Origin of the sequence: Halorubrum sp. Atlit-26R (assembly GCF_003666015.1) — an archaeon.
Taxonomy (GTDB): Archaea; Halobacteriota; Halobacteria; order Halobacteriales; family Haloferacaceae; genus Halorubrum.
Genome location: NZ_QPLT01000004.1, coordinates 170,101 through 225,049 on the forward strand (window position 1 = coordinate 170,101; position 54,949 = coordinate 225,049).

The 54,949-nt window shown below is 70.5% G+C and carries 57 protein-coding genes (2 of these 57 running past the window's edge); 32 read left to right on the forward strand and 25 right to left on the reverse strand.

All coding sequences use genetic code 11. From position 1 onward, the window contains the following. Window positions 1–85, forward strand: the 3' portion of a protein-coding gene (locus DVK07_RS06595; RefSeq protein ID WP_121596312.1) for an FAD-binding oxidoreductase. It extends 1,181 nt beyond the left edge of the window; only the last 85 of its 1,266 coding nucleotides appear in the window; the start codon falls outside the window, past its left edge; its stop codon occupies window positions 83–85. Between the two features lie 15 nt (window positions 86–100). Here the strand turns inward: DVK07_RS06595 and DVK07_RS06600 are convergent, their stop codons facing one another. From DVK07_RS06600 to DVK07_RS06610, 4 genes are read right to left on the reverse strand one after another with little or no spacing between them, the layout of a single operon-like run. Beyond that, on the reverse strand, window positions 101–517 hold the full coding sequence (locus DVK07_RS06600) for an Hsp20/alpha crystallin family protein (RefSeq protein WP_121596313.1): 417 nt from the start codon (window positions 515–517) through the stop codon (window positions 101–103). Window positions 518–521: 4 nt separating this feature from the next. Continuing rightward, a complete protein-coding gene (locus DVK07_RS23235) occupies window positions 522–677 on the reverse strand; it encodes a hypothetical protein (protein WP_017342671.1) in 156 nt (51 codons plus the stop codon). Window positions 678–737: 60 nt separating this feature from the next. After that, window positions 738–2,165 (reverse strand): HAMP domain-containing sensor histidine kinase, encoded by a 1,428-nt coding sequence (locus tag DVK07_RS06605; RefSeq protein ID WP_121596314.1) that lies wholly within the window; start codon window positions 2,163–2,165, stop codon window positions 738–740. A gap of 48 nt (window positions 2,166–2,213) precedes the next feature. After that, entirely contained in the window at window positions 2,214–2,609 is a 396-nt protein-coding gene (locus DVK07_RS06610; RefSeq protein ID WP_121596315.1) for a hypothetical protein, read from the reverse strand. 101 nt (window positions 2,610–2,710) lie between these two features. On the opposite strand from DVK07_RS06610, the gene DVK07_RS06615 reads away from it, so the two are divergent. Both DVK07_RS06615 and DVK07_RS06620 read left to right on the forward strand, forming a co-directional pair. After that, window positions 2,711–4,573 (forward strand): radical SAM protein, encoded by a 1,863-nt coding sequence (locus DVK07_RS06615; protein ID WP_121596316.1) that lies wholly within the window; start codon window positions 2,711–2,713, stop codon window positions 4,571–4,573. A gap of 3 nt (window positions 4,574–4,576) precedes the next feature. Continuing rightward, window positions 4,577–5,473 (forward strand): MBL fold metallo-hydrolase, encoded by an 897-nt coding sequence (locus DVK07_RS06620; protein WP_121596317.1) that lies wholly within the window; start codon window positions 4,577–4,579, stop codon window positions 5,471–5,473. 39 nt (window positions 5,474–5,512) lie between these two features. On the opposite strand, the gene DVK07_RS06625 is transcribed toward DVK07_RS06620, so the two are convergent. Then, on the reverse strand, window positions 5,513–6,133 hold the full coding sequence (locus DVK07_RS06625; protein WP_121596318.1) for an HAD family hydrolase: 621 nt from the start codon (window positions 6,131–6,133) through the stop codon (window positions 5,513–5,515). 95 nt (window positions 6,134–6,228) lie between these two features. After that, window positions 6,229–6,711: a hypothetical protein gene (locus tag DVK07_RS06630; protein WP_121596319.1), complete on the reverse strand. Its 483-nt coding sequence runs from the start codon at window positions 6,709–6,711 to the stop codon at window positions 6,229–6,231. A gap of 139 nt (window positions 6,712–6,850) precedes the next feature. On the opposite strand from DVK07_RS06630, the gene DVK07_RS06635 reads away from it, so the two are divergent. From DVK07_RS06635 to DVK07_RS06675, 9 genes are all read left to right on the forward strand, one after another. Continuing rightward, window positions 6,851–7,780 carry a hypothetical protein gene (locus DVK07_RS06635; RefSeq protein WP_121596320.1) on the forward strand — a complete coding sequence of 310 codons (930 nt, stop codon included), beginning with the start codon at window positions 6,851–6,853 and terminating at the stop codon, window positions 7,778–7,780. A 95-nt stretch (window positions 7,781–7,875) separates the two neighbouring features. Continuing rightward, window positions 7,876–8,523 carry a halocyanin domain-containing protein gene (locus DVK07_RS06640; protein ID WP_121596321.1) on the forward strand — a complete coding sequence of 216 codons (648 nt, stop codon included), beginning with the start codon at window positions 7,876–7,878 and terminating at the stop codon, window positions 8,521–8,523. Continuing rightward, window positions 8,520–8,909, forward strand: a complete 390-nt coding sequence (locus tag DVK07_RS06645; RefSeq protein ID WP_121596322.1) for a hypothetical protein — start codon at window positions 8,520–8,522, stop codon at window positions 8,907–8,909. The genes DVK07_RS06640 and DVK07_RS06645 overlap by 4 nt, the downstream gene beginning before the upstream one ends. Before the next feature lie 7 nt (window positions 8,910–8,916). After that, complete coding sequence (locus DVK07_RS06650; protein WP_053771625.1) at window positions 8,917–9,726, forward strand: cytochrome bc complex cytochrome b subunit; 810 nt, start codon at window positions 8,917–8,919, stop codon at window positions 9,724–9,726. Window positions 9,727–9,730: 4 nt separating this feature from the next. Continuing rightward, window positions 9,731–10,519, forward strand: a complete 789-nt coding sequence (locus tag DVK07_RS06655) for a cytochrome bc complex cytochrome b subunit (RefSeq protein WP_121596323.1) — start codon at window positions 9,731–9,733, stop codon at window positions 10,517–10,519. 82 nt (window positions 10,520–10,601) lie between these two features. Next, complete coding sequence (locus tag DVK07_RS06660) at window positions 10,602–11,033, forward strand: hypothetical protein (RefSeq protein WP_121596324.1); 432 nt, start codon at window positions 10,602–10,604, stop codon at window positions 11,031–11,033. A gap of 4 nt (window positions 11,034–11,037) precedes the next feature. Next, window positions 11,038–11,322 carry a hypothetical protein gene (locus DVK07_RS06665; protein ID WP_121596325.1) on the forward strand — a complete coding sequence of 95 codons (285 nt, stop codon included), beginning with the start codon at window positions 11,038–11,040 and terminating at the stop codon, window positions 11,320–11,322. 111 nt (window positions 11,323–11,433) lie between these two features. Then, window positions 11,434–12,180 carry an NAD(+)/NADH kinase gene (locus DVK07_RS06670; protein ID WP_121596326.1) on the forward strand — a complete coding sequence of 249 codons (747 nt, stop codon included), beginning with the start codon at window positions 11,434–11,436 and terminating at the stop codon, window positions 12,178–12,180. 95 nt (window positions 12,181–12,275) lie between these two features. Beyond that, window positions 12,276–12,719, forward strand: a complete 444-nt coding sequence (locus tag DVK07_RS06675; protein WP_096393565.1) for a hypothetical protein — start codon at window positions 12,276–12,278, stop codon at window positions 12,717–12,719. A gap of 42 nt (window positions 12,720–12,761) precedes the next feature. Here DVK07_RS06675 and DVK07_RS06680 read toward each other — a convergent pair whose 3' ends face one another. From DVK07_RS06680 to DVK07_RS06700, 5 genes are all read right to left on the reverse strand, one after another. Beyond that, a complete protein-coding gene (locus DVK07_RS06680; RefSeq protein ID WP_121596327.1) occupies window positions 12,762–14,084 on the reverse strand; it encodes a M28 family peptidase in 1,323 nt (440 codons plus the stop codon). A gap of 97 nt (window positions 14,085–14,181) precedes the next feature. Further along, window positions 14,182–14,841 carry a DUF420 domain-containing protein gene (locus tag DVK07_RS06685; RefSeq protein ID WP_121596328.1) on the reverse strand — a complete coding sequence of 220 codons (660 nt, stop codon included), beginning with the start codon at window positions 14,839–14,841 and terminating at the stop codon, window positions 14,182–14,184. A 162-nt stretch (window positions 14,842–15,003) separates the two neighbouring features. Further along, on the reverse strand, window positions 15,004–16,056 hold the full coding sequence (locus tag DVK07_RS06690; RefSeq protein WP_121596329.1) for an NAD(P)-dependent glycerol-1-phosphate dehydrogenase: 1,053 nt from the start codon (window positions 16,054–16,056) through the stop codon (window positions 15,004–15,006). Window positions 16,057–16,162: 106 nt separating this feature from the next. Next, entirely contained in the window at window positions 16,163–16,861 is a 699-nt protein-coding gene (locus tag DVK07_RS06695) for a LysE family translocator (protein ID WP_121596330.1), read from the reverse strand. 148 nt (window positions 16,862–17,009) lie between these two features. Next, window positions 17,010–17,804: a DUF2103 domain-containing protein gene (locus DVK07_RS06700; RefSeq protein WP_121596331.1), complete on the reverse strand. Its 795-nt coding sequence runs from the start codon at window positions 17,802–17,804 to the stop codon at window positions 17,010–17,012. Between the two features lie 112 nt (window positions 17,805–17,916). Between DVK07_RS06700 and DVK07_RS06705 the strand changes: the two genes are divergently transcribed. Then, window positions 17,917–18,561 (forward strand): hypothetical protein, encoded by a 645-nt coding sequence (locus DVK07_RS06705; RefSeq protein WP_121596332.1) that lies wholly within the window; start codon window positions 17,917–17,919, stop codon window positions 18,559–18,561. After that, window positions 18,558–19,193 carry a hypothetical protein gene (locus DVK07_RS06710; RefSeq protein WP_017342650.1) on the forward strand — a complete coding sequence of 212 codons (636 nt, stop codon included), beginning with the start codon at window positions 18,558–18,560 and terminating at the stop codon, window positions 19,191–19,193. The genes DVK07_RS06705 and DVK07_RS06710 overlap by 4 nt, the downstream gene beginning before the upstream one ends. A 46-nt stretch (window positions 19,194–19,239) precedes the next feature. On the opposite strand, the gene DVK07_RS06715 is transcribed toward DVK07_RS06710, so the two are convergent. The 3 genes from DVK07_RS06715 to aroA all read right to left on the reverse strand — a co-directional run bounded on the left by DVK07_RS06715 (window position 19,240) and on the right by aroA (window position 22,782). Next, on the reverse strand, window positions 19,240–20,421 hold the full coding sequence (locus tag DVK07_RS06715; protein WP_121596333.1) for a TRC40/GET3/ArsA family transport-energizing ATPase: 1,182 nt from the start codon (window positions 20,419–20,421) through the stop codon (window positions 19,240–19,242). Window positions 20,422–21,074: 653 nt separating this feature from the next. Then, complete coding sequence (locus tag DVK07_RS06720; protein WP_017342648.1) at window positions 21,075–21,332, reverse strand: hypothetical protein; 258 nt, start codon at window positions 21,330–21,332, stop codon at window positions 21,075–21,077. Between the two features lie 67 nt (window positions 21,333–21,399). Beyond that, window positions 21,400–22,782, reverse strand: a complete 1,383-nt coding sequence (aroA, locus tag DVK07_RS06725) for a 3-phosphoshikimate 1-carboxyvinyltransferase (protein ID WP_121596334.1) — start codon at window positions 22,780–22,782, stop codon at window positions 21,400–21,402. Between the two features lie 164 nt (window positions 22,783–22,946). On the opposite strand from aroA, the gene DVK07_RS06730 reads away from it, so the two are divergent. Next, on the forward strand, window positions 22,947–23,483 hold the full coding sequence (locus DVK07_RS06730) for a multiprotein bridging factor aMBF1 (protein WP_121596335.1): 537 nt from the start codon (window positions 22,947–22,949) through the stop codon (window positions 23,481–23,483). Between the two features lie 78 nt (window positions 23,484–23,561). On the opposite strand, the gene DVK07_RS06735 is transcribed toward DVK07_RS06730, so the two are convergent. After that, a complete protein-coding gene (locus DVK07_RS06735) occupies window positions 23,562–24,362 on the reverse strand; it encodes a DICT sensory domain-containing protein (RefSeq protein ID WP_121596336.1) in 801 nt (266 codons plus the stop codon). A 144-nt stretch (window positions 24,363–24,506) separates the two neighbouring features. On the opposite strand from DVK07_RS06735, the gene tpiA reads away from it, so the two are divergent. From tpiA to DVK07_RS06760, 5 genes are all read left to right on the forward strand, one after another. After that, window positions 24,507–25,151 carry a triose-phosphate isomerase gene (gene tpiA, locus DVK07_RS06740; RefSeq protein ID WP_121596337.1) on the forward strand — a complete coding sequence of 215 codons (645 nt, stop codon included), beginning with the start codon at window positions 24,507–24,509 and terminating at the stop codon, window positions 25,149–25,151. A 225-nt stretch (window positions 25,152–25,376) separates the two neighbouring features. After that, window positions 25,377–27,314 (forward strand): molecular chaperone DnaK, encoded by a 1,938-nt coding sequence (gene dnaK, locus DVK07_RS06745; RefSeq protein ID WP_121596338.1) that lies wholly within the window; start codon window positions 25,377–25,379, stop codon window positions 27,312–27,314. Window positions 27,315–27,396: 82 nt separating this feature from the next. Continuing rightward, entirely contained in the window at window positions 27,397–28,566 is a 1,170-nt protein-coding gene (dnaJ, locus tag DVK07_RS06750; protein WP_121596339.1) for a molecular chaperone DnaJ, read from the forward strand. 48 nt (window positions 28,567–28,614) lie between these two features. Continuing rightward, window positions 28,615–28,935: a cupin domain-containing protein gene (locus tag DVK07_RS06755; protein WP_121596340.1), complete on the forward strand. Its 321-nt coding sequence runs from the start codon at window positions 28,615–28,617 to the stop codon at window positions 28,933–28,935. A gap of 123 nt (window positions 28,936–29,058) precedes the next feature. Further along, window positions 29,059–29,814, forward strand: coding sequence for a hypothetical protein (locus DVK07_RS06760; RefSeq protein ID WP_121596341.1), 756 nt, complete (start codon window positions 29,059–29,061; stop codon window positions 29,812–29,814). A 27-nt stretch (window positions 29,815–29,841) separates the two neighbouring features. On the opposite strand, the gene DVK07_RS06765 is transcribed toward DVK07_RS06760, so the two are convergent. The 6 genes from DVK07_RS06765 to aglJ form a co-directional block, all read right to left on the reverse strand. Continuing rightward, window positions 29,842–31,176, reverse strand: coding sequence for an ABC transporter ATP-binding protein (locus tag DVK07_RS06765; protein WP_121596342.1), 1,335 nt, complete (start codon window positions 31,174–31,176; stop codon window positions 29,842–29,844). Then, entirely contained in the window at window positions 31,169–32,233 is a 1,065-nt protein-coding gene (locus DVK07_RS06770; RefSeq protein ID WP_121596343.1) for an ABC transporter ATP-binding protein, read from the reverse strand. The genes DVK07_RS06765 and DVK07_RS06770 overlap by 8 nt, the downstream gene beginning before the upstream one ends. Next, window positions 32,233–33,417, reverse strand: a complete 1,185-nt coding sequence (locus DVK07_RS06775) for an ABC transporter permease (protein ID WP_121596344.1) — start codon at window positions 33,415–33,417, stop codon at window positions 32,233–32,235. The genes DVK07_RS06770 and DVK07_RS06775 overlap by 1 nt, the downstream gene beginning before the upstream one ends. A gap of 14 nt (window positions 33,418–33,431) precedes the next feature. Beyond that, window positions 33,432–34,406, reverse strand: a complete 975-nt coding sequence (locus DVK07_RS06780) for an ABC transporter permease (RefSeq protein WP_049911505.1) — start codon at window positions 34,404–34,406, stop codon at window positions 33,432–33,434. Between the two features lie 39 nt (window positions 34,407–34,445). After that, window positions 34,446–36,386 carry an ABC transporter substrate-binding protein gene (locus DVK07_RS06785; RefSeq protein ID WP_121596345.1) on the reverse strand — a complete coding sequence of 647 codons (1,941 nt, stop codon included), beginning with the start codon at window positions 36,384–36,386 and terminating at the stop codon, window positions 34,446–34,448. A gap of 279 nt (window positions 36,387–36,665) precedes the next feature. Beyond that, complete coding sequence (gene aglJ / locus DVK07_RS06790; RefSeq protein WP_121596346.1) at window positions 36,666–37,724, reverse strand: S-layer glycoprotein N-glycosyltransferase AglJ; 1,059 nt, start codon at window positions 37,722–37,724, stop codon at window positions 36,666–36,668. 105 nt (window positions 37,725–37,829) lie between these two features. On the opposite strand from aglJ, the gene DVK07_RS06795 reads away from it, so the two are divergent. Beyond that, on the forward strand, window positions 37,830–38,210 hold the full coding sequence (locus DVK07_RS06795; protein ID WP_121596347.1) for a hypothetical protein: 381 nt from the start codon (window positions 37,830–37,832) through the stop codon (window positions 38,208–38,210). Window positions 38,211–38,237: 27 nt separating this feature from the next. Here the strand turns inward: DVK07_RS06795 and DVK07_RS06800 are convergent, their stop codons facing one another. Further along, window positions 38,238–38,597 carry a response regulator gene (locus DVK07_RS06800; RefSeq protein ID WP_121596348.1) on the reverse strand — a complete coding sequence of 120 codons (360 nt, stop codon included), beginning with the start codon at window positions 38,595–38,597 and terminating at the stop codon, window positions 38,238–38,240. A 278-nt stretch (window positions 38,598–38,875) separates the two neighbouring features. Here DVK07_RS06800 and DVK07_RS06810 point away from each other — a divergent pair, with 278 nt between their 5' ends. The 6 genes from DVK07_RS06810 (at window position 38,876) to DVK07_RS06835 (ending at window position 43,575) form a co-directional block, all read left to right on the forward strand. Beyond that, window positions 38,876–39,907, forward strand: coding sequence for a phosphate uptake regulator PhoU (locus DVK07_RS06810; RefSeq protein WP_017342631.1), 1,032 nt, complete (start codon window positions 38,876–38,878; stop codon window positions 39,905–39,907). Window positions 39,908–40,029: 122 nt separating this feature from the next. Continuing rightward, a complete protein-coding gene (locus tag DVK07_RS06815; protein WP_004598401.1) occupies window positions 40,030–40,212 on the forward strand; it encodes a hypothetical protein in 183 nt (60 codons plus the stop codon). An 81-nt stretch (window positions 40,213–40,293) separates the two neighbouring features. Further along, window positions 40,294–40,521, forward strand: a complete 228-nt coding sequence (locus tag DVK07_RS06820) for a hypothetical protein (RefSeq protein WP_121596350.1) — start codon at window positions 40,294–40,296, stop codon at window positions 40,519–40,521. Window positions 40,522–40,642: 121 nt separating this feature from the next. Next, window positions 40,643–41,074, forward strand: a complete 432-nt coding sequence (locus DVK07_RS06825; protein WP_121596351.1) for a CoxG family protein — start codon at window positions 40,643–40,645, stop codon at window positions 41,072–41,074. Next, entirely contained in the window at window positions 41,071–41,877 is an 807-nt protein-coding gene (locus tag DVK07_RS06830) for a nitrilase-related carbon-nitrogen hydrolase (RefSeq protein WP_121596352.1), read from the forward strand. Before DVK07_RS06825 ends, DVK07_RS06830 begins: the two co-directional genes overlap by 4 nt. Window positions 41,878–42,549: 672 nt before the next feature. After that, entirely contained in the window at window positions 42,550–43,575 is a 1,026-nt protein-coding gene (locus tag DVK07_RS06835; protein ID WP_121596353.1) for a presenilin family intramembrane aspartyl protease PSH, read from the forward strand. A gap of 1,016 nt (window positions 43,576–44,591) precedes the next feature. Here the strand turns inward: DVK07_RS06835 and DVK07_RS06840 are convergent. Together DVK07_RS06840 and DVK07_RS06845 are read right to left on the reverse strand one after the other, a co-directional pair. Further along, the gene (locus tag DVK07_RS06840) at window positions 44,592–45,101 is read right to left on the reverse strand and encodes a PUA domain-containing protein (RefSeq protein ID WP_121596354.1); all 510 of its coding nucleotides are present in this window, start codon (window positions 45,099–45,101) and stop codon (window positions 44,592–44,594) included. A gap of 93 nt (window positions 45,102–45,194) precedes the next feature. Further along, on the reverse strand, window positions 45,195–49,019 hold the full coding sequence (locus DVK07_RS06845; protein WP_121596355.1) for a MarR family transcriptional regulator: 3,825 nt from the start codon (window positions 49,017–49,019) through the stop codon (window positions 45,195–45,197). A gap of 116 nt (window positions 49,020–49,135) precedes the next feature. Here DVK07_RS06845 and DVK07_RS06850 point away from each other — a divergent pair, with 116 nt between their 5' ends. After that, a complete protein-coding gene (locus DVK07_RS06850; RefSeq protein ID WP_121596356.1) occupies window positions 49,136–50,728 on the forward strand; it encodes an aldehyde dehydrogenase family protein in 1,593 nt (530 codons plus the stop codon). 30 nt (window positions 50,729–50,758) lie between these two features. Here DVK07_RS06850 and DVK07_RS06855 read toward each other — a convergent pair whose 3' ends face one another. Continuing rightward, window positions 50,759–51,673 (reverse strand): HD domain-containing protein, encoded by a 915-nt coding sequence (locus tag DVK07_RS06855; protein WP_121596357.1) that lies wholly within the window; start codon window positions 51,671–51,673, stop codon window positions 50,759–50,761. Between the two features lie 143 nt (window positions 51,674–51,816). Here DVK07_RS06855 and DVK07_RS06860 point away from each other — a divergent pair, with 143 nt between their 5' ends. From DVK07_RS06860 to DVK07_RS06875, 4 genes are all read left to right on the forward strand, one after another. After that, a complete protein-coding gene (locus tag DVK07_RS06860; protein WP_121596358.1) occupies window positions 51,817–52,500 on the forward strand; it encodes a haloacid dehalogenase type II in 684 nt (227 codons plus the stop codon). A 259-nt stretch (window positions 52,501–52,759) separates the two neighbouring features. Continuing rightward, window positions 52,760–53,761: a 4-hydroxy-tetrahydrodipicolinate synthase gene (gene dapA, locus DVK07_RS06865; protein ID WP_121596359.1), complete on the forward strand. Its 1,002-nt coding sequence runs from the start codon at window positions 52,760–52,762 to the stop codon at window positions 53,759–53,761. Further along, window positions 53,758–54,546: a 4-hydroxy-tetrahydrodipicolinate reductase gene (dapB, locus tag DVK07_RS06870; RefSeq protein WP_121596360.1), complete on the forward strand. Its 789-nt coding sequence runs from the start codon at window positions 53,758–53,760 to the stop codon at window positions 54,544–54,546. The genes dapA and dapB overlap by 4 nt, the downstream gene beginning before the upstream one ends. A gap of 57 nt (window positions 54,547–54,603) precedes the next feature. Then, window positions 54,604–54,949, forward strand: the beginning of a protein-coding gene (locus DVK07_RS06875) for a 2,3,4,5-tetrahydropyridine-2,6-dicarboxylate N-succinyltransferase (protein WP_121596361.1). Its footprint extends 494 nt past the window's final position; 346 of the gene's 840 nt are visible here — the first part of the coding sequence; the start codon lies at window positions 54,604–54,606; the stop codon falls past the right edge of the window.

Consider the following 54,949-nt stretch of genomic DNA (forward strand, 5'->3'; position numbering starts at 1 on the left):
GTTCGACCCCGGGCGGTTCGACGGGAACGAGGAGTTCGAGATCGCGGAGGGGATGTCGCTGTCGGAGCGGTCGGAGGAGATTTAAAAGGCAGCCGCCGCGTCAGTCGTCTTCTTCGACGACGTCGACGTCGCTCGACCCGCCGCGCTTGGGGATCTCGACGTGGAGCGTCCCGTTGCGCGTGAGCGTCGCGTTCGCGCCTTCCGGGGTCACGTCGGCGTCGCGCGGGAGGTCGACGCTCCCGGACAGCGAGACGCCGCGGCCCGGGAACACGAGGTCGTAGCCGTCGTAGAAGTCGCGGAAGCGCTCCAAGTTCACCTCGACGGTGCGGTCGAGGAAGGTGACGTCGACGTCCTCGCCGCGCACGCCGGGGGCGTCGAACACGACGAGGTACGCGTCGTCGCTCTCGAGGAGGTCAGAGGAGAGCGGGCGGCGCTCCTGGACGCGGCCCCAGCCGCGGCCGACGCGTTCGAGGGCGCTCCGGAGCGCTGACCGACCGGTCTCGACGAGTCGGCTCACGGGCTCACACCTCGATCTCGACGAGGTCGCTCCCGCCGCAGTACGGGCACGACAGGTCCTCGACCGCGTGGTCGTCGGGCACGTCGTACGTGTAGTGGTTCTCGAACATGTCGAGCTCGCAGTCGTCGCTGACGCACTTGACCTCCATCGTCGATGGCATATCCGACAGTTGTGTCGGCGTGGGCTTAAACGGCGTGGCGGCGGCGGTCGCGTCCCCGTCTCAGGGGGTCGGCTCCGTCCGGACCTCGATCCGCGCTCCGTCCGCTCCCTCGACGGCCTCGACGCTCCAGCCGTGTGCCTCCGCGATCCGGGAGACGATCCGCAACCCGAAGCCGGTTCCGTCCGAGGCGGTGGTGAAACCCGCCTCGAAGGCCCGATCGCGTACGTCCTCCGGGATACCCGGCCCGTCGTCGGCGACGAAGAACCCCGGGGTCGAGCCGAGTTCGCCGACTCGGACCCGGACGTCGCCGCCGCCGTGGTCGACGGCGTTCCGCACGAGGTTCTCGAGGAGCTGTACGAGCCGGTCGCGATCCGCCTCGACGGTCAGGTCCGCCTCGACGTCGAGGCTCGCGTCCTCCGTGGCGGTCCCCGACCAACAGCGGTCGACGGCGTCGGCGAGGTCGACCGGTTCGACGTCGGTGACTCGCTCCCCGTTTCGCGCGAGCGTGAGCAGCTGATCGATCCGATCGCTCATCCGTTCGTGCGCGCTCGCGACGTGGTCGAGGTTGGGATCGTCACACCGCTCGCGCGCCAGTTCGACCCGTCCCCTCGCGACCGAGAGCGGATTCTGAAGATCGTGTGAAACGACGCTGGCGAACGATTCGAGCTCCTTGTTGCGGCGTTCGAGCTCCGCCTCGTACTCCTTCCGCTCGGTTACGTCCGTGATGAACCCCTCCAACACGGCGGTTCCCTCGACGGTGGACTCGACGAGACACCCGCGCTCCCACATCCAGCGCAGCTCGTCGTCCCGCGTGCGGATCCGGTAGGTGATCTCGAACTCCTCGTCCGCGTCTATCGCCGCTTGGACGACCTCCCACGCCCGTTCCCGGTCGTCGGGGTGGATGACGTCTTCGCCCCAGACGACCGCGTCGCTCGCGAGTTCCGCCGTCGTGTAGCCGGTGATCGGCTCGCTTTCGCCGCGAACGAACTCCATCGGCCACTCGGGCGCGTTCCGGCAGCGATAGACGAACCCGGGGAGGTTCCCGATGAGCGTCTCCAACCGCCGCCTGTCGCGTTCGCGGGCCTCCTCGGCCGCGCGCCTTCGGCCGCGGGCCGCGGCCCGACGCGTCCTGTCGCGGAGTTCCTCGCTCCCGCCGGACGCGTCGAGGGTGACGTAGTCGGTGACGCCGCTCGCGATCGCCTCGCTCGCTATCCGCTCCGAGCCCGACGCCGTGGCGAGCACGAAGGGCGTTCCCGGACGACGGTCTCGGACTTCCCCGAGCAGTTCGATCCCGTCCCCGTCCGGCAGATCGTATCCGGCGAGGACGCAGTCGACCGGCTCTCGTCCCAGTCGCTCGACCGCCGACGCGACGTTCGGCTCGACCGTGACGTCGAACTCCGCGTTCGGCCACTCCCTCCCGAAGGTGCGCGCGTCGCCGCTCTCCGGGACGCTGAGGACGCGAACCGTCTCCCCGGGAACGCTTGCCATACCCGTTCCTCATCGGAGTACAACATAACAATTTGGGAACCGATCGGATCACGCCTTCAGTCCGCGGTACCGGTCGGGAACGACGGTCCGCTCGGCGAACAACGCGAGGAGGGTCCCGAACGCGACGCCGGTGACGAACCCCGGACCGTACGGGAACAGGCTCGGCGCGAACGCGAGCGACGCGCCGAGCCAGACGGACGCGGCGAGGATCGCGGCGCCCGCGGCGACGTACGCCAGCGTCTCGTACCGGTCCGGCGGGAGTCGGTCCCGGGCCAGCCACGCGACCGGTCCGACGACGACGGCGGTGGCGGTCGCCCATCCCGCCGCAAGTGCCCACGGACGGGGCTCGGCGGCGTAGAACTGTACCGCGGCGAACGCGCAGACGACGCCGATCGGGAGATACTGCCCGATCAGTCGGCGCCGATCGACCGTCTCGGAGGGCATACCCGTCGTTACCGGGTGCTTTCTAATAAGTGACCGGCCGCGGAGCGTCGGGTCGGCCGTTCCGCACGCTTTTCCCCTCTCGGCCGAGTACGGTGGGTAACATGACCGATTCGCCCGCGTCGGCACGGGGGTCGCTCCCGGCCGACCCGAACGACCTCTCCGTCACGATCGTCGACGGGTACGTCGACGAGCCGGCCCACTTCGGCGTCCCGCCGTACCTCTCGACGTACCCCCGGTACACGGCGGGCGCGCTCGTCGACGCCGGCGTCCCGGAGTCGCAGATCACCTACCACACCATCGACGAGCTCCGCGACCACCGGAGCAAACACGCCGACGTCGCGGACGCCGACCTCATGGTGTACGTCGGCGGGATGACCGTTCCCGGGAAGTACGTCGGCGGGACCCCCGCGGAGCCGGACGAGGTGCGCGAGCTCGGCTGGACCGCCGACGGCGTGACCCTGCTCGGCGGCCCCGTGCGGTTCGGGGTCGGCGAGGAGAACGCGGGCGCACAGGAGACGCGGCGCGACGACCTCGACTACGACTTCGTCGCGATGGGCGACGTCGAGGCCGCGGCCCACGACCTCGTCCGCGAGGGGTTGGAGGGGTACGGCAACCGGATGCGGACCAACGAGGAGGTCGACCGCTGGGCCCGGCAGGGGGCGTTCGTCGTCGAGCAGCACCCGAACCACCCGGACTACCTCATCTGCGAGATGGAGACCTCCCGCGGCTGCGCGTACCGGTGTTCGTTCTGTACGGAACCGCTGTACGGCGACCCGGCGTTCCGCGCCGCGCGGTCGGTCGTCGACGAAGTTGACGCGCTCTCGAACAGGGGGGTGAGACACTTCCGTCTCGGCCGGCAAGCCGACATCCTCGCGTTCGGCGGCGACGGCGAGGCGCCGAACCCGGACGCCCTCCGCGAGCTGTACGGCGGGATCCGCGAGGTCGCGCCCGACCTCCGGACGCTCCACCTCGACAACATGAACCCCGTGACGATCACGGACTACCCCGAGGCGTCGCGGGAGGCGATCCGCGTCATCGCGGAGCACAACACCCCCGGCGACACGGCGGCGTTCGGACTCGAATCGGCGGACCCGGTGGTCCAGGAGGAGAACAACCTGCTCGTCACCGCCGAGGAGTGCTTAGAGGCCGTCCGCGTCGTCAACGAGGAGGGCGGCTGGCGCCCCGGTGACGGCCCCGAGACGACGCCGGGCGACGCGAGCCGCGTCACCGGCCCCTCGACCGGCCCGGACGCCTCGCCGCGGCTACCGAAGCTCCTCCCCGGGATCAACCTCGTCCACGGGCTCGCGGGCGAGCGCCCGGAGACGTACGAGCACAACAAGGAGTTCCTCCAGACGGTGTACGACGAGGGGCTGATGCTCCGCCGGATCAACATCCGGCAGGTGATGGCGTTCGCGGGCACGGAGATGGCGGAGACGGGCGCGGACGTGGCACAGGAGCACAAAGACCAGTTCCAGGCGTACAAGCGCGAGGTGCGCGAGACCATCGACAACCCGATGCTCGACCGGGTGGTCCCGCCCGGAACGGTCCTTCCGGACGTCCACTTAGAGTACCACCAGGACGGCAAGACGTTCGGGCGCCAGCTCGGCACCTACGCGCTCCTCGTCGCGGTCCCGGGCGAGCGCGAGCTGGGGACGAGCATCGACGTGGCGATCACCGACCACGGCTACCGCTCCGTGACGGGCGTCCCGTACCCGCTCGACGTCAACGCGGCCTCGATGGACGAGCTGACCGCCATCCCGGGTATCAACCGGAGTACGGCCGGCGACGTCGTCGTCGGCCGACCGTACGACTCCGTCGCGGCCGTCGACGCGGTCGCCCCGGGCACCGTCGACCTCTCCGCGTACGCGGTCGCCGGGGACACCGACGTGCCGATCCCGGGCCGCGACCGTCCCGGTTCCGGCCCCGGTCCGGCCGCGCGGTCGTCGCTCGGCCGCGGGGACTGAGCGATGTCGGAGGACGACGCGGCGTCGAACGGCGACGCGACGCCCGGCGACCGCGGTGACGCCGACCGGGGCACGGCCGTCGCAGTCACCCGGATCGAAGTCCCCGTCGACACGCGCGCCCCGGACGGAACGACGAACGCGTACGTCCTCGACGGACTGCTCGTCGACCCGGCGGCCCGGACCGACGCCCTCGACGCCGCGGTGGCGGAGCACGGGTCGGGCGACGCGGCCCTCCCCTCGGTCGAGGCGATCGCGGCCACCCACGCGCACCCGGACCACGTCGGCGCGGTCGCCGACTACGCCGCGATGACGAACGCGACGGTCGTCGCCCGCGAGGGCCACGCAGAGCGGTTCGCAGAGGCGGCCGGGGTCGAGCCGGACGAGACGGTCGCCCCGGGAGACACCGTCGGCCACACCGCGGTCCGCGTCGTGGACACGCCCGGACACGCCCCCGACCACGTCGCGTTCGCGGCCCAAAATTCGGCGACGGACCCGACGCGGTCCGTGCTGTGCTGCGGCGACCTCGCCGTCGCCGGGGGGAGCGTCGCGGTCGCCGCGCCCGAGGGCGACCTGTCCGCGTACCTCGCGAGCCTCGAACGGGTGCGCGACGCCGGCTACGACCGACTGCTCCCCGGACACGGGCCCGCGATCGACGACCCGGCAACGACGTGCGACCGGCTGATCGAGCATCGGTTGGCTCGCGAGCGCGACGTGGTCGCGGCGATCGACGGCGGCGCCGCCGACCTCGACGCGGTCGTCGACGGCGCCTACGAGAAGGACCTTGCCGGCGTGCGAGACCTCGCGCTGGCGACGGTCGCCGCGCACGTCGAGAAGCTTGTCGCGGAGGGGCGGGTCGACGAGGCGTGGCGCGCGCGACTCGCCGACCGCGGCTTCGAGTAGTCCGCTCGCCGCAACTCCGACGAACCCGCTCCGGTTCCCCTACGGCTCCGCCTCGAGCTCGCCGACGACCTCGGAGAGCGGCGTCTCCGTCACGTCGACGAAGCGGCCGCCCGCGGCGACGATGCCGCCGTCGGTCTCGGGGTCGTCGCCGACGTGGACGAGCCCCGTCGTCGTCGCGTCGAGCGCCTCGGCCGCCGCCTCGAACGCGGAGGGATGCGGCTTCCGCCAGCCGCAGCCGACGCTCGTCGTGACCGCGTCGAACTCGCCGCGGAGCCCCGCGCGGATCAGCGTCCGCGGAACGAGCTCGGGGACCGCGCAGTTCGAGAGCAGGCCCACCGGGCCGCGCTCGCTCGCGCCGCGGACCGCGTCGAGCGCGTCGTCGCGCCGGGTCACGTCCGGATCGAACGCCGCGATCACGGCGTGTCTGGCGACGTTCCGCTCCGCGTCGACGCCGCGGGAGTCGAGCGCGCGGGCGACGTGCGCCGGGAGGGGGACCTCCGCCCCGGCCGGCGCCTCGACGTGCTGCTCGCCGTACGCGACGTGCCAGTCGTCGGGGACCGCCACGCCGCGGGACTCCAGTTCGCGCGCGACCGCTTCCGCCGGGTCCGCCGGGTACTCGACGTCGACGAGGGTCCCGAAGAGGTCGAAAGTGACTGCCACGATACCCCTGTTACGAGCAAACCAAGATTGAACCTGTCGGTCGGGGAGACGGGGTTCGACGCGCGTCAAATGGGCCGTTCGCCGGGGCGCCGCGGTCAGATCATCGACGCGAGGTGGAGCGTGTACAGCCGGTAGAGCCCGGTCACCCACGCGCAGAGCCACAGGAGCATGAAGCCGGCGACGCCGGCGCGGAGCCGCTTCCGCCAGTGGCCCATGTCCTCGTGGATCTCGTCGATGTCGACGTCGAGGTCCTCGTAGGCGTCCGCGTTCCGCTTCGCCTGGAAGATCCGCACGATACCGGTGAGCGCGAACGCCAGGAGGGCGTACGCCTGGACGCCGAAGAACGCGTGGAGGATCGCCATTCCCGTCAGCTGATCGAGGACGCGCGGGATCATCCACCCGACGATGGGGACGGTCGTGAGCACCAGTCCCGCGACGATGTACCGCAGGTGCCGCATCAGCACGTTCCACGACACCGTCTCCGCGTCGATCATGATCCAGGCGCCGTACAGGAGGAAGGGGAGGCTCGTCGTCACGGACACCCCGGCGAGCGCCGCGATGACCGACTCGTCGACCATGTGAGCGGCTACGTGCTCCGGCGCGTAAAGCCCCGCGATCCGCGTCCGGCGACGCCGTCTCCGGAGGTGCGGTCCCGGGCCCCCGGCGGCCGGGCGCGGACGAAAACAGTTAGCGTCAGGAGCACGTAGCGCCGGGGTGATGGAGGACACCTCGACGCGGTCGGAGTCGGAGTCGCCGCCGGAGGAGTCGGCCGATCCGGCGTCCGACGGTTCGGACGACCGCACGTCACCCGACGACGGCGAGTCCGCGGCGGGCGAGGGCGACCGATCCGCGGCGGCCGACGTCGACGATCCCGCGACGGCCGACGCCGAGGGGACGCGAGCGGACGAGAGCGACATCGAGGCCCTCCGCGAGCGCGTCGAGTCGGAGTACGACTTCGACGACTTCGGCCCCTCCGACATGGCGCAGATGAGCGCCGAGGAGTGGGACGCCGCCTTCGACCCGGACACGTGGATCACCGGCGACCGGCTCCTCGAGCGCGTCGACGCTGAGCTGAAGTCGCGGATCGCGACCCGCGACGTGTTCGGCGTCTTGGAGCGCGTCCGCGAGGACGGCGAGGAGCGCATCCTCGTCTACTCCGACGAGGGGTACGCGATCATCCGCCCCACGGGCGAGGTGCGCGGCGAGGGAACGGTGCTTCGGGACATCGAGCCGGTCGTCGCGCTCGCGGCGATGGAGTCGTACGACGTGCCCGAGCCGCCGGAGAACTGGTCGCTCCCGCACCCGGACAGCGTCCCGGAGGGCTCCGGCGAGTTCGGCAACCTCGTGGTGCAGGCCGTCGCCGCGGTCCAGGTGCTCGCCGGCGCGGCGCTCCTCGTCGCGAGCGCCGTGGCCGACCTCGGGACGATCGTCGCGCCGGCGATGGGCGTCGTCTTCCTCCTGGTCGGCCTCTTCCTCTTCGCGATGGTGGCGAACGCGCGGCTCTCGGACCGGTTCCGCTCGGAGGAGTACCGGGACCGGCTGCGCGCGCTCCGCGAGGCGAAGGAGCGGCCCGGGTTCGTCCCCCTCGAAGACGGCGCCGCGACCGACGAGGACGCCGACGCAGCGGAGCGCGATCGAGGGGAGTAATCCGACGATTTCGACGGTTTCAGCCCCCGAGACCTCCTCCACGTCGGCAGTTTCAGTCGGTGGGTTTAAGCGAACCCCGTCCCGAGTGAGCCTGTATGAAAAGGCGGGACTTCGTGCGGACGGCCGGCGGCGCGACCGCCGCCGTCGCGGCCTCCGCCGGGGCGACCGGAACGGTGGCTGCACAGGAGGTACAGCCCGACTGGCCGAGCGGGGCGGCCGACGGCAACGTCGGGTCGTACACCGACGCCCGCGGCCAAGACGAGGTGACCATCTCGGTCGGCGCCGGCAGCGACGGCCTCGCGTTCGATCCGACGCTGGTGTGGGTCGACGAGGGAACGACGATCGTTTGGGAGTGGACCGGTAACGGCGGCGACCACAACGTCCAGACGGTCGACGACGGTGGCCCGGCCAGCCTCGACAGCGGCAACCCCGTCGGCGAGGAGGGGTACACCTACGAGTACGAGACGTCCGGCGAGGACGCCGGCATCACCCACTACCACTGCGTCCCCCACACCGCGGTCGGCATGCACGGCGGCATCGCAGTCGGCGGGGACGTCGCCACCGTCGAGACCGGCGGCGCGAGCACCGGGTGGCCGGAGGACATCGCCAAGGTAGGCGTCCCCCTCCACGCTCACTGGGTCGGGATCTCCGCGATGCTCGGCATCGGGCTGACGTTCGTGTTCACGTTCTACATGCTCAAGTACGGCGAGTCGGCCCACACGGGCCACGGAGGTGCCAGATGAGCTCCGGCGGCTCCTCGTACGGCGACATCCACCGGTACGAGCCGGCCCGCGAGAGCACCGCCGCCGCGATCGCGATCGTCCTGCTCACCGTCATCGAAGTCGTGTTCGTCGCCCTGTTCACCTACGGACTGATGTCCGCGTGGGCGTCGACGGAGGCGGGGAACATGTACGTCGGTGCGCTGTTGGCCTTCATCTTTATTGATCTCGCGTTCATCCTTCTCCTATACCGGAAGGAGTTCCTGCCGGACGTGATGATCGTGAAAAAGCGCCGCCGCAAGTGGGAGGATCTGTACGTCCGCGAAGAGGACAAGGAGGGCAAGGGTATCGACACCGGCGGCCTCACGGAGACGCTGAAGCGCGCGGTGTACCCGTACTACAAGAAGTGATTCGACAATGAGTCTGAAAAAACAAGACGACATGGACCACAACGCGTGGCTCAAGAGTCAGGATCTCACGGCCATCGAGACGGCGTTCCTGACCACGCTCATCTGGCTGGACAAGCGGCTCCGCATCGTCGACTACCTCGAGCTGCTGGAGACGATGTACTACCGCGCGAACCTCCAGATGCCGAAGAGCCACACCGAGCAGTACGACCTCGACAACAAGTTCTGGTACTGGTACCCGCTGTACTCGCTCGGGTCCCTATCCATCATCGCGTACCTGCTTGCGGCCGTCTCGGGCGCCATGCTCGGGTTCTACTACGCGCCGTCGACCGCGGGCGCGGCGGCGCAGGGCGACCCCACCGCCGCGTACGACTCGATGGTGATGATCATGCAGGACGTCCAGTTCGGCTTCATGCTCCGGTCGATCCACCGCTGGGCGGCGCAGTTCATGGTGGCGGCGGTGTTCCTCCACATGCTGCGCGTCTACTTCACCGGCGCGTACAAGGAGCCGCGCGAGGTCAACTGGATCCTCGGCGTCGTGCTCATCGCCCTGACGCTGCTGTTCGGCTTCTCCGGGTACGTCCTCCCGTGGAAGCAGCTGTCCTTCTGGGCGGCGCAGATCGGCGTCGAGCTGGCGCTCGCGACCCCCATCGTGGGCGAGTGGGCGGCCCAGCTGCTGTTCGGCGGGTTCACCCTCGGACAGGCGACGCTCGTGAGAATGTACATCCTGCACGTGTTCGTGCTGCCGTTCGTGGTCACCGCGCTCATCGCGATCCACGTCGGCATCGTCTGGGTGCAGGGCATCGCGGAGCCGCACTAATCCAATGACCGACGACACCACACCCATGACGGACGGAGGCACCGACGACGAGGCGCGGACCGACGGCGGCCCGCCGGCGACGGTCCCGCCGGACGACGAGACGCCGACCTGGTCCGACCGGAAGGAGCGCAGCCAGGGGCTCGCACAGCTCACCTACCAGTACTTCGAGCGCTCCCGACGCGAGGACGAGGACCTGCGCGCGGAGTCGACGTACGTCGAGCGCGACGTGCTCGGCTTCCCGACGTGGCCCCACGAGACGATCCGGAACCTCGCTATCACCTCGTTTTTCCTCGGGATGATCCTGCTCGTGGCCTCGATCCTGCCGTCGCACTTCGGCGACCCGGCGAACGCCGGCTCCACGCCGGCGATCATCCTGCCCGACTGGTACCTCTACTGGTCGTTCGGCCTGCTGAAGCTCAGCCCGATCAACCCCGACCTCGCCGTGTTGGGCGGTAACATCATCGTGTCCAACGAGCTGTACGGGCTCATCGCCCACGGCGCCATCTTCGGCGTCATCACGCTCGTCCCCTTCCTCAACAAGGGCAACGCGCGGCGTCCCGTGGAGGAGCCCGGGTGGGCCGCGCTCGGCGTGACCGGGGTCATCCTGGCGATCACGCTGGCAGTGCTGGCCATCCAGAACTTCTTCCCGGTCCCGCTCGAGCTGCTGTTCTCGCTCGTGTTCATGCTCCCCGTCGCGGGCGGCGTCATCACCTACGCGGTGTTGAAGACGATGCGCGAGGGGTACATGTACGACCTCAACCGCCGGTACTACATGCTGCGGCCGCCGAAGTAATCGGCCGACCCAGTCCGCTGCGGTCCCGCTGCCGAAGCGCGGCCGGGCTCCTGCCCCCGCCGTTCCGACGCTCCGTATTCCCATGTCATCCTCAACAGACGGCGACGCATCGCAGGCGTTCGACGAGACCGGCGATCCGATCGCGACCGACGACGACGCCGACCCGCGCAACGAGCCGACGGGCCCGCGAGAGGGGGCGAGCGGCCGGGAGGTCGTCGTCCCCTTCCGGCTGTACAAGGCCGTCACCGTCTTCTCGACGCTCGCCGCGGTCGTCACCTACTTCGTCGGGTTCACGCTCATCGACGCCGCGACGCTTCAGATAAGCTTCGTCCGGACGACCATCGTCTACCTGCTCGACAGCGCCGGAATCTTGCCGCCGGAGGACGTGCTCGTAGCGATACTGGCGATCACCGGCGTCGGCTTCATCGTCCTCGGGACCGCCGTGTACGTCCTCGGGACCCGGTTCCGCGGACAAGGGATGGGAAAGTCTCAAGACGACTCCAGCGAAACGTGAGATAATGGCAGACGAGTTCATGAAGGGCTTCGCCCTGTTCGCGATCGGCGGTCTCGGGTGGATCACCTTCGGCGGCTGGTACCGGACGCCGTCGTACTACCAGGTGTCACAGCTCGTGAACCCGGCGGAGGGCGTGAACACGGCGTACGGCGAGGTCGGCCTGCTCGCGGGCGACGTGTTGTTCTGGCTGATGGTCCTCGGCGCGCTGACGTTCTGGGTGCTCATCCCCGCCAGCCGGCAGCTCCGCGACGCCCTCGACGACGGCGACGACGACGCGGCCGCGAACTGAACGCACCCTCTCGTCTCGCTTTCTCCGTCCGTTCCGCCGCCCGAGAGCGGCGGCGACGGTCCTCGCCGACGAACCGAGAGCTTTTCACCGCCGCTCGCCCCAGCCTCGCGCATGAGTGAGCCGACGCGCCGCCTCGCGGTTCTGGGCGACGGCGACCCGGCGGCGGCGATCCGATCCGCGGTCGACGGCGCGGGCGCCCGTCTCGTCGACCGCACCGAGGCGGACGCGGTCGTCGCCGTCGGGGACGCCGCGCTTCGGGAGGCGATGCGCGCGGCCGCGACCGGAGACGCGCGGTCGGCTCCGATTCTCCCGGTCGGGGACGGTCGTCACGCGGTCGACCCGGACCGCGGGACCGAGCGCGTCGCGGAGGTCGTCGACGGACTCGGCGGGTCGACGGGCGCGGTCGACGGGTTCGCTCGCGTCGCGCACCCGGTCTTGGCGGTCGACGGCGCCGGCGACGCCCCCCGTCGGTTCGCGGCCGCGGACGTCGCCTTCGTGACGGCGGAGCCGGCCCGGATCTCCGAGTACGGGATCGCCTTTTCCGACGGGGAGTCGGTCTCGGTGCGCGCTGACGGCGCCGTGGTCGCGACGCCGCTCGGGAGCGACGGCTACGCGGCGGCGGCCGGCGGGGCGGTCGTGTCGCCCGGCGGCGGCCTCTCGGTCGTCCCCGTTTCGCCGTTCACGACTCGCCCCGAGACGTGGGTCGCGAGCGGCGGCGTCCGCGTCACGATCGAGCGCGAGGCGGAACCGGTCGCGCTGGTCGTCGACGGCGATCGCCGCGGGACCGTCGAGCCGCACCGCGCGGTCGGCGTCGAGATCGCGGCGACGGTCGATCTCCTCTCGGCGACGGCGGAGTGAGGGGGCTGCTCCCTCACGCCCAACGGCGTCCGCGGCCCCGTCGCGGGAGCGCCGATCGGAAACACTCTAATACGTCGTGAACGGAAATGGTGGATATGGACCCACTGCAGTTCCTCGTTCCCCTCGGCTGGCTGGCGGCCGCCGGGCCGGCGCTGCCGTACGCGATCTTCGTGATGACCGTCGCGAACCTCGCGACCCGGCACCTCGCGCACAGGCGACACGTCGATCAGGGACAGGAGGCGGACAGCGTGGAGGCGTATACGCCGCACGTGTTCACCAACGTCGGGCTCGTCCTCCTGTCGTTCGTATACATCCTCGTTGCGCCCGTGCGAGGGACGATCCTGTCGGTCCTCGTCCTGGCGATGTTCATCGCCGACTTCTTCGAGCTGGAGGCGCGCAACGTCGAGGCACGCAACGACATGGAGATCGAGGCGCCGAAGAGCTCGATCGCCGCCTCGCTGGTCGTGTTAGTGTGGACGTCGTACTTCGCGCTGTTCTTCGTCGTCGAAGGGATCTGGAACCAGTTCGTCGTCGCCTGACGGACCTCGCCCCCGACCGCGGTTTCCCTTTCCGCCCTCCGCTTAGAACGTCCAGTCGCCGGTGAGCTTCATCCCCGTCGCCTTCCCCTCGGCTTCGAGCGCCGCGGCGATCTCGTCGGTGTCGCGGCGCGGGATCGACGCGTCCGCCTCGGCCAGGTCGACGACGAGTTCGGTGAGGAGGATCGCCTGCTCCCGGAGGTTCCGCGACTCAAGCTTGTCGAGCGTGTCCGCGTGGGTGTGCCCCCAGCCGCGGCCGCGCCCCTCGGTCTCGCCCGAGATCATGTACCCCGGGATCCCCCGCTTCACGAACGGCCAGTGGTCGCTGTGGGGGACCAGCTCCTCACCCGTCGAGACCGGGTGGTCGAAGCGGTCGCTCACGCGCTCGGCGGCGGCTTCGAGCGCGTCGAAGTCGTGGTGATCGAGCCGGAGCGTCCGGCCGAACACGTTGCTGTCGACGTTGACGACGGCGCGGACCGCGTCCCGGTCGGCCGCCTCGGCGGCCACCGACGAGCCGACGAGGCCGACCTCCTCGGCGCCGAACGCGGCGAACCGCACCTTCACGTCGAGCTCGTCTTCGCGGGCCGCGAGCGCCCGCGCGACCTCGACGATCGTGGCCGTCCCGGCGCCGTTGTCCATGGCGCCCTCCGCGAGGTCGTGGGCGTCGACGTGCGAGGAGACGATCAGGTGTTCGTCGGTGTCGGGCCCCAGCTCGGCGACCGCGTTCCCGCTCGTCGCGCTCGGCGTCTCGCAGTCGACCGCGACGGTCAGGTCGTCGCCCTCGTGCCGCCGCGCGAGCCGGGCGCCGGTCTCCTTCGAGACGCCGACAGCCGGAACCGCCCCGATCGGGTCGTCGGCGGTCCCGACGCTCCCGGTCGGCGGGAGCGTCCCCTCGACGTGGTTGGCGAAGACGAAGGCTGCGGCGCCCGCGTCGACCGCGCGGTAGTACTTCTCGCGGCGGTGGACGAACCGGTCGACGGAGTCCGGGGTGTCCGACGAGACCATCACGACCGTCCCGTCGAGGTCGGCCTCGAAGTCCTCTGGGATCCCGTAGCCGAGGTCGACGAACTCCCCGGTCGCCTCGCCGCTCGGGCTCCGCGGCAGCGCGATACACTCGTTCGGGCCGACCGCGACCGGGTCGTCGCTCTCGGCGTCCCGCACCGCGCTGTCGCCGCGCTCCCAGCCCTGTATCTCGAACTCCTCAACCGCCGCGTTTCGCGCGCCGGCGTCGGCGAACGCGTCGCGCGTCAGCTCCAGCGCCTCGCGCTCGCCCGCCGAGCCGGCCATCCGGTCGCCGACGTCGACGAGGTCGAGGAGGTGGTTCCAGCCCGCGTCGCTCGTGAACGTCTCGCCGATCCAGTCTGTCATGGGTAGGCGTGTCGCGGCCGCCGCTCAAGCGTTTCGGTGGCGGCGGGGGCGGCCGGAAGCGAGGAACGAGACGACGGGCGATCGAGGGCGGCGGCTCTCAGACCGGCACGGCCGGCAGGAGGACCGTCGCGGCCTCGGCGGCCGCGAACGTCGAGTCGTACAGGTGGTTGAGGAGGAGGTAGGTGACGACGCCGAGGACGAGCGAGAGGATCCACGCGCTCGCGGCGATCCGGCCGACGCGCCGGTGGGGCGTCTCGTTCCGGAGCTCCCGCTCCGTGTGCGTGAGCCCGAGGACGATGGCGTAGAGGACGACGGGCACCGAGACGACGGAGAGGACGATGTGGATCGCGAGCATGAGCAGGTACGCGGGGTACACCCAGTCCCACAGCGGGACCCACGCGTACGCCGAGTCCAGCACGAACTCCTTGGTGCCGCCGCCGGCGACCTTCGGGAGGTACATCCCGAGGAACAGGAGGATGAGGCCGAACGAGGTTGTCATCGCCGCGGCGTGTTTCTTCACCTCGTCGTTGCGGATCCAGTACCACCCGAGCGAGAGGGTGATCACGGTGACGGTGTTGACGGCGGCGATTGCGTGTGCGAGCAGGTTCACAGTCTCCTGCGTGAGCGTCGGGAACAGCGCCTGAAACTCGGGGACGAGGAACACGCCGCCGACGGCGCCGTAGCCGACGACGGTGAGGAGGACGGTTATCTCTGTAGCCCGCGCTTTGGCCCGGTCGCGAACGCTGGCGGTGGACATATCGGAGGCAGGGCGCGGAGCGATAAGTCGGCTTCGGGTACTCCCGTCGGTCGAGACGTTTCGCCCCCGCCTGCGCCGTCGCGATTCCGGTTCGATGACGCCCGTCGCGACTACCGGTCGATGACGCCCGTCGCGACTACCGGTCGATGACGCCCGTCGCGACTACCGGTCGATGACGCCCGTCGCGGTCGCGACCTCGACTGCGGCCTCCTCGTTGATCCCCCCTTGGAGGATGGTGTAGCGGTCGCGGATCTCGTGGGCGCTCGTCAGGGCGGCGAGCAGCTCCGCGTCGTCGATCCCCAGCTCGCTCGCGGTCGTGGGGGCGTCGAGCTCGTCGAGGGCGTCGCGGATGGCGCTCCACCGCCCGTTCTCGCCGCTGTGGAGGTACTCGGTCATGATCGACGCGACGCCCACCTGGTGGCCGTGGAGCGCCTTGCCGGGCGCGATCCGGTCGAGCTGGTGGGAGATGAGGTGTTCGGCGCCGGAGGCGGGCCGCGAGGAGCCGGCGATCGACATCGCGACGCCCGAGGAGACGAGCGCCTTCACGACGACCCACGCCGACTCCTCTAAGCCCGGGCGGATCATGTCGGCGTTCTCGACGAGCAGCTCCGCGGTCATCTCCGAGAGCGCCCCCGCGTACTCGCTGTACTCGACGTTGCGGAGGCGGCGTGCGAGCCGCCAGTCCTTCACCGCGGTGTAGTTGGAGATGATGTCCGCACAGCCGGCGGTGGTGAGCCGCCACGGGGCGTCCGCGATGAGCGTCGTGTCCGCCACGACGGCGAGCGGCGGGTCGGCCGCGACGGAGTGGCGGGTGTCGCCCTCGGGGATCGAGGAGCGCCCGGAGACGATGCCGTCGTGGGAGGCGACGGTCGGGACGGAGACGAAGCCGACGTCGAGGTGGTCGGCGGCCATCTTCGCGATGTCGATCGGCTTCCCGCCGCCGAGGGCGATCAGGTAGCCGGGGTCGACCGCCTCGGCGGTCGCCTTCAGCTCCTCGACGGCGTCGAAGGAGGCCTCCTCGACGACGGCGGTCGCGGGGTCGTCGAACTGCGCCCGGACGCGGTCGCCGGCGATCTCGTTCGGCGTCGGGCTCGTCACGATCAGCGGCCGCCCCGTCAGGTAGAGTTCGCCGACCGCCTCGCCGAGGTCGTCGATGACGTCGTGTCCCACGAGGACGTTCCGCGGGAGCTTGATCCACGTCGTCTTCTCGAACATACGGGCCGGTCGCGCCCGCGAGTGAAAGCCGTTGTCCATGCGGATCGCGGACCGCTCGGGCGCGACGGGCCGGCGCGCGCAGGGAACCGGTCAGCGGCCGCTCCCGCTACGCGCCGAGCGCGGCCAGCGTCGTCGCCGCGTCGTAGAGGAAGTACACGCCGAAGCCGGCGAGCACGACGGCGGAACCGACGGCGACGAGCGGCGCGAACGTCTCGATCCGGCGCTCGGCGGCGACGAGCCCGGTCGGGAAGCTCACGATCCACGTCAGCACGCCGAGGAAGAACCCGCCGATGAGCGCCGGCGAGCCGGTGGCGACCACGAGCGTCCCGGCGAGGTCGCTCCCGACGACGGGGAGCCGGGCGAGCACGTCGAGCTCGCCCGGCCGGAGGAGACCGACGCCGATCGTCAGCCAGAACAGCACCTGATAGGGGTTCGTTAAGGCGAGCACCAGCGCCTTGCGGAACCCCTTCCCCTCCGCGACCATCGGATCATCGCCCGAGGTCGGACGGAAGGACTCTCGGGCCCCTCGGGCGGCGCCGACGGCGAAGTACAGCATCAGGACCCCGCCGACCGCGACCATCGCGCCCTGTAACAGCGGGAACGACTCCACGACCGCGACGACGCCGACGTACGCGAGGACGAAGAAGATCGCGTCGGCGGTCGCCGCGCCGAGCCCGGCCCGGAAGCCGGCGATTCGGCCGCGGAGGACGGACTCCTCGGCGATCACCGCGTTCATCGGCCCGGGCGGCGCCGCGAGCGCCAAGCCGAAGACGACGCCCGCACCGAGCGTAGCGAGGGTACTCACACCGCTCGCAACGCCCGGTTTCGTGAAAAACCTCGCGACAGAGAGGCGGTCGGTAGCGGTCGGTTCCGGGCCGCACGCCCGAGATTGACGCATCGACGGACGGATCCGCACACTGGGGCCGAAACCCGACCGGGACCGTGGCTCGCGGCTACGCGTCCTGGAGTTCGGCGTCGCGGAGCGCCTCGTTGAGGTCCTCGCGGACGCGCTCGCCGGTCTCGCGGTCCATCGCCGTGGTGACGATCCGGTTCTCCTGAACGCTGGAGCCGTCGCGCAAGAGGAGTCGGACGTTGCCGTTCGTCCCCGCGCGCGTCGCCTTCGCGCGGAGGCCCGTCCGCGACCCCGTCCCGCCGGCGTCGATGGGACCGGGGACGATCTTCTTGACGTGGGGGTGTTCCGCGACGGTCTGGACGGCCTTCCGTCCCTTGCGGTCGCCGATGAGCGTGGAGTGCGATCCGCCGATCTTCTCCCGGGGCGGCGTCTCGACGACCGCCAGCGACCGGTCGCCCCGGCGGTCGAGGACCCACGCGACGACCGGGCTCACGTCCGCCTCGCGGTCGTCACGGGAGCCCGCCGCCGCCCCGTCCTGACCGCTCCCGCTCGCGCCGCCGTCGGGGACGCGGTAGAACTCGTGGTGGAGCTGCGCGCGCGTCTCGCGGAGCGGCTCGCGCTCGCCGGCGGCGTAGACGGTCTCGGGGCGCTTCCGCCGGATCTCGTCGGCGACGCGGCCCGCGAAGTTCCGCAGCTGGACCTCGCTCAACCGCTCGCCCTCCTCCGGGCGCGTGGTGACCGTCGTCTCGCCGACCACGTCGTCCTCGTCGAGCACGGTCAGGTGCGCGCGGTCGGTCTCGAACTCGGCGACGACGGCGTCGGCGTTGGCGGTGTTACAGGTGAGACAGTAATCCCCCGGCTTCTCGATGGGGGTGCCACACCGCCGACAGTTCATACGGATCCGAGGGCCGTGCGGAATAAAAGGGCGTCCGTTCGGCGCCCGGGACGGAGGCCGCCCCGAGGCCCGGAGCGACCCCTTATTACCCTCCCCGGCCTCCGTATCGGACATGGACGAAGGTCGACGTCGCGCCGACGGGGGCGACGCCGAGACGGAGACCGTAGAGGACCGGCTGGCGCGGTTAGTCCGCGACGGACGGCTCAACGCGCTCGTCGCGTGGCCGATGATCGCTGTTCTCGCGGGCGTCCTCGTCGAGAGCGCGGTCGACTACGACCTGCTCTCCGCGGCGATCGTCGTCGGCCTCGGCGCGGTCGTGCTCGCGCCGACGGCCGCGGCGCGGGACTGGCGGGCGATGCTCCCGGCAGAGCTCGTCGGCCTCGCGCTGCTGCCGGTGATCGTACGCGCGGTCTTCGGCGGCGAACTGGGGACGTTCGCGACGTACGTCGCCATCGCGGCGCTGGCGCTCGTGATCGCCGTCGACCTCCACATGTTCACGACGCTGCGGCTCACGCACTGGTTCGCGGTCGCGTTCGTCGTGATGGCGACGCTGGCGACGGCGGCGGTGTGGACGGTGTTACGCTGGAACCTCGACCAGCGCGTCGGCACCGGGTACCTGACGACGAACGACGCGCTGATGATCGAGTGGATCTACGTCACGCTGGCGGGGATCGCGGCGGGGCTCCTCTTCGACGGCTACTTCCGGGGACGCGGGCGCCGCCTCCGCCGCGTCATCCGGCGGGTGGTGCGCCGATGACGCTGCTCCCCCGTCCGTCGCTCGCCTCGCAACGGCGGCTCACGGGCGCGATGCAGGTCCTGCTCGTCGCCATCGTCGCGTACGGCTTCCTCGCGGGCGAACAGAAGGCGATAAGCAACGGGGTCATCGCCTTCCTCGTCACGCTGATCCCGGCGACGCTGGAGCGCCGGTACGACCTCCCCTTGGACCCGTGGCTCGCCCTGTGGATCACGATGGCGGTGTTCCTCCACACGGTCGGGTCCGCCGGGTTCTACCAGCGCGTCGAGTGGTGGGACCACATGACGCACGCGCTGTCGGCCTCGCTCGTCGCCGCGGTCGGGTACACGACGCTGCGCGCGGTCGACCTCCACAGCGACGGGATCCGCATCCCGGCGCGGTTCGCGTTCGTCTTCATCGTCCTCATCGTCCTCGCGTTCGGCGTCCTCTGGGAGCTGTTCGAGTTCGGGCTCGACATCGTCGCGACCGAGACGGGGATCGACATGCCGCTCGCGCAACACGGGCTCGACGACACCGTACTCGATCTCATGTACAACACGGCGGGAGCGGTCCTCGTCGGCCTGTTCGGACAGGCGCACCTCACGGGCGTCGCGGAGCAGGTCCGAGACCGGCTGCTCGGGAGCGCGCCCGAGTAGCGACGGAAGCGAGGCCGAACAGCGGAGAAGGCCGGCGGCTCGAAGCTCAGTCCAGACAGGCCGCCACGACCCGCAGCGCGGCCTCGCCCCGCACCTCGTTCGCGAGCAGCGGGACCCGCTTCACCTCGCGCCCGCGGAACAGGTCGGTCGCCTCGCGGAGCGCGTTCTGCTGGACCTCCCAGCGGCGAGCGCAGAACTCGCAGGTGTCGGGGTTCGGCTCGACCACCCAGTCGGGGTCGATCCCGGCCGCTCCGTCGCCGGTCACGTCGCCGACGCCCTCCATCACCCGGTTGACGACGAGCGTGTTCACCGGAATCCCGAACTCGTCGAGGCGCGCGACGAGCCGCTCGGACTCGACGACGCTCATCTCCTCGGGGATCATCACGACGCGGAAGTCGGTCTTGGCGGGGTCGCGCAGGACCGCTCGGAGGCGCTCGATGCGCTCGCGCAGCTCCTCGAGGTCGGCCGAGGGGTCGGGCTCGTCGTCGCCGCCGCCGAACATCCCCTTGATCCCGTCCATCATCCCGGAGAAGCGCTGGCGGAGCTTCATCACGCGGCCGAGCATCGAGTCCATGATCTCCGGCAGCTGGAGCAGCCGGAGGGTGTGGCCCGTCGGCGCGGTGTCGACGACGACGCGGTCGAACCGCGGGTCGTCGAGGTACTCTAACAGTTGGCGCATCGCCGCCGCCTCGTCGGCGCCGGGCATCGTGCCGCCGAGGAGGCCGCCGAGACCGGCGTCGCCCTCGCCCTCCGTTCCCCCGCCGCCGGCGCCGCCCATCGGCCCTTCGCCGCCCATCCCGCCCATCGCGTCGCCCATCTCCCCGAGCCCGCCGAGCGGGTCGCCGTCGGCGCCGAACATCCCCTCGTCCACCGCGGCGTCGGGGTCGATCTCCGCGGCGTAGAGGGGCACGTCCTCGCGGATGCGCGCCGGCTCGGCGGGGATCTCCGCCTCGTAGGTGTCCGACAGCGAGTGCGCGGGGTCGGTGGAGACGACGAGCGTGCGGACGCCGCCCGCGGCCGAGGCGAGCCCCGTCGCGGCCGCCATCGTCGTCTTCCCGACGCCGCCCTTCCCGCCGTACAGCACGTAGTCGGGCGCGTCGACGCCCGCGGGCAGATCGGCGAGGTCGTCGTCGACGGTGAGGGATTCGTCGCCGTCGGCCGGCTCAACGGGACCTTCGTCTTCGGGCTCGTCGACCCGGTCGACGGGTTCGACGTCGATGTCGTCCATACTCTCGTGTCGTCCCGGCGGACTTGTGTACCCGTCGGTCCAGATAAGCAATCGACGTCGTTCCTACTGCGAAGCTCCTCGAACTCCCGACCGCTCATTTATAAATAGTCGATCGCGGAGTGGCGGTGACTGCCGCCAGAGTCCCTGCCACTCGATTATAAAAAGGAACTGGCAGATCGACGGTGAATGCCTCCAAAGCCCCGACCGATTACTTATAAATAACCGATCGCGGATCGGCGAAGAACACCGCCAAAGCCCCAGTCGCGAGGCGGCCGCACGCTCGCTGCGCTCCTCACTCGGTCACTCACTTCGTTCGCTCTCTCGTTGCGGTGCTTACGTCGCCTGCGGCCGCCTCGCGACTGCCCCTTTGAGTCCCGCCCCGCACAGCGACCGCACCACCTCACGCCTCCCCAGCCTCGTCGGGCGCATCCTTCGGGCTCCCTTCGGTCGCCCTCGGAGCGCCCGACTCCCTCGCGCGTGCCTGCGAGCGGCCGCCGGGGGCGGCCGCTCGCAGGCACGCGCCACCGCACAGCCGGTTGTTTATAAATGGTTATTCGGTCGCGCAGTCGCGCTCGACGGCCATCCCGAGGTCGGTCATCGCGTCGAAGGAGTCGGGGAAGGAGACGTCGACGTGCTCGGTGCCGCTGTCGACGTCAGCTCAGCCGCTTCATCGAGACCAGCGCCGTGGGGATCATGATCGGGATCGTGAGGATGGCCCCCGTGATCACGACGAACGGCGCGACCCCGGCGATCGGGTACGCGAGCAGGTCGACGGCCAACGCGTTGACCGCGCTTACCGTCACCGTGTACGCGATCACGGTGAGCGCGACGATCGTCGAGAACACGACGCCGACGACGAGCGCCGCGTTCGGTCCGCCCGCCCCTTCGTTCGACGACGGTTCGCCGCTCATCTGCTGTCTGCCACCATGTAATCTTGTGTATATTGCGAACGGCTATAATCATTGGCTTCTCCGCGCGTCAGTCGCGATCGACGGTCATCCCGAGGTCGGCCATGGTTTCGAAGAAACCGGGGAAGGAGACGTCGACGTGTTCGGCGCCGCGGACGGTCGTCGTCCCCTCGGCGGCGAGCGCGGCGACGGACAGCGCCATCACGATCCGGTGGTCGTGGCGGCCGTCGACGGTGGCTCCCGTGAGATCGCTCGCGTCGCCGTGAACCGTGAGCACGTCCGGCTCCTCGGTCGTCTCGGCGCCGAGCTTGCCGAGCTCCTCGGCCATCGCGGCGACGCGGTCGGTCTCCTTGTAGCGGACGTGCTCGCAGTTCTCGATCCGAGTCTCGCCGTCCGCGACCGCGCCGAGCGCGGCGATCGTCGGGAGGAGGTCGGGCGTGTCGCCCACGTCGACGGTCACGCCGGAGAGGTCGGCGCGCTCGACGGCGATCTCGCCGGCCTCGCGGTCCCACTCGACGTCGGCGCCCATCTCCTCGACGATCCCGACGATGGCCGCGTCGCCCTGCGCGCTCGGCCGCGCGCCCTCGATCCGGACCGCCTCGCCGGGCGCGGCCGCGACCGCGCCCGCGCCGAGCAGGTACGAGATGGAGGAGAAGTCCCCCGGCACTGCGTAGCTGCCGCCCGCGGGCTCGTAGGTCTGCCCGCCGGGGACGGAGAAGCCCGCGGCGCCCGCGGCGCCGTCGAGGGGGTCGCCTCCCGCGTCGACCGGCGTCGCCTCGACGCCGAAGTCGGCGAGCAGTTCGAGCGTGATGTCGACGTACGGCGCCGACTTGAGGTCGGTCGTGAGCTCGACCTCGATCCCCTCGTCGGTGACGGCGCCGGCCATCAGCAGCGCGGTGACGTACTGCGAGGAGACGTCGCCGGGAATCGCGACCTCGCCGCCCGCGAGCGGGCCGGTGACGACGAGCGGCGCCCGCCCGTTGCCCCGCGTCGACTCCGCGCGCACGCCGAGGTCGGCGAGCGCGTCGAGGAGCGGGCCCTGCGGCCGCGAGCGCAGCGAGCCGTCGCCGGTGAGGACGGTCGTGCCGTCCGCGAGCGCGGCCGCGGCGGTGACGAGTCGCATCGTCGTCCCGGAGTTCGCGCAGTCGATCACGTCGTCCGGAACGGCGGGGCGGCCACCGAACCCCTCGACAGCGAGCGCGTCGGCGCCGGCGAGGTCGGATCCGGTCTCGGCTGCTCCGCCGGTCGACGCGTCGTCGCCCGCGGGCGCGACCGACCCGCCGAACGCGGTCACGGCCCGGGCGGTCGCCCGCGTGTCGGCGGAGATCAGCGGCGACTCGACGGTCGCGCCGTCGCTGTAGCCGGCCGCGAGCAGCGCGCGGTGGGTGTAGCTCTTCGACGGCGGCGCGCGGGCGGTCCCCCGGAGTTCCGAGCGCGTGACGTGTACGTCCATACCCCACCCTGCCGGCCGCGACGACAAGTCGGTACCGGCCGCGGCACGATTGCGGCCGGGACGCAGTCGGAGTGCGTCCCTCCGCGCCGCGGCGCCCGAACCCGACCGCTCCGTCGCGGCGCCGCGGCACACCCTTTATACCATCGGGAGCGTTAGCGTCGCGTATGCCCCAGTGTGAGATGTGCGGCGCCGAGGAGGCCTCGCTGACGACGACGAAGGTCGAAGGCGCCGAACTGGAGCTCTGTAGCTCGTGTACGGACTTCGGCACCGAGGTCCGCGACGAGTCGACGAGCTCCGGCGGCGGCAAGTACTCCACCAGCTCCAGCACCGGGAAGTCGTCCTCGTCGTCCGGCTCGTCCGGCTCGTCGAGCGGGTCCGGAAGCTCCGGCGGCTCGACCCGTCCCCGCGACATGTTCGACGACATGGACGAGATCGCCACCGACTACGACGAGCGCATCCGCGAGGCGCGGGAGTCGCGCGGGCTGAGCCAGGAGGAGCTGGCCGACCAGCTCAACGAGAAGGCGAGTCTCATCCGCAAGCTCGAACGCGGCGACACGCTCCCGACCGACGACGTCCAGCGCAAGCTCGAACGCGCGCTCGACATCTCCTTGGTCGAGGGGCAGTCGTCCGACGACGCCGACTGGGAGACGAACGACGCGGGGACGATGACGCTCGGCGACGTCGTCAAGCGGAAGGATTAGTCACCGGGGCGTCGCCCGCGCTCCCGTTCCGACGCACCGCCGGGTTCCGACGAGCGGATCGCCGGACGCTCGCGGCGGTCACGCCGTCGCGCCGCCGTCGTCCGTCCGCTCCGACCCGCCGTACCGCTCGGTGAGGTAGTCGATGATGTAGTCGACCGTCTCGGGGTCGTAGCTCCAGAAGCCGTAGAACTCGCCGGGCGCGCGCTCCTCGGCGAGCAGCGCGCACTTCGCGTCCTCGTAGCCGCCCCCGTCGTACGCGACGAACCACGTCTCGCGGATCTCGGCGGTCTCGCCGACGTGGACGGTGTAGTGTTCGACGTCGGGCGCCTCGCCCTCGTCGGCGGCGTACGCGTGGACGTCGAGCCGCTCCTTCTCGCCGAGCAGGTCGTAGGTGTCCGCCTCGCCGGTGAGCACGTCGAGCGTCTGGAACCCCGCGTGGAGCGCCCCGTCGCCGACCCGCCAGGCGCGGTCCTCGATCTCCCGCGACGCGGCGACCATGTCCTCGCGGGAGTAGGAGGTGAACATCGTCTCGTCGAGGTGGTCCAACACCGGCCGTCCGACGCGGTCGCCGGCGCCGTCCCGCTCCCCGGACTCGCCACCTCGCTCTCGGGGCTCGCCGTCTTCGGTGCCCGAGCCCTCCGCCTCGTCCCCACTCGGTCGCGACAGGAGGTCACCGACGGTCACCGCCGTGACGAACTCCCCGTCCCGCGCCAGCACGGCGAACTCCTCCGGCCCCGAGGCGGTCTGGTCGTCGACGATCCGGACGTTGCGGTCGGCGAAGTGCTCCCGGAGCTCGTCCGTCACCGCCGGATCGGCGTTGAACACGGTCAGCGTGGCCTCGTGCGCCTCCACGCCCGCGATGAGCTCGATGAGGGACATCCCTTGCCCGGACCCACAGCGTCGGGGTATAAGGTCGTTTCTGCTCTCGGGGGCGCGTCCCTCGGCGCCGAGGGCGCGTCCGGGGCGCCGGGACGCGCGCCGCGAAGCACGAACCTATTTGCGCCGCGCCCCCCGAGTGGGCGTATGTTCATCCTGGTGAACCTCAAGGCGTACCCGTGCGACCCGATCGAGGTAGCGACCGCGGCCCGCGACGTCGCCGAGGCGTCCGGCGCGCGGATCGCCGTCTCGCCGCAGGCGGCCGACGTCGCCCGCGTCGCCGACACCGGCGTCGAGACGTGGGCCCAGCACGTCTCGCCGAACGCGCACGGCTCGCACACCGGCTCGACCTTGGCCGAGGCCGTCGCCGACAACGGCGCCGAGGGCACGCTGATCAACCACTCCGAGAACCGGCTGAAGCTCGCGGACATCGACGGCTCCGTGCGCGCCGCCGAGCGAGCCGACCTGGAGACGATCGTCTGCGCGAACAACCCCGCGCAGGTCGGCGCCGCCGCCGCGCTCGGCCCGGACGCGGTCGCCGTCGAGCCTCCGGAGCTCATCGGCGGCGACGTCTCCGTCGCGACCGCGGACCCGGGGATCGTCGAGGACGCGGTCGCGGCCGCCGAGGCCGTCGACCCCGCGGTCGACGTGTTCTGCGGCGCCGGCGTCTCGACCGGGGAGGACGTGTCGACCGCGGCCGACCTCGGCGCCGCCGGCGTCCTGCTCGCCTCCGGCGTCGCGAAGGCCGACGACCCCGAGGCCGTCCTCGAAGACCTCGTGAGCGGGATCTGAACCGGCGGTCCGGGCCTCAGCGACACGGCTTCGCCGAAGTACGTCCGCGTCCGCTCTCGTAAAGCCCTCCGCGAGCGATCCCGAAAGCCGCTGCGTTTGCGGATCTGTATAAAGACACCGATGTGAGCGACTCACACGATCGGGAAATCGCACGACAGCAGCGGGTTATCTCGTTCCGGTGAATGGCAGCATCTAGTAACCTTTAACCGAAACAAGCCGCTACCTATGACCAAGATGGCGAGCAACAAGATTCTCGGTATCGACCTCGGTACCACCAACTCCGCGTTCGCGGTGATGGAAGGCGACGAGCCCGAGATCATCGCCAACGCGGAAGGCGACCGGACCACCCCGTCGGTCGTCGCCTTCGCCGACGACGACGAGCGCCTCGTCGGCAAGCCGGCGAAGAACCAGGCCGTCCAGAACCCCGACCGCACGATCCAGTCGATCAAGCGGCACATGGGCGAGGACGGCTACACCGTCGAGATCGGCGACGACGAGTACACGCCGGAGCAGGTCTCGGCGATGATCCTCCAGAAGATCAAACGCGACGCGGAGGAGTACCTCGGCGACGACGTCGAGAAGGCGGTGATCACCGTCCCCGCCTACTTCAACGACAAGCAGCGCCAGGCGACGAAGGACGCCGGCGAGATCGCCGGCTTCGAGGTCGAGCGCATCGTCAACGAGCCGACCGCGGCCTCCATGGCGTACGGCCTCGACGACGAGTCCGACCAGACGGTCCTCGTGTACGACCTCGGGGGCGGCACGTTCGACGTCTCGGTCCTCGACCTCGGCGGCGGCGTCTACGAGGTCGTCGCCACGAACGGGGACAACGACCTCGGCGGCGACGACTGGGACGAGGCGCTCATCGACCACCTCGCCGACGAGTTCCAGAACGACCACGGGATCGACCTCCGCGACGACCGGCAGGCGCTCCAGCGGCTGAAGGACGCCGCCGAGGAGGCGAAGATCGAGCTGTCGAACAAGAAGGAGACCACGGTCAACCTCCCCTTCGTCACCGCGACCGACAGCGGCCCGGTCCACCTCGAACAGTCCGTCACCCGCGCGACGTTCGAGAACCTCACGTCCGACCTCATCGACCGCACCGTCGAGCCGACCGAGCAGGCGCTCTCGGACGCCGGCTACTCGAAGTCCGACATCGACGAGGTCATCCTCGTCGGCGGCTCCACCCGGATGCCGCAGGTCCAAGAGCAGGTCGAGGAGCTCGTCGGGCAGGAGCCGAAGAAGAACGTCAACCCCGACGAGGCGGTCGCGCTCGGCGCGGCGGTCCAGGGCGGCGTGCTCTCGGGCGACGTCGACGACATCGTCCTGCTGGACGTCACCCCGCTCTCGCTCGGGATCGAAGTGAAGGGCGGCCTCTTCGAGCGGCTCATCGAGAAGAACACCACGATCCCGACCGAGGAGTCGAAGGTGTTCACCACGGCCGCGGACAACCAGACCTCCGTCAACGTCCGCGTCTTCCAGGGCGAACGCGAGATCGCCGAGGAGAACGAGCTGCTCGGCGCCTTCCAGCTCTCCGGCATCCCGCCGGCGCCCGCGGGAACCCCGCAGATCGAGGTCTCGTTCAACATCGACGAGAACGGCATCGTCAACGTCGAGGCCGAGGACCAGGGGTCGGGCAACGCCGAGTCGATCACCATCGAGGGCGGCGTCGGCCTCTCCGACGAGGAGATCGACCAGATGCAAGAGGAGGCGGAGAAGCACGCCGAGGAGGACGAGGCCCGCCGCGAGCGGATCGAGGCCCGCAACGAGGCCGAGACGACGATCCAGCGCGCCGAGACCCTGCTCGAGGAGAACGAGGAGGAGCTCGACGACGACGAGCTCGTCGCCGACATCGAGGCGGCCATCGAGGACGTCGAGGAGGTCCTCGAGGACGAGGACGCCGACACCGACGAGATCGAGTCCGCGACCGAGGCGCTCACCGAGGAGCTCCAGGAGATCGGCAAGCAGATGTACGAGGGCCAGGCCGCGCAGGCCGGTCCGGGCGGCGCGGGCGGCGCCGGTCCCGGCGGGATGGGCGGCATGGGCGGCGCCGGCGGTCCGGGCGGCGCTGCGGGCCCCGGCGGCGCGGCGGGCGCCGACGGCGACGACGAGGAGTACGTCGACGCCGACTTCGAGGACGTGGACGACGACGACGAGGAGTAGCTCCCACCGACCCGGTTCCCGACGCCCCGACCCCGCCGTTTAAATCGACCCGTCGATCAACACCACTCAACGAACGCAACGCATGAGCGAAGATTTCTACGACGTCCTCGGCGTGTCGCGGGACGCCAGCGAGGAGAAGATAAAGAAGGCGTACCGCAAGCAGGCCGCAGAACACCACCCCGACGTCAGCGACGACGAGGACGCCGAGGAGCGGTTCAAGAAGATCCAGAAGGCCAAGGAGGTGCTCACCGACGAGCAGAAGCGCCAGCAGTACGACCAGATGGGCCACGACCGCTTCACCGAGGCCGACAAGCGCGGCGCGACCGGCGGTGGCGGTGCCGGTCCCGGCGGCGCCGGCGGACCCTTCGGCGGCGCAGGGGGTGCGGGCGGCGCCGGCGGGTTCGAGGACATCTTCAACCAGTTCTTCGGCGGCGGTGGCGGTCGCGGCGGCGGTGGCGGCGGCAACCGTCCGCGACAGGGCCGCGACCTCAAGACGGGGCTGACCATCGACCTCGAGGAGGCGTTCGAGGGCGCAACCAAGGAGGTCACGCTCACGCGACCGACGACCTGCGCCACCTGCGACGGCGCGGGCCACCCCCCGGACGCGGACGTGGAGACGTGCCCGCAGTGTAACGGCCGCGGACAGGTCCAGCAGGTCCAGCAGACGCCGCTCGGCCGCGTCCAGCAGACGTCGACGTGCCCCCGCTGCGAGGGCGAGGGCGAGCTGTACAGCGAGGACTGCGCCGACTGCGGCGGCGACGGCGTCGTCCGCGAGGAGGCGACGCTCTCGGTCGAGATTCCCGCGGGAATTCGGTCCGGCCAGAGCCTTCGGATGGAGCGTGAGGGCGCGCCCGGCGAGAACGGCGGGCCGAAGGGCGACCTACTGATCGAGGTCGACGTCGACGTCGGCGAGCGGTTCGAGCGCGACGGCGACGACCTCCGCGTCAACGAGGCCGTCTCCTTCCCGCAGGCCGTCTTCGGCGACACCGTCGAGGTGGAGACGGTCGACGGCAGCGTCGAGATGGACGTCCCCGCCGGCACGCAGAGCGGCGAGACGTTCCGCCTTCAGGGGAAGGGGATGCCCCGTCTCCGGCGCCGCGGCCGCGGCGACCTCTACGTCCAGGTCGGCGTCGTCGTCCCCGAGTCGCTCAACGACGAACAGCGCGAGGCGCTGGAGGCGTTCGCCGAGGCCGGCGGCGAGGACATCGACGTCGGCGGCGGCTTCTTCGAGAAGCTGAAGAGCTCCTTCTGAGCTTCCGCTGCCCGTAGCTTTTCTGCCCTCCGGACCGTTCACCGACGCATGGGCTACGACACGACGGCCTACGACGACGTCGAACCGCGTGCGCCCGGGATGTACTTCCTCCGTGACGCGCTCGACTGCGAGCGCCTCGGCGTGACCGTCGTCGAGGCCGACGACGGCTGGGAGGGGATGGAACACGACCACGCCGACGGCGACCACGAGGAGGTGTACGTGCTGCTCCACGGCGAGGCGACGCTCACCGTCGACGGGGACGCCGTCGACCTCGACCCCGGCGACGCGGTCCGCGTCGACCCCGGATCCACGCGCGACCTCGCCTTCTCGGCGGACGGCTCGAAGATGGTCATCGCCGGCGCGCCCTGACGCCGGCTCGAAGATGGTCATCGCCGGCGCGCCCTGACGCCGGTCGCGACTCGACCCGGTTCGGTCGGGGACTCTTCTCGTCGACGCCGCAGCGTTAAGGCTCGCCCGCCCCGAGAACCGCGTATGGAACTCGTCGGGGACCTACTCGCGCGCGACCGCCGCAGCCGCGACACGGCGCTCGTCACGGCGGACGGCCGGGAGCGGAGCCACCACGACCTGATCACGAACGGCTACAAGGCGGCGAACGTGCTCCGATACCTCGGCGTCCGAGAGGGGGCGACCGTCGCCGTCGACCCGACGCCGGGCTTTCACACCACGCTCGCGTTCCTCGGCGCCGCCGCGGTCGGCGCACCGGTCCGGTTCGACCCGGCGGCGGGAATCGACGCGGGCGACCGGGTGGTGCTCGCGCCGGTCGCGACCGCCGCCGGCCTCGATCCGGCGCCGGGCACGAACCTCGCCGCGTTCGGCGGCCCGCCCGAGCGACCCGAGACCACGCACTGGGAGCAGGAGCTGTGGAGCGAGAATCCGGGGACCCCGCCGAGCGACGTCGAGCCCGACGACGCCGCGATCGTCGGGCCGGACCGGGAGTTCAGCCACCGCGACCTGTGTTCGCTCGCCGCGGCCGCGGTCGAGGCGGCCGAGATAGACACGGAGACGCGCGTCGTCCTCCGTCGCCCGTTCTCCGATTCGCCGGCGGTCGCGGCCGGACTCGTCGCCCCGCTCTCCGTCGGCGGAACCGCGGTGCTTGCCGCGCCGACCGGAGACGGTGAGGAGTCGGACGGCGAACCGCGCGGCGACGTGGCGGTGGCTCCGGCGGACGCGGACGTTCCGGAGCCGCGACGGATCGATCCGGCGTCGATCGCGTCGACGGCCGAGTGACCCGTTCCGGCCCGGGTCGCCGCAGGATCAGTCGTCCGCGGGGTTCGGCTCCGCGGCGGCCCGTCCCTCGTGCCGGAGACAGGCGGACTCGTGGTCGGGCGCATGCACCGTCGTCTCGGGCTCGGTCTGGGCGCACGGCGTCGTGATCTCGTCCGAGAGGAACTCTCCCGCCATTTCGGCGTTGTCGTCCAGTAGAAGGTTCATCGCCTCCGAGAGCGTCTCCTCGAGATCGGGGTCGGCGACCGTCTCGCTGATGTCGAACTCCCGGCGGATCTCCGCTCGGACCTCCGAGTCGGTCGGGTCGTTTCCGCCGGCAGCGACGTTCTCACGGACCTGCTCGATGTCGATCTCGCCGGTCATGACCTTCTCACGGAAGTTCAACAGCCCCCGCCAGTCGTCCTGATCGATGTCGACGCCGTCGGGCTGGATCACCTTGTGACACCGCGTGTGGAACCGGCAGCCGCTCGGCGGGTTCGTCGGGCTCGGGACGGTGCCCTTCAGCTCGATGCCGCCGATGCTCGCGCGCGGGTCCGGCGTCGGGATCGAGGACAGCAGCGCCTCGGTGTAGGGGTGTTGCGGGTCGGTGAAGATCTCCTCGACCGGCCCGATCTCGACGATCTCGCCGAGGTACATCACGGCCACGCGGTCGCAGATCTGGCGGATGACGGACATGTCGTGGCTGATGAAAAGCAGCGACAGTCCGAACTCCTCCTGAAGGTCGTCGATCAGCGAGAGGATCTCCGCCTGAATGGAGACGTCGAGCGCGCTCACCGGCTCGTCGGCGATGATGAGGTCCGGGTTCAACACGAGCGCTCGGGCGAGCGCGATCCGCTGTTTCTGCCCGCCGGAGAACTCGTGCGGGTAGCGGTCGAAGTCGCTCGCCGAGAGCCCGACGCGTTCGAGCAGGTCCTCGACGATCGCGCGGCGCCGGTGGCGGTCGCTCATCCCGTGAACCTTGAGGAGTTCACCGACCGCGCTCCCGACCGACATCCGCGGATCGAAGCTCGAGGACGGGTCCTGGAAGATCATCTGGGCGCCACGCCGGAACTGCATCAGCTCGTCGTCGTCGAACTCCGTCACGTCGTTGGGGTGAGTTCCGTCTGGGTTCCGGCTCGCGCTCCCGCGTCCATTCCCGTTGAAGACGACCTCTCCGGACGTCGGCTCCTCTAAGCGGATGACCGAACTCGCCGCGGTCGACTTCCCGCAGCCCGACTCGCCGACGAGTCCCAGCGTCTCGCCCTCCTCGATGTCGAAGCTGATCCCGTCGACGGCGCGCGCGGCGCCGACCTGTCGGTTGAACAGCCCCTTTCGGATCGGGTAGTGCTTCTTCAGGTCGCGGACCGACAGCAGCGGCTCAGTCATCGGCCGGACCCACCTCGCTGTCGCCGTCCGCCGCCCCGGTGTCTCCGGCGATTCCGAACTCCTCTCCGCCGATCACCGAGGGATCGCCGCCCGGGCCGTAGTGGACGCAGGAGACCCACTGCCCGGGTTCGATCTCGACTTCCTCCGGCTGCTCACCGGTCCGACACGCCTCCTCGGCGTACTCACAGCGCGGCGCGAACCGACAGCCGTCCGGGGGGTCGTGCGGGTCCGGAAGCGTCCCCGGGATCCCGCCGCCAGTGCCGCCGAACTCCGGCAGACACTCCAGCAGCTGCTGGGTGTACGGGTGCGTCGGATTGTCGAAGATATCGAGCACGTTGCCGCGTTCCATGACCTTCCCGGCGTACATCACCACGATCCGGTCGGCGATCTGTGCGACGACGCCGAGGTCGTGCGTGACGAACAGGATCCCCATTCCGTACTCGTCCTGTAAGTCGTCGAGCAGTTCCAGGATCTGCGCCTGGACCGTGACGTCGAGCGCGGTCGTCGGCTCGTCGGCGATGAGCAGGTCGGGGTCGCCGACGAGCGCCATCGCGATCATGATGCGCTGCTTCTGTCCGCCGGAGAACTCGTGCGGATAGTCGTCGAACCGCGAGCTCGCGTTCGCGATCCCGACGCGGTCCATGAGGTCGACCGCCTTCGTGCGCGCCTCCTCGTCGGAGACGTCCTGATGGATCTGGAGCGCCTCGGTGATCTGCCACCCGACGGTGTAGCAGTGGTTCATCGCCTCCTGCGGGTTCTGGAAGATGTGCGCGATCTCGTTGCCCCGGATCTGCCGGAGCTCCGACCCGGGAATCGACAGCAGGTCGCGTCCCTTGTACCGGACGGTTCCCTCGATCTTTCCCGGCGGCGTGTTGATGATCTTGGTGATCGACTCCGTCGCGACCGTCTTCCCGGAGCCGGACTCCCCGACGATACAGACGGTCTCCCCGGTGTCGACGCTGAAGTCGACCCCGTCGACCGCGGTGAGCGTTCCGTCTTCGGTACTGAACGTCGTCGTGAGGTTTTCGACCTCGAGTAGTGGCTGACCGTCGGACATTATTCGCTCTCCGCCTCCGCTTCGGGGTTCAGCGCGTCCAACAGCGCGTCACCGAGGAAGTTGAACGCGAGGATGGTCAAGAACAGCACGATACCGGGCGCCAACACGATCCACGGGGCGTACGAGAGGTCACTCCGGCCGGCGGAGATGAGCTGGCCCCACGAGGGGACCGTGGAGTCACCGACGCCGAGGAACGCGAGCTGCGCTTCGAACAGCAGGAAGCCGGGGATAAGCAGCGTGAGTTGGGTGATGATGCTGCTCGCCACGTTCGGAACCACGTGGCCGCGGATCACCTGATACGTGCTCGCGCCGCTGATGCGGCTCGCCTTGATGAACTCCTCTTCGGAGATCGACAGCGACTTGCTGCGAACGTATCTGGCGGTTCCGCCCCACGCGAACAGGGAGAACACGACGATGAACATCCCCAAACCCCCGCCGTAGATGTACAGGATGAGCAGGAACATCAGGAACGTCGGGAACGAGAGGATGATGTCGACGAACCGCATCATGATCTCGTCGACCCAGCCCCCGGAGTACGCGCTCAGGGTGCCGAACGTGATACCGATCGTCGCGACGATGGTCGTCGTGATGAAGGCGATCTGCATGCTGATCGTCATCCCGTAGACGATCATCGTGAACACGTCCCTGCCGGCGTTCGTCGTCCCGAGCGGATACTCCCAAGTGCCGTGGCAGCGACCGTTCATTACCTCCCCGACGCAGGTCGCGGGCGTCGACTCGACGACGGAGGTGAACACCGGCGGTTGGTAGGCGACGAGCAGCTCCTGTTGCGGTGCGCTCATCACGAGCGGCCCGATGATCCCTCCCACGAACACGATCCCGAGCCAGACCATGCTCACGACCGCCGGCCGGTTGCGCCTGAACTCCTTCCAGTAATATCGCGTCATCCGCGGGTTCTGGTACAGCGGCAAGACGAGGTACCAGAACGCCAAAAACAGCGTGAAGATGAAGAAGAAGTCGACTGCCTCGAACGTCCGGTCGAGCCCGATGAACTCGAAGGTCGGCGTTCGGTCGCCGATGAACTGCGTGTCGTACACGGCGAGCAGCGCGAGCGGGAGCGTCGTCAGCAGCATCCCGATCGAGTTGATCGACAGATCGAACCGTCCCGACCGCGAGAGGTCACTCCAGTCGACTTGATCGAATCGTTCCGAGCCTTCAGTTGCCATTGTTTTCTGTTGAGTTACCTGTCATCGTAGCTGATACGCGGGTCGAGCACGGTGAACACGAGGTCCTCGATGAGGTTCCCCACGACGGCGACGAACGTGAAGAACAGCGTCGTGCCCAACACGAGGTTCGTGTCCTGTGAGAGCAGCGCCTCGAACGTGAGCCGGCCGAGTCCGGGAATCCCGAACACGACCTCGACGAGCAGCGACGACCCGAGGAACAGCGCGAGAAGCTGTCCGACGAGCGTCGTCGAGAGGGGGACGAGCGTCGGCCGCATGACGTGGTACGCGTACGCGCGGAGCGGCGACACCCCCTTGGCCTTCGCCGTCTTCATGAAGTCCGCGTTCTGGAACTCGGCGGACTCGTTCCGGGAGACGCGCATGACTGCGCCGATCGATCCGGTCACCAGCACGAACACCGGAATCGCCAGCTGGATCGCGTTCTCGACGCTGAATACCGCGACGTCCGTGTTGTACACGATCGGGATCACCTCCAGCCACACCCCGAAGATCAAAAGCAGGATGATCCCGAAGAAGAAGTTCGGGATGGCGTAACCGAAGAAGGCGAACCCGGTCGCCGCGTGGTCCCGCCAGCTGTACATGTTCGCTGCCGAGTACACTCCGACGAGCGGGCCGAGGATGACCGTGAGGATCGTCCACGGGATCGAGTACTGCGCGGTGTAGTACAGCGCGTTCCCGACCGCCTCGATGACCGGCTGGCTCCGGCTGCTCGACCAGCCCCAGTCGAGGGTGTACACGCCTTGAACGAAGTCGAAGTACCTGACGTAGAGCGGTTCGTCGAGCCCGCGGAGCTCTCTCGCTCGCTCTACGGCCTCCGCCGGGTCGCCCCCTTGGAGAGCCGCCTGCGTGGCGGCCCGCTGTACGTCCGGGTTCGGCGCGGCCGACAGCAGGAGAAACGTGATCGTAGTGATGATGAGCGATACAACTCCTGCCCAGAGAACGCGAGCGGTAACGTACCTTCCAAATCCCATGTTGATATCGTGGAGAACGTGTGGTGAGGGCGGGTCGGCCTATTCCCCGTATCTCCACGCCGGGAGGTTCCAGCCGTTGGAGAAGTTCTCGATGGGACCTTCGAGCCCCTCACGGTACCCGACCGTGCTGTCGGGGAACGTGAGCATGATGTACGGCTGCTCCTCTGCGAGGTTGGCGAACAGTTCGATGAGCGCGTCCGCCAGCTCCTCCTGGGAAGTCGCCTGCCGCGCGTTCTGGAACAGCTGTTCCGCGTCGAAGCCCGGGTAGTAGCCGACGGGGTTGTACAGCGGGTTCGCGCCCTCGAAGAAGACGCTGTTGGCGAGCGGATTCCGCGGGTACGTGTTCAGGCCGAACACGACCTCCATGTCCCACGACTCGTTGGACGTAACGTTGCGCGGGCCGGGGTTGGTCGCGGCGGGCTGGGTCCACTCCACTTCCTCGCCGTTCACCGTGTCGACGAGCTCCTCCGGCACGTTGGTGACCTCTCCCTCCTCGTTCGTCTCCGGAGTGGGGAAGTCGGTCTGGGTCCAGTACTCGTTGTTGAACCGGGTACCGTCGATCGCCTCGACGGACACGTCGATACCGAGGTTCTCACCGAGCTCCTGTGCGATGAAGTCGGCCATCAGCTGCTCGGTGTTCTGCCCGGCGCTGTGGTAGAGACTGAGCTGGACCTGGTTCCCGTCGGGACCGACCATCGTCTCCCCGTCGAACCGGTAGTCGTACTCGGACATCTCGAACGCGTCCTCGGCCAAGCCGCGAGCGACCTCGCTGCCGTAACTGTCTCCGACGCCGAACTGCGGGATGTCCTCCTCCGGCGGGTAGAAGTTGCTGAACCGCGGCTGCCACGTGAAGTGCGTCTCGGCGAAGTCGCGGAACACGCCCTGGATCAGCCCCTGCTTGTCGATTGCGGAGGCCATCGCCTGCCGGAACGGCACGTGCCGGAACATGTTCCCCGGCCCGGTCGTCCACCCGTTGTCCCGCATGTTGACCGAGATCTTCTCGTTGTACGGCTGCGGGATCTGGTTGACGTAGATCTCGTCGTTGTTCTGATACGCTTCGACCTGGTTCGGCGGGATCGCCGCCGTGTCGACCTCTCCCGTTTCGAGCGCACCGAGCCGCGAGGCCTGCTCGCCGATCACGCGGATTTCGGCCTCCTCGAAGTACGGCGCCTCGTCGAACACGTCCGGAAGATCGTCCGCGTCCTGGAGGTAGTAGTCGTCGTTCCGGCTGTACCGAGTCCCGCCGTCCCGCTGCCACTCGTCGAGGACGTACGGACCGAGGTTCCCCGAGAACTGGAGCTCGAGCAGCTCCTCGTCCTGTCGGAGCCCCTCTGTGTCCTCTTCTTCGACGTACGGTTCGAGGAGGCCCTGGGGGATCGGGTACAGCTGCGGGTCGTAGCTCTCGGGCCAGAGGAGCTGCGGCGTGTTCAGCGTGGCCTGGAACTCGTACTCACCGGTCTCTTCGACCGTGACACCGTCCCAACTCGCCGACGCGACCGAACTCGCCCAGCTGCTCTGGTGGACCTCTTGGATGAGGTAGACGAAGTCGCTCGCGGTCACCTCGCCGTACGGGTCGCTGAACTCGATCCCCTCGCGCACCTCGAACGTCCACACCTCGCCGTCCTCGGTGGACATGTCGTAGAGGAGCGGAACGTACTCGTTCTCCTCGTCGAACGTGTAACCCAGGTCGAGGGCGCGGGCGATCGCGTTCCCGGCGCCGTTCTCGTCGTTGTATATCGGGTTGAGCGTCGAGAATGAGGACGCCGCGGCCGTCGCGTATATCTCCTCTTGACTGAGTTCGTCCGAGCCGGACCCGCCGTCCGAGCTGTTGCCGCTACCGTCGGAGCCGTCCGACCCGCCGCCGCCGTTTCCGGAACAGCCGGCGAGCGTTACCGCGCCGGCGAGGCCGAGCGCGGAGAGCCATTGTCGCCGACCGACGTGTCGGGGATCATCACGATCTTCAATGTTTCGCCGTGGCACATCATGTAGTACGAGTGGATGTACAAAAAACTTCAGACTTCGGAACAGTTGTCGGGGACGATCATCTCACATCCGTTTTGATAATCGGCTGATTCGAAGGGAAACCGGACCACCGACGCATATTTCATCGCGTATCGGAGAGTTTGATGCGGGCGGAGGAGCGAGATTTAACTCGAGTGACTGCTCTCGCCTCGCGCACGGGTAGCCGACGCTTACCGGACGGTTTCCGGAGATAACGGTGCGGTGCCAGCCGTTCCCGACCCGTCGCGGGAGCGCCTGTCAGTCGCCGCGACCGTCCCGACCGGCGGCGTCGTCGGGTTCGGAGCGGGGAGTCCGGGTCGGGCGGCCCGCCTCGGCGTTCTCGTCGGCCTCGATCGCCGGACCGTCACCGTCGGCGACCGACGGTCCCTCGGCTGTTTCACCGCCGATCGCCCGCTCGTACCGCGCGATCTGCTCGCGATGGAGGGAGTGTATCATGTCCGCGAGGAACCCGAACACGAGCAGCTGGATCCCGAGGATCGTCGCGCCGACCGCGCCGACGGCGATGACCTGGTGGCTGATGCCGAACGCGAGGTACCGGTAAAGCACGAACGCCCCCATTCCGAGCCCCGCCGCGGTCGCCGCCGCGCCGGCGCTCCCGAAGTAGAACAGCGGGTTGTTCGTCTTCGCCTTCCGGTACAGCTCCAGGAAGATCACGCCGCCGTCCCGGATCGGGTGGAGGTTCGTCGCGGAGCCGCCGGGTCGCTCTCGGTACGTGATCGGGACCACGGCGACCGAGACGCGGTTCTTCACGCACTCGACGGCCATCTCCGTCTCGATCCCGAACCCGTCCGCGGTGAGGTGGAGCCGCAGGAACGACTCGCGGGTGAACGCGCGGTACCCCGAGAGGATGTCGCGGTAGCCCTCGCGGTGGATCGCCCGGAACGCGAGGTTGATCAGGCGGTTCCCGATCCGATTGAGCCGGGTCATCGCGCCCGGGCGCATGTCCGCGAACCGGTTGCCGATGACGTGGTCGGCCTCGCCGTCGAAGAGGGGGTCGAGCATCGCCGCCGCGTCGTCGGCGTCGTACGTCGCGTCGGCGTCCGCCATCAGCACGTACGGCGCCGCGACGTGGTCCCGGACGGCCTCCCTGACCGCCTGTCCCTTCCCGCGGCCCGACTGCTCGACGACGCGCGCGCCGGCCTCGCGGGCGATCGACCGCGTCTCGTCGGTCGAGCCGCCGTCGATCACCAGGACCTCCTCGAAGCCGGCTTCGCGGAAGTCCGTGACGACGCGTGCGACCGTCTCGGCCTCGTTCATCGTCGGCAACAGGACGCAGACGTCGTCGTGGTCGCTCATCAGGCGAGCGATCACGGGGGAGTCGGTAAACTCTGTCCCTCCCGGTCGCCGGCCGACGCTACGGCCACCCACACGCTCATGTATGTGAGCATTGATCGTGGTCGTATGTCTCACCCACCGGACGAACGCGCCGACGAACTACTGAGCGCGGCCCGCACGGCGACGGGCGACGAGCTACGGAGCCTCACGTACTTCACGGAGGAGGACGTCGAACAGCTGTACCTCCGCAGCGACCTGAGCCGGACCGCCGACCTGGTCGGGTTCGCCGAGAACGAGCGGCACGGGTTCCACGCGCAGACGATGTACGCGGACACGCAGCTCGGCGACTACCGGTTCACGGTCCGCGTCTTCGAGAACGGCTACCTCACGCGCGTCATCGCCAACGACCACGGCGTGTGGGTGACCACCGACTCGATGGAGATGGACCGCTTCGAGGAGCTGGCGAGCGCGCTCGCGTCGATCCTGCGGTCGTTCGATCCCGCCTGACCACTGGAAGTTATTTAAAGGGGCTGCTCACCCGAGGTGGCTCTCGAACTCGCCGACCAACTCGTCGGCGTCGACGGGCTTGGTCACGTACCCGTCGGCGCCCGCCTTCACCGCCTCCATCATCTTCTCCTGCTGGTCGACGCTCGTACACATCACGATCACCGCGTCCGGCCAGCGTTCCTTGATCTCGGCGGTCGCCTCGATCCCGGTCATCTCCGGCATCACGACGTCCATCGACACCGCGTCGGGCTCGTACGCCTCGAAGAGATCGACCGCCTCCGCGCCGTTCTCCGCCTCGTCGACGACCTCGAACCGCTCCGCCAGCGCGTCGCGGACGACGGTCCGCTGGAAGGAGGAGTCGTCGACGACGAGTACCCGCTCGGTCATACCGCTACTTCCCGCCTGACCGACATAAGCGCGCGGATCGACGGGCGCGGATCGCTCGCCGCGATTCGGCTCCGCCGCGGTCGGATCTCGACGACGTCCGGCTCCGTCGCGGTCCGATCCCGACGCCCGCCCCCGCCTGCGACGCCGTCCGCCCCCGCAGCCGCGAGGCCGTCCGCCCCCGCCTGCGACGCCTCCTCGGCGGTATCCCTTGTATATTGAACAAAGCGTATAATGAACATGGGAACAAGGTTAAGGTCTATCCCGCGGTACGGTAGCGCATGGAAACGCGGAAGGTCCAGCGGTTGGGGCCGTCGACGCTGGCGATGACCCTCCCGGCCGAGTGGGCACAGGAACACGGCGTGAACAAGGGCGACGAGGTGTCGCTGCGGATGGGCGGCAAGGGAACGCTCACGGTGCTCCCCGAGTCGGTGAGCACCGAGGAGTCGGAGGCGGTTATCAACGCCGACGGGCTCGACGCGCGCTCGCTCGAACGCGCGATCGTCGCGCAGTACGTGCTGGGGCGGCGCGTGATCCACGTCCGCAGCGAGGGGACGCTCGACAGCGAGCACATCAACGCGGTGTACAAGGCGGAGACCCAGCTGATGGGGCTCGGCGTCATCGAGGAGACCCCGGAGGACATCTCGATCCGCTGTTCGGTCGACCCCGAGGATTTCACCCTCGACAACCTGCTCGAACGCTTGGAGAACACCGGCTCGACGATGCGGGGCGAGGGCGTGAAGGCGCTCGCGCACGGCAACCCCGACCTCGCGCAGCGCGCGCTCAACCGCGAGCGGCAGGCGAACAAGATCTTCGTCCTCCTCCTCCGGCTCATCTTCACCGCCTACCAGAACCCGAACCTCGCGCGCGCGGTGGGCCTCGAAGAGGGCTTCCCGCTTATCGGCTACCGCTCCGTCGCGAAGAACCTCGAACTCACCGCCGACAACGCCGAGGACATCGCCGAGATCGTGATGGAGGCCGACGGGCACACCCTCGACGTCGACAGCGCGACGATGCGGCAGATCCGCGAGTTCACCGATCAGGTGGACGAGCTGACCGCGCTCGCGGTCCGGGCCGTCGTCGAGCGCGACTACGACCTCACCGTCGAGTGCCGGGACCTGTTCTCGCGGCTGGAGGACCGCGAACAGGAGATCCTCGCCGAGCTGCCGGACGACCTCGACAACGAGACGCTGCTGATGACGCGCGAGGTGCTCGTCAGCCTCCAGCACACCGCGGAGTACGCCATGCGGAACGCCGAGATCGCGGCGAACCTCGCGCTCAACGAGGCGTCGGACCACGTCGAGATAATCTGATCGCGACGCGTCGCCCGCGCCCCGGTCGTCGCGGGCGTCCGCCCCGGCTGTCGCGGGGGTCCCTCCCCGGCCCGTGTCGCGCGGTTCGCATGAACTAAGTGGTCCCCCGCGAAGCGGTTCGTATGAGCGAGGGTTCCATCGAATCGGACAAGGAGGTCGGCGTCGCGCTCGCGCTCGGCGCCATCGCGGTCGTCGGCGCCGTGGTGATGCTAGCGTACCCGGGACAGCTCGGGAAGGCGTGGGGGTTCGCGGGCGCGTTCGTCTTCGCGACGCTCGCCGTCGGCGCGGTCCAGCTGTTCGACTGAGCGACCGATCCGCGCCGCGAGACGGCCGACCGGTCGAAGAGACGAGAAACCGTTAAGAACGTCAGACGCGTAAGTCCGGTAATGAGCGAGTACACCGAGGAGGAACAGCGGATCCTCGCGTACCTCACGGACAGCATCACCCGTGGCGAGCGGTACGTTCGCTCGAAGACGATCGCCGACGCGATCGGCCTCACCGCGAAGCAGGTGGGGTCTCGGCTCCCCCGGCTCGCCGAGAAGTCGGACGACGTCGACATCGAGAAGTGGGGCCGCGCCAAGTCGACCACCTGGCGCGTGACGCCGGACGGCTGAGAAATAGGGTCGCGGTCGCCTCCCGACGCGCTCGCCGCGTTCCGCGGATTCGTCGCCGCGTTCCCCGAACCCGACTCCGTCGACGCGCATTTTTAACCCCCGTCGCCCCAAACGGGATCGTATGACCGTTCGAGTCTCCCGGACGTTCGAGTTCGACGCGCCGCCGGCCGACGTGTGGGCGTTCATCTCGGACGCGGAGCAGCGCGCGGGCGCCATCAGCGTTGTCGACTCCTTCGATATCCACGACGACGGGAGCGCGACCTGGCACGTCGCGCTCCCGATACCGATGATCCGCTCGACGATTGACGTCGAGACGGAGGAGGTCGAGCGCGACCCCCCGAACCGAGTGAAGTTCGTCGGGAAGTCGCGGGCGTTCCGCGTCACGGGCGAACACGAGATCACGGAGACCGACGACGGCGGCTGCCGGCTCGCCAACGAGTTCGTCGTCGACGGGAAGCTCCCCGGCGTCGAGTCCTTCTTCAAGCGGAACTTCGACGCCGAACTGGACAACTTGGAGGCGGCGCTCCGCGCCTCGCTGGCCTCGCCCGCATGAGGCTCGCCGGCGTCCAGCTGGCGGTCGAGGGCGGCGACGTCGAGGGGAACGTCGACCGGGCGCTCGACCGCGTCCGGGCGGCCGCGGCCGACGGCGCGGACCTCGTCGTCCTCCCCGAGCTGTTCGACGTGGGCTACTTCGCGTTCGACGCGTACGGCCGCGCCGCGGAGAGCATCGCCGGCGACCGGCTCGCCCGGTTCGCGGCCGCGGCCGACGACCACGACGTGGCGGTGCTGGCGGGGACCGTCGTCGAGGATCTGTCGGCGTCGGCGGCCGACGGGCTCGACGTGCCGGCGGAGTCCGGGCTCGCCAACGCCGCGGTGCTGTTCGACGCCGACGGCGAGCGCCGCCTCGTCTACCGGAAGCGACACCTCTTCGGGTACGGCTCCGAGGAGACGGACCGGATGGTGCCCGGCGAGCGGACGCCCGTCGTCGAGCTCGGCGGCGTCACGGTCGGCGTGACGACCTGCTACGACCTCCGCTTCCCGGAGCAGTTCCGCGCGATGGTCGACGCGGGCGTCGAGTGCGTGCTGGTGCCGAGCGCGTGGCCCTACCCGCGGATCGAACACTGGCGGACGCTCGGTCGCGCGCGGGCGATCGAGAACCTGACGTACGTCGCCGCGGTCAACGGGAGCGGCCGGTTCGGCGACGACGCGCTCTGCGGCCGGAGCGCGGTGTACGACCCGTGGGGCACCGCGCTCGCGTCGGTCGGCGACGAGCCGGGCGTCGTCACCGCGACGGTGGACCCTGATCGGGTCGCAGCGGTCCGCGAGGAGTTCCCCGCGCTCCGCGACCGCCGGTGAGCGCGTCCGCGAGTGCCGCCGAGCGACGCCGGGTCTCACGCGGCCGGGTCTCGGGTGGCCGGGTCGCACGACGCCCGGATCCCACAGATCCGGATCTCACACATTTATACGCGTGAGGAACGTACCATCTCTTGCCGAAGACCGACGCTTTTCTCGTTGGAATTCGGCGTTAATCGATCCGCGCGCCCGTCCCGACCACTGGGCGGCGTGGCCGACGACAGCCCGGGGGTCCGCTGTCCGGCCGCCGCCCGTCCGCCTCTCGCCGCCGCTTCGCCTTTCGCTCGCCTCCCCTTCCCACCCCTTTCCCTCGTTCCTTCGACGTCCAGCGTCGCCCCCGTCCCGTCAGGTTCCGTCCCTCCGCAGCGTGAGTATCTCTTCTGATAACTCGGTCGGTAGGTTCTTACGTCGCTCGGAGGAGGAGTAAACGCCGCGGACGAATCCGACCGGCCCCATCCCGTTCCGGGCGGGCCGGTCGGCCACTCGCTTCCACCGTCCGTCGTCCGTCGGCTTGGGTTCGGGTCCACCCGCTCCCACACCGAGCCCGAACCCCTTTCTGTACGTGTCTCGCTTCACCGGACAGCGGCGGCCATCGGAGCGCGGGGCCGGGGCGCAACCCGGAGCGCGGGGCCGAAGCGCAAGGACGAAACCCGCGGCCGACGAACCGACGGTCGAATGTTTCCCCGCGAGTACCGCGGCGTCGCCTTCGTCGTCGGGCTGTTCCTCGTCGTTCAGATCGGCGCGCTGGCGCTGGTCCCCGAGTTCGCCGAGAGCGGCTATCAGGCGGTCGAGAACCCGGACAACCCCGCGAACAGCGTGCTGTACGTCGTCGCGATCGTCGCGATGACCGGCGTGATGCTCGCGGCGTTCCGGTACGACTTCGACTGGGCGATCCGCCTGCTGATCGTCGGCACCTCGGCGTGGCTCTCGTGGTACGTGTTCTCCGCGCTCGTCTCGCCGCTCGCGGCCGCCGTCCCCGCGATCGCGGTCGCGGTCGGCCTGCTCCTCTACCCCGAATGGTACGTGATCGACACCGCCGGGGTGTTGATGGGCGCGGGCGCCGCCGGGCTGTTCGGCATCTCCTTCGGCCTGCTGCCCGCGCTGATCCTGCTCGCCGTCCTCGCCGTCTACGACGCGATCTCCGTCTACGGCACCGAACACATGCTGTCGCTCGCGGAGGGCGTGATGGACCTGAACATCCCCGTCGTGCTGGTGATCCCGCTGTCGCTGTCGTACTCGCTGCTCGACGGCGAGTCGGCCAGCGAGGAGGCATCAGGGGTGGGCGAGGAGGCGGAGACGGACGGGGAGGCGGAGACGGACGGGGAGCCCGACAGCGGTTCCGACGCCGACATCGACGACGGGGAGAGTGTCGCCCCCGAACCCGCCGAGCCCGGCGACCGCGACGCCTTCTTCATCGGCCTCGGCGACGCCGTCATCCCGACGGTGCTGATCGCGAGCGCGGCGACGTTCTCGCCGGCGGCCGACCTCGCGGTCCCGCTGCTCGGCGTCAACCTCCCCGCGCTGCTCGCGATGGTCGGAACGCTCGCGGGGCTGCTCGTGCTCATGCGCTGGGTGATTCAGGGCCGGCCGCACGCGGGCCTGCCGCTTTTAAACGGCGGCGCGATCGGCGGCTACCTGATCGGCTCGCTCGCCGCCGGCGTCCCGCTGATCGAGGCGCTGGGGCTCGCAGGGATCTTATAAGTCGGTTCGGACGTCCGAGTTCTTCTTTATAAACTGCTGATCGGCGGTGAACACCGTCGAAGTCCCAGCCGCGAGGCTGTACGACAATATTATTTATAAACGGCGCTGTTGAAATCCTATCCTTCGGACATATTATCGACTGAAACAGCCGGTCGATGAGAGCTGCTTATTGACCATAGGATATTCATGATATGGTCAGTTTAGTAAACACTATGGCCCTCTCTCTGTCAGCAACTATCGCCTACAGCTTTGTCGCGTCTGCCATCTTCGGCCTTTCTCTTAGCCTTTTCACCGATCGGATATCTGTGAAGATGGCATTGCTCATAGCAGTTTGTACTGCGGCTGGTACAGTAGTTGGGAGAATACTGTGAGAAGCGTGTACTGAACGGCCTGTGCTTCACCTATACAGACCGCAATGAGGCCAAAATATGTCACTTGCTGAGGATTTTGACAGGATCTTATAAACTACTGATCGCCACGAACTCCCCCGAAGCCCCAGCCGCTCGGCTGTACGACGATATCGTTTATAAACCACCGATCGCCACGAACACCACCGAAGTCCCAGCCGCGAGGCTGTACGACGATGTTGGTTGTAAACCACCAATCGTCACGAACTCCCCCGAAGCCCCAGCCGCTCGGCTGTACGACGATATCGTTTATAAACCACCGATCGCCACGAACACCACCGAAGCCCCAGCCGCTCAGCTGTACGACGATGTTGGTTGTAAACCACCAGTCGTCACGAACTCCCCCGAAGCCCCAGCCGCGAGGCGGGCAGACGCTCGCTGCGCTCCTCGTCGCTCGTTTCACTCGCTCCTGCGGTGCTTGCGTCGCCTCTGCCCGCCTCGCGGCTGCCCCTTCGAGTCCCGCCCGACCGCACAGCACCGCAGCCTCACGCCTCCCCAGCCTCGTCAGTCGCCTCCGCTTCGCTCCGGCGACTGACTCCCTCGCGCGGTGCTGTCTCGCGGCCGCCGGTGGCGGCCGCTCGCAGGCACGCGCCACCGCAGAGAAATTCGCTATTCGCTGTCCGCGGGGTTCCCATCGCGCGTCTTCACGGCGACGCCGGAGCCGAGCGCCTCGGCCTCCGCGCCGGAGAGCTCGGCGCGGCCGACCCCGAAAATCGCTCCGCCCTCGTCGACGACGAGGACCTCGTCGCCCGGGCGGATCCCGTCGTCGGCCGCGGTGACGAACTTCGCGAACGCGTTGCGCCCCTCGCGCACGAACGGCTCGCTCTCCTCGCCGACGACCATCCTGTGTCGCGGCTCGGCGAACGCCTCGGCGATCCGCTTCCCGCCCGCCAGCCCGAGCGTGAACCGGCCGTCGGTGCCGTACGAGACGAGCCGGTCCCCCTCGCTGCTACCGGGGGTGTCGTCGACGTCGCCGTCGATCACTTGCCGCGGGCGGCCGCCGCTCGACCGGCGCACGGTGAGCGGGGCGTCCGGCGGGAATAGGGCCTCGCCCGCGCCGGCCCCGAACTGGTAGTCGGCGGCGGTCCGCAGGTCCGCGAGCGTGTCGGCGTCGGTCATGGCCGCGGTTCTCCGCGCGCGCCCAAAGCGATTGCGACACCGTCCGGCGGCGATGCCTCCTCGCGGCGCTCCCGGGCGCTCGCGACTCGTCGCTCAGCCGAGCGCGGGGTACGCCGCGGCGACGCCGTCGCCGTCGACGCGCCAGCGGTCCGCGATCTCGCGGTACGCCGCCGAATCCGCGGCCGACTCCGCCGGGACCGCTTCCGGCGGGGTTCCCAGAAGGGCCTCGGTCAGGGCCTCGCTGTCGATCGGCTCCGCCCCGGCGGCACTCCCCGAGAGCAGGTCGGCGAGCCGGTCGGCCGCCGAAGCGGTCGCCCACGCGTCCTCGATCCGGCGGCCCAGATCGAGGGCCGCGGTCAGCCGCTCGGCCGCCGCGAGGGCGTCGCCGCGCTCGGCCGCAGCGGCGCCCAGCGACGCGAGCGCCTGCGCCTCGACCTGTGTGAACCCGCCCGCCCTCGCGGCGTCGACCGCGTCCGTCAGCGCCGCCGCCGCAGCCTCGGCGTCGCCGCGGGCGAGCGCCAGTCGTCCCCGGATCCGATCCAGTTCGGCGAGGCGCTTCCGCCCGGCGTGATCGTCGAGCAGCGACGCGGTCCGCTCGATCCGACGCCCCGCCTCGGGCAGATCGCCGCGGTCGACCGCCACCTCACCGAGGATCGCGGTCACCATCGCGCACCGCGTGTCGGCGCCGAGGCGGTCGAGACCGTCAAGCGCGTCCGTGAGGAACCGCTCCGCCCGGTCGAGGTCGCCGGCGAGGTGAGCCGCGCTGCCGAGGTGGCTCAGCGCGAACGCCTCGTACATGTCCGAGCCGATCCGCTCGGCGATGGTCCGCGCCTCCGCCGCGCGAGCGATCGCCTCGCCGACCGCGCCGCGCTGCTCCGCGACCGCCGAGAGGTTCAAAAGCGAGATGGCCTCGCGGTGTTCGTCGCCGACCGTGCGGTAGCCGTCGAGCGCGCGCCGCGCCGTCCGCTCGGCCGCGTCGAGGTCGCCCCGGCGCCGCAACGCGACCGCCTGGTTCGCGCGCACGTTCGCCGCTCCGTGGGTGTCGTCGTACGCGCGGAACAAGTCGCCGGCGACCCGGTAGTGGTCGAGGACGGCGTCCGTCCCGTCGAGCCCGTCGAGCGCGTTCCCGACGTCCATCAGCGCCTTCGCCTTCGCGATCGGGTCGCCCGCCCTCGCGGCGATGGCGTACGCCCGCGAGGCCGCCTCGTAGGCGATCTCGTAGTCGCCGTCGAAGTGCGCCGCCTGCGCCCGTCCCCGGACCGCCGCCACGAGGCCGCCGCGATCGCCCGCGGCCGCGAACAGCTCCTCGGCCCGCTCGTACCGCTCACGCGCCGCGTCGTACTCGCCGCGCCGCCGTGCCACGTCGCCGTATCCGCGCTGTCGCTCGGCGTCGCCGGCCTCGTCGACCGGCCGCCACGCGTCCAGCGCCGCCGTCGCGCCGTCGAGGTCGCCGGCCTCGACGTACATCCGCGCCACCCACTCCGGCGGCCGGTCGCGCAGGTCGTCCGGGCACGCGTCCGGGAGGTCGATCCATGCGTAGCGCACGCGCCCGTACAGCGGCGCGAGGCGGGGGTAGCGGCGCCCGACGCCGTACACCGCACGGACCGTCTCGGCCGCCCACGCGCCCGGATCGCGCTCGATCCGATCGACCGTGGGCGCGTCCCCGCCGACGGCGCGGCGGATCCGAGAGCAGCTCGCGGGGTCGTCCGCGAGCGCGAGCACGCGCGAGACGGCTCTCCCCACGCGCCTGGCGACGACCGGCGCCGGTTCCCGCTCCACGAGCCGCTCTAAGAACAGCACCGACCACTCGTCGTGGACCGCGCGGTACTCCCCGTCGCCCGAGCGAACGAGTGCCGTCCCGACGAGGCGGTCGAGCGCGCGGCGAACGCCGTCGACGGTCGGCGACGGGTCGCGGTCCGCCCCCTCGCCGTCGGTCCCCGCTGCCCCGGTCTCCGATCCCGCGCTCCCGTCCGGGCCGTCGACGAGCGCGTACGCGAGCGTGCGGACGTCGCTCACGCCGGCGACGTTGAGGAGGTTCACCAGCACCGCGACGTCCGCGGTCGGCGGCGGGCGGTTCCGGACCTCCCGGACCGCCTCCGCGACCGCCGCCTCCAGTCCGGACTCGGGGCCTGCGTCGTCGCGGCCGGCCGGCGCGTCGCTCGCGTCGGCCCCCGTTCCCGACGCGCCGCCGGCGCTCTCGCCCGCTTCCCCGTTGCCGGTCGCGCCGTCGCCGGTCGCGCGGACGAGGCGGTGGACGAGCGCGAGCAGTTCGCCGACGCGCTCGTCGTCGGCGCGCCGTACGTCGTCGAGCAGCGCCGCCGGATCGGCCGCCGGCGCCGCCCCGGTACAGTCGGCGACGTGGTCGACGAACCGCTCCACCTCGCGCCCGTCGAGCCGCGGCATCCGCGCGGTCGTCACCTCCCGGCGGTAGCGGAGGTCGGCGGGCGACAGCGGGAGCCCGTCGGGGTCGTCGTACGGCTCCTCGCGGGCGTCGAACAGGAAGGACACGTCGTCGCGGTCGGCCAGCTCGCGGGCGACGCCGAACGCCGCCGCGGCCCCCGGGTCGACGACGTTCTCGACGACGACGAGGTGGTGGCCGTCGCCCCCGGTGACGCGCTCGCGGAGCCGCTCCGTCGCCGAAAACGGGTCGCCGCCGTCGCCCGGTCGGTACGTCACCGGGCCGCGTCCCGACCGGTGCCACTCGACCGCGACGCTCCGGCAGACGGTGCTCTTCCCGCTGCCCGGCGGGCCGACCAGCGCGTGGTCCGTCCCCTCGGCGAGGCCGTCGACGAGGAGCCCGGCGATCGAACGCCGGTCCCCGCCGCACACCGTCGTCCTGTCGAGGACGTACCCCGCGTCGACCTCCGGGAACGACGCCGTGGCCCGGAGCGGTCCGTACGGGTCCGGGTCGCCGGAGAGCCGCTCCTCGTCGACAGCGTGGAACCCCTGCGCCGAGAGCGCGCTCCGACCGCCGCCGCCCGAACCGATCCGCCCGAAGAGCCCGCCCGCGGCGCTCGATCCCCTCCCGTCCGCCCCGCCGTCACGCCCCGCTCGGTCGGAGGCGTCTCCGTCGCCGTCGCCGGTCCGGCCGCCGGAACCTTTGCCCTCGGCCCGGTCGCCCCCCGTGCGCTTCGTCTCGGAACGGTCCATCGCCGCGAGCGCCTCGTCCGCGTCACGGCCGCGCTCGATCAGGTCGCGGACCTCGGTCTCCGCCCACGCGAGCGCCTCCGGTTCGGTCGACGCCGCCGCGCCGCGGAGCGTCCCGTCGTCGTCGAAGGTGAGGAGCAGCGCGGTCCCGTCGGCCGCGACGACCCCCGCGTCGACGGCGTCGACCGCGGCGACCCGGCAGCCGTCCCGGCGCGCGACGGCGCCGAGGTCGTCCGCGAAGCGGTCGGCCGCGTGCCGGTACGCCCGGTCCGCCAGCGCCAGGTCGACGGTCCCGCCCCCCGCGGCCGCGCGCCGGAGCCGCTCCGCGAGTCGGGGGTAGGGGAACGCGGGCAGCGCGGCGGCGACCGCGTCCGCGTCGGCGAGCGCCTCGTCGAGGACCTCTAAGGGTCGGTAGGGGTCCGGGGCCGCGGCGCGGTACGTCTCGGCCCCGCGGAGGATCGCGGGGTCGACGTCGACGTCCGCGCCGAGCGGGTCGAGCACGTCGCTCGCGGCCGCGAGGTCGTCGGCGACCGTCAGGAACTCGCGGTACTCGCTCGCGAGCAGCCGTCCGGAGAGCGTCGTCCGGTAGCCGTCCGTCTCGCCGGCGACGAGCCCCGCGGCCTCCAGCTCGTCTATCGCGCGGTTCACCGTCGACCGGGAGTGGCCGAGCGCGTCCACGAGCTCGTGCTTGCGCAGCGGTCCCGCGGTGAGCCGTTCGAGGAAGTCGAGGCGACGCTCGACGACGCCCACGAGTTCCGACGGCTCCGTCATACGTCCCCCCGCACCGCCCCCACCGACATAACTGTTTCTTCGGTGACGGCTTCGGCGCGCGGTGACACAGTGTTTCACGGGGTGAGAATAAGGGCGATACCGACGCAGTCGGCTCCATGGACGGGGATCCGACGGGCGGGAGAGACGAATCGGGCGCGTCGACCGGGCTCGACGAGGCGGAATCGACCGGACCGGACGCGGAGCGGGCGGCCGAGTCCGCAGAGCCGACGCCGACGGACGAGACGGGCGCGGCCGACGACCGCGCGGACACCGACTCCGAGACGGAGGGCGCCGCCCGCGAACCGACGGACGGCCGGTCCGGGACGAGTGCTGCGGACCTGCCGAGCCGCGCGTCGCGGGCCGTCGCGAGCGCGCGGACGGCGGCGGACGAACTGGCGGCGTGGGCCCCGGAGGACGTCGACGGGCTCGTGCGGTCGGTCGGCGAGCGGCTGGCCGACAGGGAGACGGTCAGCCGCCTCGCGCGGTCGGCGGCTAACGAGACCGGGCGGGGGCACCCGGGAACGAAGGCCGAGAAGATCGCGACCGCGCTCGACGCCGCCCGGCGGACGGTGCGGGACGCCCCGACCGCCGGCGTGGTCGACCGCGACGGGGCGGCGGGCACGGTGACCGTCGCCGGGCCGACCGGCGTCGTCGGGGCGGCGGTCCCCGCGACGCACCCGGTCGTGATCCCCGCGGTCCTCTCGCTGTACGGGCTCGCCGCACGGAACGCGGTCGTGTTCGCGCCCTCGCCGTCGACCGTGGAGACGTGCGACGTCGTCGTCGAGACCGTCCGCCGCGCGCTCGCCGACGCGGGCGCGCCGACCGGCGCGGTGTCGATGCTGCCCGCGCCGGCGGCGAAGCCCGAGACCGACGCGCTGTTCGAGCGGGCCGACTTCGTCGTGGCGGCCGGCTCCGCGGCGACGGTCGCCGCGGGGCAGCGCTGCGGGACGCCGAACGTCGCCACCACCGCGGACGGCGTGGTCGCCGTCGCCGACGGCTCGGTCCCGGCCGAGGCCGTGGCGACGCGGGTCGCGGTCGGGGCGACCTACGACTTCGGCGCCCACCCCGCGGGCGACGCCGCGGTCGTCACGGTGTCGCCGGCGGTCGACCAGCTGTGCGCCGCGCTCGAAGCCGAAGGCGGGTACGTCCTCGACGCGGCCGAGCGCGATCGATTCCGGGCGCTCCTCGACGAGGACGAAGCGGGCGAAAACGCCGAGGCGGACCCGCGCGGGAACTCGCCGCGGTGGCTGGCGGCCGCGCTCGACCTCCCGAGCGCGGCCCGCGAGGCGGCGTTCCTCGTCGCCGAGCCCGACGGCGCCGACGGTCCCCTCGCGACGCTGTCCGGGATCCCCGCGGTCGCGGTCCACGGGCGGAGCGGGTTCGACGCCGCGACCGCGCTCGCCGCCGAGATCGGCTCCCCCCACGCCGCGGCGGTCCACACCACCCAGCAGCGCCGCGCTCGGCGGGCCGCGGAGCGGCTCGCTCCCGGCCGCCTCGTCGTCAATCAGCCGGGGATCGCGGCGACGGGCGCGCGCTCGAACGGGTTCGAGGCGGCGCCCGTGCTGGGGGGCGGCACCGCCGAAGGGAGCCAACTGTGCGGGGGTCTCACGCCAGACCGCCTCGCGCAGACGACGACCGTCGCCGCGACGAGCGTCGTCGACGAGGCGACCCACCGGAACGGGGCGGGCGACACGCTCCGCGGGCCCTGAGACGAGAGGCTCGGGTCCGGGCGCGACCGTTCAGAGTTCGATCCGGTCGACGATCGAGCCGTTCCCGTCTTTCCCGTCGCTGTGGGTGTTGATCGCGACGGTCCGGATCCGGTCTTCGAGCAGGGACCCGTCGATCTTCGCCTTCAGGAGGGAGTCGACCTGGTAGACGCCGGCGGCGTTGTTCATCCGTATCACGACCTGAACGGGCGTCTCGTCGCCCTCGCGGAGCGAGACGCGCTCTATCGCCTGCGACGAGACGGTGTTGATCCCGCGTCCGCCCTCCTCGTAGGGGACCCGCGAGCGCCCGCGTTCCATGTCGAGCCCGTCGGCGATCCGGACGACGCCCGCCTCCAGCGTGAGCGGCTGTTCCTCCGTGTGGTGACATAAGATCGCGTGGAGCACCTCGGCCTTCACTCGCACTCGATCGGCCACGCCGTAGAACGAGGGGAGGAGGTCGTCGAGCAGGTCCGCGGCCAGCGGGATCGAGTAGTACGGGTGGTCGTGGCGGTGGACGACGTGGCCGATGTCGTGGAGCGTCGCCGCCAGCGCGACGATCACCGGCTCGTCGGCCTCGTCGAGCCCCTGCTGGCGGGCGCCGTTGAACTCGACGCCGCCGGCTTTGAGCAGGTCGTACAGCCGGAGCGCGCGGTCGCGGACGATCTCGACGTGTTTGGCGCCGTGGTCGTTGTACCCCTTCCGGTCGACCGGGTTGACGTTCTGCGCCTCGAGGTAGGCGACGACCGCCTCGTCCGACGTGAGCCGCGCCATCACCTCGTTGAGCCGATCGTCGGGGAACGCGTGGTCTGCGTCCGGGTCGTACTCGTGGCGGGCGGCGTCGGTGTCGGCGTCGACCTCGTCGCGCGCGGTCGGCGCGTCCTCGGCGGTCGGGTCGGGGACTTCATCGCCGTCGGTCGGGTCGGGGGCGTCGTCGGCAGGGTCGCTCATGCGTCTCCCAGAGTCGTCCGGCCGGTATAAATGTGCGAGCCGCGCGGCCCCGACGACCGCGACGGAGTCCGTCGACGCTCCGACCACGCCGGAGCCTGCCGGCGGCCCGACCGCTTTTCCCGCCGCCGGCTGTGGCCTCGCGCATGGCGTTCGATCCCGACCGCGTCTCGACGGTGACGTTCGACTCGTACAGCACGCTCGTGGACGTGGAGGCCGCCGAGGCGGCGCTCGCGGACCGGGTCCCGGACCCCGAGCCGGTGTCGCGGCTCTGGCGGTCGCGGTCGCTGGCGTACACGTTCGTCGCGAACGCGGTCGACGCGTACCAGCCCTTCTACGAGATGAACCGCGACGCGCTGACGCACGCGCTGGCGGCGCACGGCGTCGACCTCCCCGACGCCGAGCGCGACGAGATACTCGCGGTGTACCACGAGCTGGAGGTGTTCGACGACGTGCGCGACGCGATCGGGCGGCTCCGCGACGCGGGGTACGACTGCTACGTCCTCTCGAACGGCGACCCCGAGATGCTCGCGTCGATGGTCGACCACGCCGACATCGGCGACCTGATCGAGGACGCGATCAGCGCCGACGAGGTGGAGACGTTCAAGCCGGCGGCCGAGCTCTACCGCCACGGCGCGGCCCGGACCGGGACGCCGATCGACGAGGTGGTCCACGCCACCGCCGGCTGGTTCGACGTGCTGGGCGCGCGCCACGCCGGGATGCAGGCCGCGTGGGTCGATCGGAAGGGGACCCCGTGGGAGCCGTTCGGCGGCGACCCGGCCGTCACGGTCGAGACGCTCCACGAGCTGGCGGACCTGCTCGGAGCGTGACCGGACGCCGGCCGGGGCGCTCGGCCCGGGCGCCGCGGCAGTTTCGACCAGAGGCACAATCTATAAGCGCGCGACCGATCCATATGGCGGTGTGACCCGACCCGCGTCCGCACGCGGTCCGCGGCCGGCGCCAGCGACGCGGCTCTTCTCGAAAAAACGCGCGTGAACCGTCCGCCGGCGGGAGTGGCGACCCCGTCCCGGACGACCCCCGACTCGCGCGCACCGATCCGTTGACCGACCCGGACCCACCGCAGCACCCATGACAGACACGACCACCACGACACCCTACGCGACGCGAGACGAGACGGACCGAGAGACGACGGACGCGCCCTTCGAGGGCGTCTACCCGGCGATGACCACGCCGTTCACCGACGACGGCGCGGTCGACCACGAACAGCTCGCCGACAACGCCCGCTACCTCGAAGGCGCCGGCGTCGACGGCGTCGTCCCCGTCGGCTCCACCGGCGAGTCGGCGACGATGAGCCACGACGAACACGTCGCGGTGATCGAGACGGTCCGCGACGCCGTAGACGACATCCCCGTCATCGCGGGCACCGGCTCGAACAACACCGCGGAGGCGCTGTCGCTGTCGCGACGCGCGGCCGACGCCGGCGCCGACGGCCTGCTGCTCATCTCGCCGTACTACAACAAGCCCGAGCCCGCCGGCTTCCTCGAACACTACCGGACCATCGCCGACGAGGTCGACCTGCCGCAGATCGTCTACAACGTGCCGAGCCGCACGGGGCAGTCGATCCCCGTCGACGTCACGGTCGAGCTCGCAGAACACCCGAACGTCCGGGGGTACAAGGCCGCCTCCGGCGACCTGAACCTCATCAGCGAGGTGATCGAGCGCACCCGCGAGGAGTCGTTCGCGGTGCTGTCGGGCGACGACGGCCTCACGCTCCCGGTCCTTTCGATCGGCGGGGCGGGGACGATCAGCGTCGTCGCCAACGTCGAGCCCGAGCGGACCTGCGCGATGGTCGGCGCCGCGCTCTCGGGCGACTACGACCGCGCGCGGACGCTCCACCACGAGCTGTCGCCGCTCGTCCGCGAGCTGTTCGCCGAGACGAACCCCATCCCGGTGAAGGAGGCGATGCACATTCGCGGTCGGGGCGGTCCCCACGTCCGCTCCCCGCTCTCGCGGCTCTCCGAGAGGCGGCGCGAGTCGCTCCGCGAGCTGCTGGCCGCGTACGGCGAGCGCGCGGCCGGAACGCTCGATCCGACGGCCCTCGATCTCGCGGCACCGGAGGGCGCCGAATGAGCGACGAATCGCTGTCGATCGCCGTCACCGGCGCGGGCGGTCGCATGGGCCGCGAGGTGATCGAAGCGGCCGCCGACCGCGAGGGCGTCGCGGTCGCGGTCGCGGTCAACCGCACCGAGACCGGGCCGGTCGCGGGCGTCGCGGTCGACGACGCCGACCGGTTCGCGGAGCTGCTCGCGAGCGAGGGTCCGGACGTCGTCGTCGACTTCACCGGCCCGGCGTCGGCGGTCGCGTACGCCGAGAGCTGCGCCGACGCGGGCGTCCCCCTCGTGACCGGCACGACCGGGTTCGCCGACTCGCAGGTCGATTCCCTCCGGGCCGCGAGCGAGGCGGTGCCCGTCCTCAAGGCGTCGAACTTCGCGCGGGGCGTGGCCGCGCTGCGCCGGGCGGTCCGCGAGGCCGCCGCGGCGCTGCCCGGCTACGACGTGGAGCTGACGGAGACGCACCACAACGCGAAGCGCGACGCCCCCTCGGGCACCGCGAAGTCGATCCTCGACGACGTGGCGGACGTCCGCGAGGACCTCGACGAGCGCGTCCACGGGCGCGAGGGCGACGCCCCGCGGAGCCCCGGCGAGGTCGGCGTCCACGCCCGCCGCGCGGGCGACGTGACCGGCGAGCACGAGGTCCTCTTAGCGGGGAACCGCGAGACGCTCGAACTGACGCACCGCGCGGGCGACCGCGGGGTGTTCGCCGAGGGCGCGCTCGACGCCGCCGCGTGGCTCGCCGGCCGCGATCCGGGCTGGTACGGGTTCGGCGACGTGTTAGACGCGGGGGGCGCCGAATGACCGTGGGACATACGAACATCGATATATAAATACCGCCACTCATCCATACACCACCTAATGAGCCTCGAAGCCGACGTAACCGATCTGTGGAACCGCTATCAGGACGGACTGACCGCCGCGGACGCGACCGACGAGGACGCGGCCGTCGTCGACGAGTTCCTCGCCGCCTTGGAGGCCGGCGAGGTCCGCGCGGCCGAGAAGACCGGCGACGACGTCACCTCGTGGGAGGCGAACGAGTGGGTCAAGCGGGGAATCTTGCTCAACTTCGGCCTGCGCGAGACCGAGCCGCGCGAGTACGGCGGCGTCACCTACCACGACGTGCTCCCGCTGCGCGACACCGCCGACCTCGCCGAGCGCGGCACGCGGAACACGCCGGACGGCACGGCGATCCGCCGCGGCGCGT

Excerpts from the sequence above, each read along its gene's own strand:
- DVK07_RS06735 (WP_121596336.1), bottom strand. The coding sequence starts at position 24,362 with ATGTCCCTCATCGAGCTCATCGCGGGCGTGGAGGCGCACGAGGCCACG.
- DVK07_RS06715 (WP_121596333.1), bottom strand. The coding sequence starts at position 20,421 with ATGGACGACATCGACGTCGAACCCGTCGACCGGGTCGACGAGCCCGAA.
- DVK07_RS06720 (WP_017342648.1), bottom strand. The coding sequence starts at position 21,332 with ATGAGCGGCGAACCGTCGTCGAACGAAGGGGCGGGCGGACCGAACGCG.
- DVK07_RS06685 (WP_121596328.1), bottom strand. The coding sequence starts at position 14,841 with ATGTCCACCGCCAGCGTTCGCGACCGGGCCAAAGCGCGGGCTACAGAG.
- DVK07_RS06825 (WP_121596351.1), top strand. The coding sequence starts at position 40,643 with ATGACCGTTCGAGTCTCCCGGACGTTCGAGTTCGACGCGCCGCCGGCC.
- dnaK (WP_121596338.1), top strand. The coding sequence starts at position 25,377 with ATGACCAAGATGGCGAGCAACAAGATTCTCGGTATCGACCTCGGTACC.
- DVK07_RS06820 (WP_121596350.1), top strand. The coding sequence starts at position 40,294 with ATGAGCGAGTACACCGAGGAGGAACAGCGGATCCTCGCGTACCTCACG.
- DVK07_RS06670 (WP_121596326.1), top strand. The coding sequence starts at position 11,434 with ATGAGTGAGCCGACGCGCCGCCTCGCGGTTCTGGGCGACGGCGACCCG.
- DVK07_RS23235 (WP_017342671.1), bottom strand. The coding sequence starts at position 677 with ATGCCATCGACGATGGAGGTCAAGTGCGTCAGCGACGACTGCGAGCTC.
- aroA (WP_121596334.1), bottom strand. The coding sequence starts at position 22,782 with ATGGACGTACACGTCACGCGCTCGGAACTCCGGGGGACCGCCCGCGCG.
- DVK07_RS06840 (WP_121596354.1), bottom strand. The coding sequence starts at position 45,101 with ATGACCGACGCCGACACGCTCGCGGACCTGCGGACCGCCGCCGACTAC.
- dapB (WP_121596360.1), top strand. The coding sequence starts at position 53,758 with ATGAGCGACGAATCGCTGTCGATCGCCGTCACCGGCGCGGGCGGTCGC.
- DVK07_RS06655 (WP_121596323.1), top strand. The coding sequence starts at position 9,731 with ATGACCGACGACACCACACCCATGACGGACGGAGGCACCGACGACGAG.
- DVK07_RS06610 (WP_121596315.1), bottom strand. The coding sequence starts at position 2,609 with ATGCCCTCCGAGACGGTCGATCGGCGCCGACTGATCGGGCAGTATCTC.
- DVK07_RS06850 (WP_121596356.1), top strand. The coding sequence starts at position 49,136 with ATGGACGGGGATCCGACGGGCGGGAGAGACGAATCGGGCGCGTCGACC.
- DVK07_RS06755 (WP_121596340.1), top strand. The coding sequence starts at position 28,615 with ATGGGCTACGACACGACGGCCTACGACGACGTCGAACCGCGTGCGCCC.
- DVK07_RS06660 (WP_121596324.1), top strand. The coding sequence starts at position 10,602 with ATGTCATCCTCAACAGACGGCGACGCATCGCAGGCGTTCGACGAGACC.
- DVK07_RS06775 (WP_121596344.1), bottom strand. The coding sequence starts at position 33,417 with ATGGCAACTGAAGGCTCGGAACGATTCGATCAAGTCGACTGGAGTGAC.
- DVK07_RS06630 (WP_121596319.1), bottom strand. The coding sequence starts at position 6,711 with ATGGTCGACGAGTCGGTCATCGCGGCGCTCGCCGGGGTGTCCGTGACG.
- dnaJ (WP_121596339.1), top strand. The coding sequence starts at position 27,397 with ATGAGCGAAGATTTCTACGACGTCCTCGGCGTGTCGCGGGACGCCAGC.
- DVK07_RS06730 (WP_121596335.1), top strand. The coding sequence starts at position 22,947 with ATGCCCCAGTGTGAGATGTGCGGCGCCGAGGAGGCCTCGCTGACGACG.
- DVK07_RS06605 (WP_121596314.1), bottom strand. The coding sequence starts at position 2,165 with ATGGCAAGCGTTCCCGGGGAGACGGTTCGCGTCCTCAGCGTCCCGGAG.
- DVK07_RS06800 (WP_121596348.1), bottom strand. The coding sequence starts at position 38,597 with ATGACCGAGCGGGTACTCGTCGTCGACGACTCCTCCTTCCAGCGGACC.
- DVK07_RS06665 (WP_121596325.1), top strand. The coding sequence starts at position 11,038 with ATGGCAGACGAGTTCATGAAGGGCTTCGCCCTGTTCGCGATCGGCGGT.
- DVK07_RS06680 (WP_121596327.1), bottom strand. The coding sequence starts at position 14,084 with ATGACAGACTGGATCGGCGAGACGTTCACGAGCGACGCGGGCTGGAAC.
- aglJ (WP_121596346.1), bottom strand. The coding sequence starts at position 37,724 with ATGAGCGACCACGACGACGTCTGCGTCCTGTTGCCGACGATGAACGAG.
- DVK07_RS06640 (WP_121596321.1), top strand. The coding sequence starts at position 7,876 with ATGAAAAGGCGGGACTTCGTGCGGACGGCCGGCGGCGCGACCGCCGCC.
- DVK07_RS06855 (WP_121596357.1), bottom strand. The coding sequence starts at position 51,673 with ATGAGCGACCCTGCCGACGACGCCCCCGACCCGACCGACGGCGATGAA.
- DVK07_RS06780 (WP_049911505.1), bottom strand. The coding sequence starts at position 34,406 with ATGGGATTTGGAAGGTACGTTACCGCTCGCGTTCTCTGGGCAGGAGTT.
- dapA (WP_121596359.1), top strand. The coding sequence starts at position 52,760 with ATGACAGACACGACCACCACGACACCCTACGCGACGCGAGACGAGACG.
- DVK07_RS06620 (WP_121596317.1), top strand. The coding sequence starts at position 4,577 with ATGTCGGAGGACGACGCGGCGTCGAACGGCGACGCGACGCCCGGCGAC.
- DVK07_RS06705 (WP_121596332.1), top strand. The coding sequence starts at position 17,917 with ATGGACGAAGGTCGACGTCGCGCCGACGGGGGCGACGCCGAGACGGAG.
- DVK07_RS06770 (WP_121596343.1), bottom strand. The coding sequence starts at position 32,233 with ATGTCCGACGGTCAGCCACTACTCGAGGTCGAAAACCTCACGACGACG.
- DVK07_RS06650 (WP_053771625.1), top strand. The coding sequence starts at position 8,917 with ATGAGTCTGAAAAAACAAGACGACATGGACCACAACGCGTGGCTCAAG.
- DVK07_RS06615 (WP_121596316.1), top strand. The coding sequence starts at position 2,711 with ATGACCGATTCGCCCGCGTCGGCACGGGGGTCGCTCCCGGCCGACCCG.
- DVK07_RS06690 (WP_121596329.1), bottom strand. The coding sequence starts at position 16,056 with ATGTTCGAGAAGACGACGTGGATCAAGCTCCCGCGGAACGTCCTCGTG.
- DVK07_RS06815 (WP_004598401.1), top strand. The coding sequence starts at position 40,030 with ATGAGCGAGGGTTCCATCGAATCGGACAAGGAGGTCGGCGTCGCGCTC.
- DVK07_RS06835 (WP_121596353.1), top strand. The coding sequence starts at position 42,550 with ATGTTTCCCCGCGAGTACCGCGGCGTCGCCTTCGTCGTCGGGCTGTTC.
- DVK07_RS06635 (WP_121596320.1), top strand. The coding sequence starts at position 6,851 with ATGGAGGACACCTCGACGCGGTCGGAGTCGGAGTCGCCGCCGGAGGAG.
- DVK07_RS06710 (WP_017342650.1), top strand. The coding sequence starts at position 18,558 with ATGACGCTGCTCCCCCGTCCGTCGCTCGCCTCGCAACGGCGGCTCACG.
- DVK07_RS06645 (WP_121596322.1), top strand. The coding sequence starts at position 8,520 with ATGAGCTCCGGCGGCTCCTCGTACGGCGACATCCACCGGTACGAGCCG.
- DVK07_RS06830 (WP_121596352.1), top strand. The coding sequence starts at position 41,071 with ATGAGGCTCGCCGGCGTCCAGCTGGCGGTCGAGGGCGGCGACGTCGAG.
- DVK07_RS06810 (WP_017342631.1), top strand. The coding sequence starts at position 38,876 with ATGGAAACGCGGAAGGTCCAGCGGTTGGGGCCGTCGACGCTGGCGATG.
- DVK07_RS06675 (WP_096393565.1), top strand. The coding sequence starts at position 12,276 with ATGGACCCACTGCAGTTCCTCGTTCCCCTCGGCTGGCTGGCGGCCGCC.
- DVK07_RS06765 (WP_121596342.1), bottom strand. The coding sequence starts at position 31,176 with ATGACTGAGCCGCTGCTGTCGGTCCGCGACCTGAAGAAGCACTACCCG.
- DVK07_RS06845 (WP_121596355.1), bottom strand. The coding sequence starts at position 49,019 with ATGACGGAGCCGTCGGAACTCGTGGGCGTCGTCGAGCGTCGCCTCGAC.
- DVK07_RS06760 (WP_121596341.1), top strand. The coding sequence starts at position 29,059 with ATGGAACTCGTCGGGGACCTACTCGCGCGCGACCGCCGCAGCCGCGAC.
- DVK07_RS06860 (WP_121596358.1), top strand. The coding sequence starts at position 51,817 with ATGGCGTTCGATCCCGACCGCGTCTCGACGGTGACGTTCGACTCGTAC.
- DVK07_RS06795 (WP_121596347.1), top strand. The coding sequence starts at position 37,830 with ATGTCTCACCCACCGGACGAACGCGCCGACGAACTACTGAGCGCGGCC.
- tpiA (WP_121596337.1), top strand. The coding sequence starts at position 24,507 with ATGTTCATCCTGGTGAACCTCAAGGCGTACCCGTGCGACCCGATCGAG.
- DVK07_RS06700 (WP_121596331.1), bottom strand. The coding sequence starts at position 17,804 with ATGAACTGTCGGCGGTGTGGCACCCCCATCGAGAAGCCGGGGGATTAC.